The sequence below is a fragment of the Bacteroidota bacterium genome (assembly GCA_016194975.1).
Lineage (GTDB): Bacteria > Bacteroidota > Bacteroidia > Palsa-965 > Palsa-965.
Genome location: JACQAM010000003.1, coordinates 230,687 through 288,357, shown reverse-complemented (window position 1 = coordinate 288,357; position 57,671 = coordinate 230,687). Strand labels below are relative to the sequence as shown.

The 57,671-nt window shown below is 43.6% G+C and carries 35 protein-coding genes, 1 other RNA gene and 1 pseudogene (2 of these 37 running past the window's edge); 15 read left to right on the top strand and 22 right to left on the bottom strand.

Annotation, left to right across the window (positions count from 1 at the left end):
* Positions 1-832, top strand: partial view of a WG repeat-containing protein gene (locus HY064_01820; GenBank protein MBI3509372.1) — the 3' end only. 1,280 nt of this gene lie to the left of the window's left edge; the window shows 832 of its 2,112 coding nt (coding positions 1,281-2,112); the start codon falls outside the window, past its left edge; its stop codon occupies positions 830-832.
* A 24-nt stretch (positions 833-856) separates the two neighbouring features.
* Here the strand turns inward: HY064_01820 and HY064_01815 are convergent, their stop codons facing one another.
* The 5 genes from HY064_01815 to HY064_01795 form a co-directional block, all read right to left on the bottom strand.
* Entirely contained in the window at positions 857-1,132 is a 276-nt protein-coding gene (locus HY064_01815; protein MBI3509371.1) for a hypothetical protein, read from the bottom strand.
* Between the two features lie 131 nt (positions 1,133-1,263).
* The gene (locus HY064_01810) at positions 1,264-2,538 is read right to left on the bottom strand and encodes a peptidoglycan DD-metalloendopeptidase family protein (GenBank protein ID MBI3509370.1); all 1,275 of its coding nucleotides are present in this window, start codon (positions 2,536-2,538) and stop codon (positions 1,264-1,266) included.
* A gap of 457 nt (positions 2,539-2,995) precedes the next feature.
* Positions 2,996-5,191 carry an endonuclease gene (locus HY064_01805; protein ID MBI3509369.1) on the bottom strand — a complete coding sequence of 732 codons (2,196 nt, stop codon included), beginning with the start codon at positions 5,189-5,191 and terminating at the stop codon, positions 2,996-2,998.
* Positions 5,192-5,245: 54 nt separating this feature from the next.
* Entirely contained in the window at positions 5,246-8,140 is a 2,895-nt protein-coding gene (locus tag HY064_01800) for a TonB-dependent receptor plug domain-containing protein (GenBank protein MBI3509368.1), read from the bottom strand.
* A 62-nt stretch (positions 8,141-8,202) separates the two neighbouring features.
* Positions 8,203-9,117, bottom strand: coding sequence for a lamin tail domain-containing protein (locus HY064_01795; protein ID MBI3509367.1), 915 nt, complete (start codon positions 9,115-9,117; stop codon positions 8,203-8,205).
* A gap of 366 nt (positions 9,118-9,483) precedes the next feature.
* On the opposite strand from HY064_01795, the gene HY064_01790 reads away from it, so the two are divergent.
* Positions 9,484-10,458: a deoxyhypusine synthase family protein gene (locus HY064_01790; GenBank protein ID MBI3509366.1), complete on the top strand. Its 975-nt coding sequence runs from the start codon at positions 9,484-9,486 to the stop codon at positions 10,456-10,458.
* 102 nt (positions 10,459-10,560) lie between these two features.
* Here HY064_01790 and HY064_01785 read toward each other — a convergent pair whose 3' ends face one another.
* Positions 10,561-11,775: a T9SS type A sorting domain-containing protein gene (locus tag HY064_01785; protein ID MBI3509365.1), complete on the bottom strand. Its 1,215-nt coding sequence runs from the start codon at positions 11,773-11,775 to the stop codon at positions 10,561-10,563.
* A gap of 284 nt (positions 11,776-12,059) precedes the next feature.
* Here HY064_01785 and HY064_01780 point away from each other — a divergent pair, with 284 nt between their 5' ends.
* A complete protein-coding gene (locus HY064_01780) occupies positions 12,060-14,054 on the top strand; it encodes a glycosyltransferase family 39 protein (GenBank protein ID MBI3509364.1) in 1,995 nt (664 codons plus the stop codon).
* A 52-nt stretch (positions 14,055-14,106) separates the two neighbouring features.
* Here HY064_01780 and HY064_01775 read toward each other — a convergent pair whose 3' ends face one another.
* Positions 14,107-15,720, bottom strand: a complete 1,614-nt coding sequence (locus tag HY064_01775; GenBank protein ID MBI3509363.1) for a PKD domain-containing protein — start codon at positions 15,718-15,720, stop codon at positions 14,107-14,109.
* 122 nt (positions 15,721-15,842) lie between these two features.
* Positions 15,843-18,275: a TonB-dependent receptor gene (locus HY064_01770; protein ID MBI3509362.1), complete on the bottom strand. Its 2,433-nt coding sequence runs from the start codon at positions 18,273-18,275 to the stop codon at positions 15,843-15,845.
* Between the two features lie 184 nt (positions 18,276-18,459).
* Here HY064_01770 and HY064_01765 point away from each other — a divergent pair, with 184 nt between their 5' ends.
* The 6 genes from HY064_01765 to HY064_01740 all read left to right on the top strand — a co-directional run bounded on the left by HY064_01765 (position 18,460) and on the right by HY064_01740 (position 32,026).
* Entirely contained in the window at positions 18,460-20,295 is a 1,836-nt protein-coding gene (locus HY064_01765) for a M2 family metallopeptidase (GenBank protein ID MBI3509361.1), read from the top strand.
* A gap of 58 nt (positions 20,296-20,353) precedes the next feature.
* The gene (locus tag HY064_01760) at positions 20,354-20,992 is read left to right on the top strand and encodes a hypothetical protein (GenBank protein MBI3509360.1); all 639 of its coding nucleotides are present in this window, start codon (positions 20,354-20,356) and stop codon (positions 20,990-20,992) included.
* A 428-nt stretch (positions 20,993-21,420) separates the two neighbouring features.
* On the top strand, positions 21,421-24,948 hold the full coding sequence (locus HY064_01755) for a gliding motility-associated C-terminal domain-containing protein (protein MBI3509359.1): 3,528 nt from the start codon (positions 21,421-21,423) through the stop codon (positions 24,946-24,948).
* A gap of 330 nt (positions 24,949-25,278) precedes the next feature.
* Entirely contained in the window at positions 25,279-28,380 is a 3,102-nt protein-coding gene (locus HY064_01750; GenBank protein ID MBI3509358.1) for a gliding motility-associated C-terminal domain-containing protein, read from the top strand.
* A gap of 42 nt (positions 28,381-28,422) precedes the next feature.
* Positions 28,423-29,466 (top strand): PorP/SprF family type IX secretion system membrane protein, encoded by a 1,044-nt coding sequence (locus tag HY064_01745; protein MBI3509357.1) that lies wholly within the window; start codon positions 28,423-28,425, stop codon positions 29,464-29,466.
* Positions 29,467-29,515: 49 nt separating this feature from the next.
* On the top strand, positions 29,516-32,026 hold the full coding sequence (locus HY064_01740) for a T9SS type A sorting domain-containing protein (protein MBI3509356.1): 2,511 nt from the start codon (positions 29,516-29,518) through the stop codon (positions 32,024-32,026).
* 84 nt (positions 32,027-32,110) lie between these two features.
* Here HY064_01740 and ssrA read toward each other — a convergent pair.
* Positions 32,111-32,477, bottom strand: a transfer-messenger RNA (tmRNA) gene (gene ssrA / locus HY064_01735).
* A gap of 148 nt (positions 32,478-32,625) precedes the next feature.
* On the opposite strand from ssrA, the pseudogene HY064_01730 reads away from it, so the two are divergent.
* Positions 32,626-33,828: pseudogene (locus HY064_01730) on the top strand (alanine dehydrogenase).
* 121 nt (positions 33,829-33,949) lie between these two features.
* Here HY064_01730 and HY064_01725 read toward each other — a convergent pair.
* Positions 33,950-35,275: a hypothetical protein gene (locus HY064_01725; protein ID MBI3509355.1), complete on the bottom strand. Its 1,326-nt coding sequence runs from the start codon at positions 35,273-35,275 to the stop codon at positions 33,950-33,952.
* A gap of 167 nt (positions 35,276-35,442) precedes the next feature.
* On the bottom strand, positions 35,443-37,305 hold the full coding sequence (locus HY064_01720) for a sulfatase-like hydrolase/transferase (GenBank protein MBI3509354.1): 1,863 nt from the start codon (positions 37,303-37,305) through the stop codon (positions 35,443-35,445).
* On the opposite strand from HY064_01720, the gene HY064_01715 reads away from it, so the two are divergent.
* A complete protein-coding gene (locus HY064_01715) occupies positions 37,304-37,441 on the top strand; it encodes a hypothetical protein (GenBank protein MBI3509353.1) in 138 nt (45 codons plus the stop codon). The genes HY064_01720 and HY064_01715 overlap by 2 nt on opposite strands.
* A 4-nt stretch (positions 37,442-37,445) precedes the next feature.
* Here the strand turns inward: HY064_01715 and HY064_01710 are convergent, their stop codons facing one another.
* Complete coding sequence (locus HY064_01710; GenBank protein MBI3509352.1) at positions 37,446-38,093, bottom strand: ribulose-phosphate 3-epimerase; 648 nt, start codon at positions 38,091-38,093, stop codon at positions 37,446-37,448.
* A 284-nt stretch (positions 38,094-38,377) separates the two neighbouring features.
* On the opposite strand from HY064_01710, the gene HY064_01705 reads away from it, so the two are divergent.
* Positions 38,378-39,511, top strand: a complete 1,134-nt coding sequence (locus tag HY064_01705) for an outer membrane beta-barrel protein (GenBank protein ID MBI3509351.1) — start codon at positions 38,378-38,380, stop codon at positions 39,509-39,511.
* Between the two features lie 45 nt (positions 39,512-39,556).
* Positions 39,557-40,870: an ammonium transporter gene (locus HY064_01700; protein ID MBI3509350.1), complete on the top strand. Its 1,314-nt coding sequence runs from the start codon at positions 39,557-39,559 to the stop codon at positions 40,868-40,870.
* An 87-nt stretch (positions 40,871-40,957) separates the two neighbouring features.
* Here the strand turns inward: HY064_01700 and HY064_01695 are convergent, their stop codons facing one another.
* The 4 genes from HY064_01695 to HY064_01680 all read right to left on the bottom strand — a co-directional run bounded on the left by HY064_01695 (position 40,958) and on the right by HY064_01680 (position 49,030).
* Positions 40,958-43,282, bottom strand: coding sequence for a SpoIIE family protein phosphatase (locus HY064_01695; protein MBI3509349.1), 2,325 nt, complete (start codon positions 43,280-43,282; stop codon positions 40,958-40,960).
* 97 nt (positions 43,283-43,379) lie between these two features.
* Positions 43,380-45,509 (bottom strand): T9SS type A sorting domain-containing protein, encoded by a 2,130-nt coding sequence (locus tag HY064_01690; protein MBI3509348.1) that lies wholly within the window; start codon positions 45,507-45,509, stop codon positions 43,380-43,382.
* 91 nt (positions 45,510-45,600) lie between these two features.
* Positions 45,601-46,221, bottom strand: a complete 621-nt coding sequence (locus HY064_01685) for a carboxymuconolactone decarboxylase family protein (GenBank protein MBI3509347.1) — start codon at positions 46,219-46,221, stop codon at positions 45,601-45,603.
* 100 nt (positions 46,222-46,321) lie between these two features.
* The gene (locus HY064_01680; GenBank protein MBI3509346.1) at positions 46,322-49,030 is read right to left on the bottom strand and encodes a WG repeat-containing protein; all 2,709 of its coding nucleotides are present in this window, start codon (positions 49,028-49,030) and stop codon (positions 46,322-46,324) included.
* Between the two features lie 222 nt (positions 49,031-49,252).
* Here HY064_01680 and HY064_01675 point away from each other — a divergent pair, with 222 nt between their 5' ends.
* Positions 49,253-51,565: a M48 family metalloprotease gene (locus HY064_01675; GenBank protein MBI3509345.1), complete on the top strand. Its 2,313-nt coding sequence runs from the start codon at positions 49,253-49,255 to the stop codon at positions 51,563-51,565.
* On the top strand, positions 51,562-52,215 hold the full coding sequence (locus HY064_01670) for a hypothetical protein (protein MBI3509344.1): 654 nt from the start codon (positions 51,562-51,564) through the stop codon (positions 52,213-52,215). Before HY064_01675 ends, HY064_01670 begins: the two co-directional genes overlap by 4 nt.
* Positions 52,216-52,310: 95 nt before the next feature.
* On the opposite strand, the gene HY064_01665 is transcribed toward HY064_01670, so the two are convergent.
* The 6 genes from HY064_01665 to HY064_01640 all read right to left on the bottom strand — a co-directional run.
* A complete protein-coding gene (locus HY064_01665) occupies positions 52,311-52,631 on the bottom strand; it encodes a DUF5615 family PIN-like protein (protein MBI3509343.1) in 321 nt (106 codons plus the stop codon).
* Positions 52,615-52,857 carry a DUF433 domain-containing protein gene (locus HY064_01660; protein ID MBI3509342.1) on the bottom strand — a complete coding sequence of 81 codons (243 nt, stop codon included), beginning with the start codon at positions 52,855-52,857 and terminating at the stop codon, positions 52,615-52,617. The genes HY064_01665 and HY064_01660 overlap by 17 nt, the downstream gene beginning before the upstream one ends.
* A 337-nt stretch (positions 52,858-53,194) precedes the next feature.
* Entirely contained in the window at positions 53,195-53,779 is a 585-nt protein-coding gene (locus HY064_01655; protein MBI3509341.1) for a hypothetical protein, read from the bottom strand.
* Between the two features lie 487 nt (positions 53,780-54,266).
* A complete protein-coding gene (locus HY064_01650; GenBank protein MBI3509340.1) occupies positions 54,267-55,205 on the bottom strand; it encodes a hypothetical protein in 939 nt (312 codons plus the stop codon).
* A gap of 168 nt (positions 55,206-55,373) precedes the next feature.
* The gene (locus tag HY064_01645; protein MBI3509339.1) at positions 55,374-55,862 is read right to left on the bottom strand and encodes a hypothetical protein; all 489 of its coding nucleotides are present in this window, start codon (positions 55,860-55,862) and stop codon (positions 55,374-55,376) included.
* Positions 55,863-56,075: 213 nt separating this feature from the next.
* Positions 56,076-57,671, bottom strand: the 3' portion of a protein-coding gene (locus HY064_01640; GenBank protein ID MBI3509338.1) for a M48 family metalloprotease. The gene runs 750 nt beyond the window's last position; 1,596 of the gene's 2,346 nt are visible here — the last part of the coding sequence; its start codon lies off the right edge, out of view — the gene reads right to left on this strand; its stop codon occupies positions 56,076-56,078.

Here is a 57,671-nt window from a genome sequence, read left to right as displayed (position 1 = left end):
CGGTGATTTTTACAATGGATATTCTTTTGTTGCAGATACTTCAGGTTATTATGAGATCGATCACAACGGGAATAAAAAATTTCTCGGGAAGTTCGACTGGTTCAATGAAACGGACGGTGTGATCCGCGTGGAGCGCGACGGGAAATACGGACTTCTTTCTTCCGACGGAAAAATAATACTTCCGTGTGAATATTCTTCGATCGGGAAATTCAGCGAAGGTTTTGCAATGGTTGTGTTGGAAGACAACTGTGGTTTTATCCGCAAGGACGGAACTCTGGCAATACCGTGCATTTACCAGGTGGATAAAAATCTTGCCGGGGAAAGTGAATTCAGTAAGGGAATGGTGCGTGTGAAGAAGAACGGGAAATGCGGGATGATCGATTCTACGGGAAAAGTGGTGGTGCCAATTCAGTTCGATGACATTCTTCCGTTTGGTAATGGACTTGCGCCGGTAAAGAAAAAAGATCAGTGGGGATATATTGATAATAAAATACGGCTCGTTATCCCTTACCAGTTTGAATTGGCCGGAATTTTTTCAAACGGAACTGCGATCGTGAAAACCGAAGATGGAACTGGAATCATTGACACGAAAGGGAAATGGATTATTCCGCCACAATACGATGAAATTGATCCTGAAGGAGAATTTCTTTTTGTAGAAAAGGAAACCGGCAAAGGGTTGCTCGACAAAAATGGCAATATGATTCTTCCCTGTATTTATTCTTCCATCGAATTTCAATCGTCATCGCTCGTGCGAGTGGAAATGAATGATCAGTCCGGTTACTATAACATCATCAGTTGCAGTTTTACCTGGAAAGAATCCGGCGTGCAATAAAATTTTCTGAGAATCAGCAAAGAATTATTTCTTCATCAGCAACTGGACCAGTTTCTGTATTCCGAACATTGGCAACCAGATAAGAAAAGTAGAGAGCAGGAAAGTAAGTTTCACATAATATCCGCCGAACCAACTTTGCTGCAGATCTTCCAGCCAGGTCACCGGCCAGTAATCTCCGAACATAAGAACAGCAGTAATAATGAGCGCAACAATAAAAAGAATTCCGGTGATAGCGCCAGATCTTGTTTGCGGCTTGGGAGCAGGATTCTGTGGAGGAAAATTCTGAGGTTGTGTATTCATTGGAGTACGAAATACGAAAAGTTTACTGAAAGTTACTAAATGCAGATGAGTACGAAATTCAATTTCCAGAATTCATTTTTGGCACGCTTTCGCATTTCGCAACTTTCAGTAAACTTTTCGTACTACCCCACTTATTTCAAACGGATCTTCTGTCCCACGTGCAGCGTTGCATTCGAAGAAATACCATTGAGCTTGCAGATATTTGCAACCGTCGTTTTATTTTTCAACGCAAGCCCGTAAAGTGTATCACCACTTTTGATCGTATAATAAACGGGATCACCAATCGGTTGACGAACCTGTTTCTGCTGCGTGGAAGTTTTTGTTGAAGTAGTTTTCTGCGTGTTGGACGCAGTAGAAGTTTTTGCAGCGGTCGTTGTTTTTTTCTGAGCGGGTTCCGGTGCTTTTTGCGGAACATCATCTTTTTTCGGCGCAGAAGAATTTACATTGCTTTTATTTTCATTCGCATTATCGCCTCCGGGCATCCTCGGGTCGGGAACTGCATCCATGACACGTTTCGCTTCTGGTGTTGCATAATAAGGGCCGCCGGCATTGTAATAAGTGTACCATGTTTTCTTTTTCTTTTTCGAATAATGGCGCACTTTATAAACTTTCGACAGGTATTTGAAATCTGATTTGCAGAGGCAATAAGTATCGGTACGCAGAACGCCGTTTTTGAAATCAATAAGATAATTCGGATCGATGGGCTGTCCGCGGAAACGGATTTCAAAATGAAGATGACTTCCGAATGAATGTCCCGTGTTTCCTCCGAGGCCAAGCACATCTCCTGCTTCTAATTCCTGGTTGGGATGCACGAGCAATTTTGAAAGATGCGCATAATAAGTTTCAAGTCCGTTTGCATGACGCACTACAACAACGTAACCATAAGTTTTACTTTTCTGAGCAATGCGCACTTTTCCATCGAATGCGCATTTTACTGAATCGCCGATTTCCAGATCCAGATCAACACCGAGATGATAACGATAACTGCGGAATGCAAATGTGGAAGTCATTGGCCCATTCACCGGCATCACGAAATCGCAATGTGAAGGATCCTTCAGCGGAATGAAAACCGTATCGTCGAAAGTGAGCGCATCGAATTTTTCCGCGTGAACGATCGTCGTATCAAAATCATCATATAGATCAGAAGCAGGAGTTTCATCAATTCCTTCCCCGGTATTTACTGCCGTAACAGTATTCGCTGCAGGAGGATCCACTACATTGGTGTCCACAGATGCCAAATCGGTAGCTGTAGGTTGTGCGGTATCAGAAGAGATCGAGGAAACGCCGGCGGTATCGGCAAGGGTTACAGTGAAAGAATTTGCGACTGAAATATTTTCAGCGCGGCAATTCAGCGTGCAAATTAAAAATGCAGCAGCTAAAACGGTTATATGTTTTAAGAATTTCAAAACTAATTCTACTATGAGGGTTCATGGTGCCTTGTAAAAGACGCGCTAAAATAGCCATTATTATGAATTACGCAACCGCGAGGTATTCACAATTGCCTTTTGATAAATAGGTGCTTGTTCTGTTATACGGCTAAAACCCTTACTGGTTGCGGGTTTTAGCAGATTCATGAATGCTGAATAAGGAATGTTAAAGAATGAGAAGCGTCAATTTTTTTAAAATCAAGAATGAAATTCTCCGGAATTCAGGTGCAAACAGCAATGAAGATAATGGGTTGTGTTATGATACTACCCAGGCAGAAAAGAGATCTTTCATCGCGCATAAAGAGTAAAAAAACCGGCTGTAACAGGTTTTCAATCTGTTCAACCGGTTTATAACCGACAGGTTTCTGATGAAAAAACAAATTTAAAAATCCAAATTTCAAAACGAATCCGGGATTTGGATTTTGTTTTTTTCTTTTTACTGTAACACCAGTTTTTTATTCATTACCGATCTTCCGGTGGCCTGCAAAGTGTATGCGCCCTTCGCCACATCAGAAAGATCAAGCGCAAACGCATTCGCTCCTGCGACAACAGTATTCTGCTGCTCGAAAATTATTCTTCCGGAAAGATCGATGATGCGTATTGTAATCGCATCATTCGCATCGCACTGATAATACAAAGTGAAAGATCCGCTTGTTGGATTCGGCCAGAGGCCGAGTTGAACTGCATTCGGATTCAATTCATGTACACCTATGCTCGTGTTGTTGCACGGGATCACCGGCCCGTTGATCTTCGTCATGTTGTTGAAATCAATGTAACACGCATAGTTCACGCTGTCGATAAAAGGATTCCTGTTTCCCTGCAGCGAATCAACGTAATCATTCTTCGCGATCTCACGCGCATCGGGCGGATCCAGGTAATTCCAGTTCTTTAAAAGATTCTGATCTTCCCCGTACATGATGCTTGCACTTATAGGATTCGGAAATCCCCAGTTCTGCGTGGTTGTGTTATAACACGTCGCCATGTAAAACAACGCACGCGCTGCATCGCCTTTCTGCGCATCACGCGGCTCATACACCATTTGCCCGCTCGCATTCGTTCCGTATTTCGCACCCATGAAAGTGGAAGTGACATTCGCCACAACTCCCAATGGATAATTGCTGCGAACTGCATTGCAGTTATTCTGATCGACGGGAAATAAATTGAAATAATCGCTGTACTCAATTCCTGTCGTACTCGGGTACGTGGGCATCCAGCTGTGACAGTACGTATGCTCGCGGGAGAAAGTGGTCCACACGAATGGTTCGGTGTAAACATAATTTTCTCCCGAGTAAACGCAGGTAACTGCTTTATCGCCATTCGAAGTATCGCGCGCCCAGAATGAAGAAACCATTCTCGATCCGTAGTTGCTGTAATAATTATCGGTGTGCGGATTAATAAGCGTGGTAAGGTCACTTACAAATGTGGGAGCGGCAGGATCGATGGTGCTGTAATAATTTGCAGGTTGCATAGACGCGGATGAATTCACATTTCCGGACAGGGAAGATGAAGTGAGATAATTCCTGTAAACGCCCGGGCCATTATAAGAGAAAACAGCAAAATCATAATTCATGGACGCGCCAATATAATTTGCCCAGAATGATATTCCTGTTCCCACGTAAGCCACTTTACTTGCGCCGATAGCATCACCCACAGAATAAATTGTTCCATCAACCGGAATATCCATAACCGCAGCGCCGTCCCTGCGCAGCACAATATATCCATCGGGAGAAGAGGATGCAGCATTGTAATTTACTTTAATGCGATACGATTTTACATTGGTAAAATTCAGGTTGGTTGGCGATGAAGTGGGTTCCGTTGCAAAATTTCCGCCAACACCGTTAAGGTTGATGATGTAAGCGCTTTCATCGGCATCGTCATTATTGATCGTAAGCACTGCCGTGCGTGTGCCACTTGCTGAAGGAGTAAAATTCACAGTGAGTGTTCCATTGGTTAATGCGGCAACAGCCGGAGGAAATGAAGCAACCGAAAAATCTGCTGCATCGGGGCCGGAAATAATTGCTGAAGAAATATTCAGTGTATTTGCAGTTCCCAGGTTTTCAATTGTGAAATTTTCCGGTGTCATCGTCGAAACAGGAGAAGAGAACCAGGTTGAACCGCCGGTGAGAACAGTGCTCGAATTGTATTTCACATTTATTTCCTGTTGCGGGCCGGCAGGTGCAGGATCAAGATTTACATCATCAAGCCCTACATTTCCGGTGACTTTGTTTGTGTAAATAAAACGAACGTAATGACTCGTCGCATTCACATTGTCGGTGAACAAAGTGTAAGTAGAAACCGGAAGTGTAACATCGTTGAACGAATGGAGATTCGTCCACGAAGATCCATTCACCGATTCTTCAATATCGAAAGTTCCGCTCGCAAATGAATTTCCGGCGATGTAATAAGAAAGTTGCCCGGGAGTTCCGGAAAAATAAATCTGCACCCAGTCGGCGGTGTTATCGAATTTGCACGCGGGAGGCGTGTTGCCCGAACCGGTGTAATACGTATTTCCAGAAGCGGACCATCCATTGGGAAAAGAAGTGGTAGTAAAACTCCATGCGGTGGGCAGTGTTGTTTGCGCGATCGCAGAAATTACTGCGATGGAAAAAAGTGCGGTAATGATCTTTTTCATTTTATTTTTTTTGTTTAGACTTTTTTTATTGAAAGTTTGAATGGTAATATTTTTTCAGAAAACGAATCGCATTCCTGCATTCCATCTCCGGCCCGGGCCGAAATATACGAGAGCAGTGTCGGCGTTGAATCCGCTTCCGTTCATAGAATCGCTGATGTATTTTGAATCAAGAAGATTGGTTACGCCAATATTGAATCCGACTTTCACATACCTGTTTTTTTCTTTATCCACATTTTCCTTTATCTCGTATCCTGCATTAATGTCGAACAATCCGTACGCCGGCATTTTCCACGATTCGCGATCACGATAATCACTTACTACAGTTCCCGCAAAATCTTTCACTTCACTCAGGAGAATAGGATCAAAATTCGAATAGTAACGGCTGAAATAAGTGAAACGCGGTTTAATGTAAAATCCTTTTAAAGGTTCCCATCGCAGCGCGGCTCCCACCTGAGTTTGCGCTGCATCGCCCATGTGAATATTCATCGCGCTGTAATTGATCGTATCCACGAGCACATAATTTGCATCGTAGAGATAAACTGTTCCGCGTGAAAAATATTTCCAGTCACCAATAGAAAGTAATCCTTCGAGTTGCAAATGTTCGATCGGCTGGTAATTGAAATCAAGTTCTACTCCTTTAAGCAAAGTATTTAATCCGTTGAGATCATAAGTGAATTTTCCATCAGGCGTTGTAAGTGTAGGCGAATTCTGCGGCGCTTTATTTTTCCAGTAGGTGTAATAACCATTCAGGTTGGCTGCAAATTTTCCGAAACGCGCACCGAATCCCATTTCAAAAGCAGTGATCTCCTGGTTCTTGATGTTCGGGTAAAGACGATTGTTGTTATCAAACACCGTATTGAAACGAGGAGCAAGCTGCATGTAACCGGTATTGAAAAAAATATTGTAATGCTCATCCAGGTTATAATTAGCGCCGCCTTTGATCGTGAATCCCGGATACGTTTTTTTCTCCGTGCGTGCCGTGCGCGCGTGATCGCCATTCCAGGAATAAGATTTTGCATTCACGATCGTGTAATCATTGTTGCCGGGATTATTGATGAAAGTAGTATCACCGCTCGTGGTAACCGTTGCTCCATTCTGTGCAACTCCGCTCTGTGTTCCGTTGGTGTAATAAACTTCATTGTAACCAACGATCATCGGCACTACAGTTCCGTCATCAAGAACAATATCCTGTTTCTTGAAATGATCGAGACGCTGGTAGTGTGTTTGCGATGCAGAACATGTAAGAAATGCACTCCAGTTTTTTTTGGAATACTCCGCCTGTGTGAATCCCCCGAGCCAGTTCACAAAACTTTCATTGTAATAACCCACTTTCGATCCGACCTGTTTTTTGTAATACTGGAAATTCGGATCACCGAGAAAAGTTCCTCTTGGCTGATTGGCATCCGTTGGATTTGCTTCACCATAATAATCTCCGCCCACAAGGTCATACACTTTCCCATAATGAATTCCATTGTAATATCGTGCATCGACACCCAGCAGAACTGTGAGATCTGAAGTGGGAGCCCACGTTGCAGTAACAAGAGTGCCGGCCCATTTATGATTATTCATGCCGGCCTGCAGATAGCGTGTCGATTTATGTTCGGTAGAACTGTAAAGTGCATCGATGGTAGAACTGTTCGTGTTGTAAACTGATGTGAGATTCAATTGGCCGGTGAGCGTATCTCTCGTTGGAGTTTGATTGAAATTTGTTCCGCCTCCATTGCCTATCGAAACATAAGACACCGCCGACAAAGTGAATTTTTCATTCGGAGTCCAGAAATAAGAAAAATTGAAAAGCGGTTTGTGATAAAAATTTATATCCTGCGATAATATTCCATGTTGTCCGTCCCTGTAAGTGAAATTTCCCCAATTCGGATTGTAACGAAGCCCGCGGTCCTGTTGCGTGGAAGTGGTGTACGCATTGCTTGCATAAACAGAATCGACATTGATGCCGAGTGACTGAGCATATTTTTTATCATACACCGCAGCCGATAATTTATCGTATCGCTGTGCGTGCATTTGCGGAGCGCCGTTCACACTCCATGTAAAAAGATGAGCGCCCATTCTTTTCTGCACTTTAAAAAAATACGCGTACTCATCATCCCACGTCTGATCGGCATAACCATTTCCTGTTCTTCGCGAACCTGCAAGAGTTACACCCCAGCCGTTATGAAATTCGCCCGAGTTAAAACCGAAATACATTTTCTGCATATTGTTGCTTCCGAAATCCGTGCGAACAGTAAAACTCTGTTGCTGATCTATTCCTTTCGTGAGAATATTAATTGTTCCTCCAACAGAAGAGATCGCAAGACGAGATGCGCCGAGTCCGCGCTGCACCTGTATCGTGCGCGTTGCATCCATGAGCCCGTCCCAGTTTGCCCAATACACCTGTCCGTTCTCCATATCATTCATCGGAACTCCATCCACCATCACGCCGATATTTCTCTGATCGACACCGCGGATATTTATTCTCGAATCGCCCGCGCCACCGCCTTGCTCGGATGCATACGCGCCCGGTGTTGAATTCAGAAGCATCGTCATATCGCGCGAACCGCCTTCTTCCTGAATTTTCAATTCGCCCACATTCGAAAATGCAACAGGGGTTTTTCTGTCAATAGCAACATCAGAAACAATGATCACTTCTTTCATGGATGAATTGGAGCATGAAAAATTCTGTATCACCGGTTTTCCCTGTACGTGAACAACAACAGAGTCACAGCTGTATCCTACAAATTTCACTTGCAGAACATGATCGCCATTGGCAAGATTCATTTTATAGTTTCCATTCACATCGCATGCGGCGGCAACTTTTCCATTATCTGAAATGACTACCGCACCAATGAGCGCTTCGCCGGTTCCGCCATCGGTAACGGTTCCGGTTACAGTTTGCTGTGCAAAAAATTTCACGTTCGCAAACAGGAAGAAGAAAATGAATAAAAAAGTTTTCATCTCAATGGAAATTGAAAAGCCATTCTTCGCCAAAGCAGTATGGCTTTTCTTTTTTGAAAAGATCAACGCACGCTGATCTTCGCCGAGGTTATTCCGTTGAGTGATCTTACTTCGAGGAGATAAAGTCCGGAAGAAATTCCGTTGAGATCGAAGGTGTGAAAAGGATCCATTTCACCTTTGCCATACGAGCGATCGCTCACCAGCTCACCGAACATATTATAAAGACGGATCTCTGTGATCATGCTGTTTGCATTCACATTGATGAAATTCTCCGCAGGATTAGGATACACCGAAATTTTTGCAGATGCATTTCCATTCTCGAAAATTCCGCTTGCGCTGCAGGTAGAATTATGAACTCCGAGATTGCTCCACGTATTCACCGGAAGAGAATCCCATTCTGTAGTAACGTTGAATGCAGTTGGATTGACCATGTTGCCTCCTGTAACAGTTGATTTGCGGATTAGCGTATGATCTTTTGTCCACCACGTTCCCTGTGCATCTGTATAAGGAAACACATCGCTCCAGCTTTGGCCCGGATTCTCGCCGATCTTTCCGAAAATATCGATGACTGAATAAGGAGAAATTTTTACAAGAAGAATTGCATCATTTCCATTCTCATATAAAGGATCAGGATAAGCGCCGCCGAGTTGATCGGCCATATTCTGCAGCGCCGTATCGCACGCAGGAGAATTTGCTGAAGAAGTTGTTTGGCCGTTCGCAACGATCCACACATCATGCGCGGCAACAGTTCCGGTGAGTTGGAGACTATCGGTGCCAATGGAAGAACCATTCGAGCAGCGCACGATCCTGTAATTGGAAAGTGCAACAGGATTAGCAGTCGGATTATAAATTTCAATGGCTTTATTATTGCCGGTTCCTTCTACGATTTCGGAGAAGAATAATTCGGAGCATGCGGCTTGCGAAAATGCAGACGAAGCCATGCCAAGCGAAAAGATCGCGAGTAAAATTTTTTTCATTGTGATGAGAAGATGGAGGAGTTGTCGGGGGATCTTTACTGGTTTCGGCGTCGACCCGCCTGTAGGATATCAGTATTGATCTTGGCGGCAAAAGTAATGTGCAATACAACTCAAGTCAAGTAATATGAACAGGATGTGGAGAAGTTGTTGAATTGTTCATTCGCGTTGTTCATTAAGCCGTTGGTCATTGGTGGTCAAGATTTTAGGAGAAATGTTTTGCTTCAACACGGAGAAAATCTGACTATTTCAGTAGAATTTTTTAATGTTCAATTAGTAGAAACTTTACACGACAGCAAAAAATACCACCAATGACCAACAATTCAACGACCAACAATTACTTTTGCCACACTCAATAAAAAAAACAAAATGAATAAAGGTCCCATCTCTCAATTCGTCGATCATCATTACAGACATTTCAATGCTGCTGCTTTAAAAGATGCTGCTATAGGATATGAAACACATTTACTCGAAGGAGGAAAGATGCTTGTTTCTCTTGCGGGCGCGATGAGTACTGCCGAACTCGGAATTTCTCTTGCAGAAATGATACGCCAGGATAAAATTGCGATCATCTCTTGCACCGGCGCGAATCTCGAAGAGGATCTGATGAATCTTGTTGCGCATTCACATTACAAACGTGTTCCGAATTATCGTGATCTTACTCCTAAAGAGGAATGGGCTTTGCTTGAAAAAGGTTTGAACCGCGTAACAGATACCTGCATTCCGGAAGAAGAAGCATTCCGCCGTTTGCAGAAACATATTGTTGAATTGTGGAAAGACGCTGATAAAAAAGGCGAACGTTATTTTCCGCATGAGTTCATGTATAAAATGATCAACAGCGGAGTTCTGAAACAATACTATGAGATCGATCCGAAAAATTCCTGGATGCTTGCGGCGGCGGAAAAAAATATTCCGATCGTAGTTCCCGGTTGGGAAGATTCCACGATGGGAAATATTTTCGCGAGTTATGTGATCAAAAAAGAATTGACGGCCACGACCATGAAAAGCGGAATTGAATATATGGTGTGGCTCGCCGACTGGTACAGGAAAAATTCTTCCGGAAAAGGAGTTGGATTTTTCCAGATCGGTGGAGGAATTGCAGGAGATTTTCCGATTTGTGTTGTGCCGATGATGTACCAGGATCTTGAGTGGCATGATGTTCCGTTCTGGAGTTATTTCTGCCAGATCTCTGATTCAACTACTTCTTACGGTTCTTATTCAGGTGCCGTGCCGAATGAAAAAATTACATGGGGAAAATTAGACATCAACACGCCGAAATTCATTGTGGAAAGTGATGCGACGATCTGTGCTCCTCTTATTTTTGCGTGGATATTGGGATGGTAACCGCCTTTGGCGGATTTAAAATTCAGAATTCAAAAATTCGAGATTCAAAGATTCAAAAAGTAAACATTGTCGGAAGACGGATTTTTTTTATTCTTCAAATTTTCATTCAACAACAACGCGCTGAAAATAATTCTTTCCTCCGTTATTTATCTTCACCGCATAAACGCCTTTTGCATTTCCGGATAGATCGATCTCCGCATTCGCCTCTGAAATTTCTGATTGATAAATTTTTTCTCCGGCGAGATCATAAATTTCAATTTCAGTTTTCGTCCCGATAGCTATCGGGATCATTCCCATAATTCTGAATTTTCCATTGGAAGGATTAGGATAAACAGAAATTTCTTCAGCAATATTATTTTCATTCACAGAGGTAACCGTTGGCCCCCATTGCCAGAGATTATTGCTGAACGTGGAAGAAGTTCCTCCGCCCATGATGTATCCATAAATTCCAATGGAGAATCCCATTCCGTACGCAACATTTCCATAACCATAATTCGCCTGTTGCGTCCACGTGTTCGTTCCCTGGTCCCATTCCCAGAAATCGCGGAACTCAGCGGGAATACTGTCGACATTGTATCCGGTTCCCACATATCCTTTTGCACCAATGGAAAATCCAACTCCATAAATCCGCGCAGCTCCGGACAAACTTGCCATTTGCGTCCACGCATCTGTGGACTGATCCCATTCCCACAATTCAGAAGTGTAAGGCGGAGTTCCTCCCTGGAAACCGGTGCAGTGATATCCTTTATTGCCAATGGAAAATGCAACGGCCGCATATTTTCCTGTGCCTGGAAAATTCGATTTCACGATCCACGTATCGGAAGAAGGATGATATTCATACATATCAATTTTTGGCCCCGGCCCTTTTCCTGTGCCGATGTAACCCAAACTGTCAACGGAAAATCCTACAGCATCTTGTCTCGCGGTTCCCGGAAAATTTGCTTTCGGTGTCCATGTATTATTCGTTTGATCCCATTCATAAAAATCTTTTTTGTAAGCGCCATCGTTTCCTGTTCCTGCATATCCTTTAGTTCCGATGGAAAAACTTACCGCACCTATCCGTGCTGTTCCGGGAAAATTTGCCATTTGCGTCCACGCGTTTGTAACCTGGTCCCATTCCCAGAGATCATTTTTGTAACAGGCCGCCGAAAAACAATCGGCGCCGCAGGTAATATATCCTTTTGTGCCAATGGAAAAAGCAGTTCCGTACTGCCGGCCATTTCCGGGCAAACTTAATTTCGGTGTCCAGGTGCCTTGCGAAAAAAGTGCAGCGCAGAAAAATAAATTCAGAATAATCAGGACGTAATTTTTTTTCATGGGAACGATATTTTGTATTTGAAATGCGTCATTCAGGAAGAAGCTAATATAGGGCATCTCTAATAACTTCGAACTGCTGCGTAGGGCTACGTCCTCAAAATCCTCATTTACGAATAGTAAACTCCGGTTTTTCAGACTTGCCCGCCTTGCATTTCTGTGTTTTTAGAGATGCCCTAAAGTTCATTATAGGATTCTTCACTTTGAATTTGAAATAATTCAGGAACGGAGAAATTCATTATCCTGTGAAAAGGTTTTTTATGAATTGACTTTTGTAATTTCAACGCGTGGCAAAACTGAAAGCAAAACAAAAACAGGCAGCGGTAAAAACTGCGTCAGGATTTGTGTGGAAGGAAAATCATACGGCCTTGCTGCTCGGCGCATTCGCGTTTATTCTCTATGTGCAGACCATCAATTATGATTATGCGCTCGACGATATTGCGGTCATCCGCCAGAATAAATTTGTGCATCTCGGTTTCGGAGGAATAGGGCAAATTCTTCACACATTTTACTGGGCCGGATTCTGGGATACCAATGCAGGATTGTTCCGCCCTGTTTCACTTATTCTCTTCGCTGTTGAATGGGCTTTTGCTCCGGATAGCCCGCACGTTTTTCATTTTACGAATGTGTTGCTCTATGCGGTTTGCTCGTTTTTACTTTTCCGTACACTCCGGAAATTATTCCGCGACCTCTCCGTTTGGTTTTCCATTGGCGTAACACTACTGTGGATCGTTCTGCCGGTGCACACCGAAGTGGTGGCGAATATTAAAAGCGGCGATGAAATTCTTTCGCTCATTTTTTTCCTGCTCATGATGGATCGTTTCCTGAAATGGTGGGACGAAAAAAAAATAAAATCGCTTTTGTGGTCGGCATTTTTTCTTTTCCTCTCGCTGCTGTCGAAAGAAGGCGCTGTGCTTTTCATTCCAATGGCATTCTTCGCGATCTGGATGTTCCGTGAAAAAGAATGGAAGCAACTGGTGAAACCTTTAACTGTTTTTGCGGCGGTCACGCTGGTGTGGTACGTGTGGCATGCGCTCGTGATCGCGAATGCGCCTGTGAAAATGATCAGCTATGATCGCGGCGATAATTCACTGACGGCAGCGCACGAGCTCCTGCATCGTTTTGCAACGGCAATGAGCATGCAGGGAAAATATTTTCAGAAACTTTTTCTCGGTTACCCGCTCGCTTATGATTACTCCTACAATCAGGAACCCATTGTGGGGATCGGCGACCCGGTTACACTCATTGCAATCGTCGTTTGTATCGCCCTTGTTTATTTTGCTTTTAAAAAATTCAAAAGCGAACCGGTCATTTCATTCGGGATTATTTTTTACTTCATCACATTCGCGCTCACTTCCAATGTGCTCATTCTTGTTGGCGCAACAATGGCCGATCGTTTTCTTTTTGTTCCTTCTATCGGTTCAAGTATAGCGCTCGTTTATCTATTGATGAAATTCATGAAAGCAGATAAAAATATTTTATTAAGCAGCAAGATCATTTATTTTCTTCTCCCGGTATGTATTATTTACAGCTGGAGAACTTTTTCACGAAGCCAGGATTGGGAAACAGAAGCGAAACTTTTCACTGCAGATGCAGAAGTTTCGCCCGGGAGTGGGCGCGTGCGCCAGAATTATGGTATCGTGCTGATGAATGCTGCATTTGCAATAAAAGATAAAAATGATCCGCAGCGAAAAGATATGCTCGATCGTTCGTACGTTGAACTTACCACAGCGGCGAAGATCGACACCTCCGATTTCCGTTCTCTCTTGTGCCTCGGCCAGGTGGAATACAATCGCGGCCATTATAAAGAATCGGCAGCGTGGTCGAAAAACAACATCGATTTTTTTCATGTCAGAAAATATGAACCGAATGATCTCACCGTGTATTCGAATCTTTGCGACGCGTACATGATGTACCAGCGTTACGACAGCGCTGCGTGGGCGTGCGCAGGCGGACTGAAAGCAAATCCGAAGAATGATTATCTCAGTACGAATCTCGGCGAAGCGTATTTGAACATGCGCGATACTTTGAAAGCGATCGCGCAGTTTGAAAATTCGGTGAAGCTGAATCCGAAATCGGATCGTGCCTGGGATAAACTTGCGAATGTAAATGGAATGGCAGGAAATTATGATCGCTCTACAGCAGCATTTCTCGAATTGATAAAACTGCGTCCGCAGGATCCTTCTCCTTACCGGATGATCGAAACAAATTACCTGAAGCAGCACGATACGGCTGATGCGCAATATTATTTTGACCAGTACACGAAGATGGGTGGGAAATGATTTTTGATCGTTGAATGTTGATTTTGGATTGGATATCTAAAGCCGGCAAGACTTATTGCACGATAATCTTTTCCTCTGACTCTTTTCCATTAGCAATGCACCTGAAGAAGTAAATTCCAGGAGCAACATTCATATTCAAATTCAGGGTTTTTTCGCCGAGTGAATTTCTGTTGAGAATAATTCTTCCGGCAACATCAGAGATTTGCATCTGATAATTTTCATTCACATTAAGGTTTGTGATTTTGAAATTTCCATCAGAAGGATTCGGAATGATGCTGAAAGAAATTTCCTCATTGGAATGAATTGCATTCGGAAGGTCAACATAAATTATTTGCGTGACCGTAGAAAGGCATCCATTGGCACTCAACACTGTTAATGTCACTGTGTAATTTCCGATCGCAGAATAAACGTGTGTCGGATTCTGCAAATTGGAATTTGCACTTGCGTCACCGAAATCCCACGTCCAGGAAACCATCGGCGATCCGTCACTGCTCCACGAACTATCTGTGAACTGCGAAGTAAAACCGGAATAGAGTGTATCATTGACAATGAATGCTGCATAAACTTCTTCAATGGTAATAGCCATTGTTGTGGTATCGGCACAACCTGTATTCGGATCTGCAATGAGCGTGATCGTGTACGTTCCCGGATTTGCATACCCCCACGAAGGATTTGCTGCAGTAGAAGTATCACTCGTAGTAGAAGGATCTCCGAAGTCCCAGAAATAATTTGTTGCATTCATGCTGTTGTTCGTAAACTGAACAGTATTCCCATAGCAGGAAACTGCAGGAGCGAAAAATGAAGCGAGTGGAGCCGGCGGACAATTCACCACCACAAAAGGATAATCTCTTCTGATCTCGGAGATCTTTATTCCGTTGCGGAATTCTTCGCACAAAACTCCGTGCTGGTAATCGCCCACATTCTGCGGAGTGCCGGAAACAAATCCTGTTTGAGAATTCATAGTGAGATTAGGCCCGCCGCAGGAATTATTTGCGCCAAATCCTGCAACCCATGTAATGGGAGTGAACGTTGCAACACCGGAAGGAAACGTGGGAGCAGGATCACTGTACGGAGTGTAATAAGAAAACACAAGAGAATCTCCATCAGCATCTGTTGCAGCATAATTATAATTCATCGGCGTGCCCTGGCATTCGAATAGAGGAGGAGCAAGATTCCAGCGCGGACTATTATCAGGAGTGATGACAGTTGCATCCGGAATAAAAGTGTAGAGTGACATTCCTGTCGAAAGCGGATTTATGATATTGATCGTATTCGTGGGCCGGCAGCAATATTGAAAATAGAGATGATAGCCGCCGGGCTGTGCTGGAAAATTATTTACGATCTGCGTGTAGCATCCTTCTTCGTAACACAATCCAGGATTAGAAATACATGCAGGTAAATAAGAAGGAACAGGAACTGTTGAGTCGAGCGAAGTGGTGATACTTTTGTCGGGCGAGAATAAATTTCCATTCACATCACGCACCTGTATCGTTACTGTATTCGGCAATGTCGGATTTCCTGAGGAGCAATTGCGGTACAAACGAAGGGTTACTTCGTACGAACTTCCCCCGAGAGAACGGTACATGATAGTTCCGCCAACCACGTGCGTTGCAAAAGAAAAAAGAGGAAGAAAAAATAAAATGAAGAGTGAAAAATATTTTTTCATCGGGGGTTAATTTCCGAAAAGTTAAGAAAGAAAATTCTTTCGGTGCATATTCATTGGTACGAAAGTGGCCGCCTGCACTTCGATTCGCCGGGCAGGCTGCTTACTGCTGCTGACAACTGTCGCTATTTATTTCCACCTGTTCTGTCTTTCAATTCATCGGCGCCTGTTTTCGTTTCTGCTTTTCTTGTTGCTTTTGAATTTCCGAATGAGTAACGCACGCGCAGGTACACCCGCGGAGATTCCGGAACAAAACGAAGCGACATATCCTGGTTCTGGAAATTTATGGTAGCGCGCATTCCGTTCGAGCGGAAAATATCAGAAACATTCAACAAAACATTCAGCTGTTTATTGCAGAACGTTCCGGAAATTCCTGCACCGGTTCCCCATCTTTCTTTCATGTGAAAAATTCCGTACGTAGCAGGAGCATTGTACCATCCCCATGCCTGGAATTTTAAGTTACCTGGAAGAGAAACGGTGAGATTGCTTGACGCGGTCCATGTATTATTCCTGTTGTCAATGGTTGTTCCGTACAGCACCGAGGAATAACGATCATACATATAATTGAAATCATTTTCCATCATCAGCCAGTTACCAATAGGAACGGGACAAGAAAATCCGAGATAACCATGCTGAACTGTTTTCAGGTTCACTGTTGTTTTATAACCAATTCCGGTTGCATCTTCCTGCTGAGTAACATCAGTCATCGCATTGCTCACGAGACTTCCGCCGGCAGTAACAGTGAGTGCATCCATGAATGAATAAGTGATCTCCGCATTATTCACGATCTCCGGTTGCAAATAAGGATTTCCTTTTTCGTAAGTGTACCTGTCGAGGTAAGAAACGAAAGGATTCAGATCCATGTAGTCGGGGCGATTCACCCGGCGTGAATATGTATAATTCATTGCACTGTGTTTCCCGAATTTCTGCAGGATGAAAACACTGGGGAAAAGCTGGAAATAAGTTTTCGTGAGATGCGTGTTCACCGTCGGCGAATTTCCGTCGGAGATGGTTTGTTCTCCGCGAAGGCCGGCTTCGAATTGCCAGTTGCCGTAAGTGGCATAACCATTTGCATAAGCAGCGAGAATAGTTTCTTTGTAAATGAACTGGTTCGATTTCGTGGTATCATTTTCCCAGGTACTATTTACTTCGTTCTCGAATTTCATTGTATTGTCTGTTGCTACGTAGCTGCTCTTCACTCCCGATTCCAGTTTGTATTTTTTTCCGTACGGTTTTGTGTAATCCATTTGTTCCACATAAATATTCATTTTGGAATGCGTATTCATTCTCGAATAAGCCGTCGGGGAAATTTCGTTTCCGGAATTGTCGTAAGTGTTCAGCGTGAAATCAGAAGTGTTATCGATGTTGTAATAAAGCGCATCGGCGCTTGCAGATAATTCTGTTCCCAGTGTATCCAGTTTCTGGTCGAAATAAATATTTCCATTCAGGTTCTGGAAAATATTATTTTCCGTATTGCCCTGGTAAAGCCCCATTGTAGTATCGGAACCAACTGTTGAAAGCATAGTGGTATTGGTTGCAAAGTTTTTTTCGTTCGATAGCGATCCTTCCGTGCGCACGCCCCACGTAATGCCGTGCTTCGCGTACATATCCGCGCCCAGGCGTACTGTTTGTCCGAGCGGTTGATTTTTTTTCGAACTGAACTGGTTATAGTTCGTCGTGATATTATTGTAGGGAATATTCCTGTTGATGTAAAATCGTTCAATGTTATCGCGCCGGCCTATATCGTATTTTCCATAGACGTTGAATTTTTCTTTTGCATAATTAAAACCGAACCCTCCTTCGTATTTCGGATAAAATGCTTCAGCGATCCCGGCCCGGGCATTGCCATTGAATCCGAGTTGCGATCCTTTTTTTGTAACGATATTGAGAATGCCACCCGTTCCCTGTGCATCGTATTTTGCAGAAGGATTAGAAATGATCTGTACCGAAATCACATCTGCTGCAGAAATATTCTGGAGATAATTCACCAGCGCATCTCCTCCCAGGTAAGTATTCTTGTTATCGAAATAAACGGCCACTCCCGGTTTTCCACGAAGTGTAATGTTGTTGTTCGCATCGATCATCACGCCCGGAATTTTCGCAATAAGATCCCACGCTGTGCCGGAAATTTTCACCGGTGAATTTTCCACGTTCATGATCAGCATGTCTGGTTTCTGCTCGAATAAAGGTTGCGCGGCGCTGATCGTCACTTCTTTCATTTCTTTCTGCGGAACAAGAATGATGTCGGGTAGAACGGTTTGATTCGTTTCGCTGAACAGGATCGAATCGCGCGTGAATTTTTCAAAACCTGCCAGGTTCACCGTAAGAAAATAATTTCCGGGAACTATTTCTCCCAATGAAAAATTCCCGTTCTCATCCGTGGTGGCTCCTTTTGCCAGTGAAGAATCGCCGGAATTCAACAAAGTAACGATCGCGAATTGCAGTGGTTTCTTTTCCTGGTCGAGCACGCGCCCGCTGATGCCGGAGCCATTGAAACCGATTGCATAAGAATTGGAGAGATGAAAAAAGCAGGAGAGGATAAAGAGGAGGTTTTTCATAACGAGCGTTTGAGGTGATCGGCCACTTATCCTTTTCGCCGCAGGAGATCGTGTGCCGGTTTCCCTCTTAATGCAGAATGATCCATAAAGATACAGATGAAAAGAAAAGGACTCACTACCCACGATCTTTTGTTTCGCACGTGTCCCGTTCACTTTCGTAAATTAGCGCTCCAATTAATTCCACATGAAAAAAATATTATTCTCACTCGTTGTGCTGGTTGCCCTCGGATTATTCATGCAGCACGGAAATGCGATCGCATTCGATAATAAAGAACTTTCGCTGCGGGTCGATTCTTTTCTCACGGCTTATAACAATGAATACCGTCAGCTCAATATTGTTTCGAATGAAGCGCAATGGAAATTATTGACACATATTGTGGAAGGAGATACGGCTACTTCCAATGAAGCGCAACGTTCGGCAAATGATCTCGCTGCTTTCCAGGGCTCAGCTTCGGTCATCAAACTCACGCAGCAATTTCTCGGGCAGAAAGACAAACTTCAACCTTTGCAGGTAGAGCAGTTGCAGCACATTCTTTATTTCGCCGGCGGAAGTCCGCAAACGGTTGCCGATGTGGTGAAGGAAAAAATAAAAGCGGAAACAGAAGCTTCTGAAAAATTATACGGTTTCAATTATACCATCGACGGAAAATCTGTCACCACCAATGATATTGACGGAATTCTCATTACAGAACTTGACACGAATAAAAGACTGAAAGCATGGGAGTCGAGTAAAGAGGTCGGTAAAATTCTTCACGCTCCTCTCGAAAATCTTCGTGAGTTGCGCAATAAAACGGTGCAGGGGCTCAACTATCCCGATTTCTTTTCTTACCAGGTTGCCGATTACGGAATGAGCGCCGATACCATGATGACTTTGCTCCGCGGGATCAATGATGAAATTTATCCGCTGTATCGCGAGCTTCACACGTGGGCGCGCTACGAGCTCGCAAAAAAATATCATTCGAAAACTGTTCCTGATTTTCTGCCTGCACAATGGTTGCCCAATCGCTGGGGACAGGACTGGAGTGATCTCGTCACTGTGAAAGGAACCGATCTCGACAGCATTATTCACGCACGGAAGTATGATGCCGAATGGGTGGTGCAGGAAGCGGAACGTTATTATGTGAGCATGGGATTTCCTTCACTGCCGAAAACTTTCTGGGAGAAATCGAGTTTGTACCCAGTTCCGCCGGATGCCGGCTACAAAAAAAATAATCATGCATCAGCATGGCACATGGATTATGATCAGGATGTGCGCTCGCTCATGAGCGTAGAGCCGAATGCGCACTGGTACGAAACTACGCACCATGAATTCGGACACATCTATTATTATCTTTCTTATTCGCGTCCCGGTGTTCCTTACATTTTGCGCGAAGGTGCAAATCGTGCATTTCACGAAGCGCTCGGAACTATGTTCGGAATGGCGGCCATGCAGCAACCTTTTCTCGCCGGACTCGGACTTTCTGATCCGAAAGCGAAAGTAGATACGATACAGTCACTCATGAAAGAAGCGCTGCGTTACATTGTGGCGCTTAACTGGCAGGCGGGAACAATGAGTGAATTCGAATATGAATTGTATGCGAAAAATATGCCGGCCGATCAGTTCAACAAGCGCTGGTGGGAAATTGTGAAGCGAGAACAGGGAATTGTTCCGCCGTACACGAGAGATGAAACGTATTGCGATGCTGCAACGAAAACGCACATTATTGATGATCCCGGCCAGTATTATGATTATGCTTTGTCGACTGTACTTCAGTTTCAATTCCATTGCTACATCGCGAAAAATATTCTGCATCAGAATCCTGCTTTCACAAATTATTATGGAAATAAAGAGATCGGGAATTTCATTGGCGGAATGATGAGCGTTGGAGGGATCGGCGACTGGAGAACATTACTGCGTGAGAAAACAGGGAGTGACCTTACCGCAAAACCCATGCTCGATTATTTTGCACCTTTAATGGCTTACCTGAAAAAAGCGAATAAAGGCAGAAAATATACATTGCCTGAAAAACGAAAGCATTGAAATAATATTTCCCGGAATAAAAAAGCGAATTACATTTGACATTCTAAAAAACACACCCATGAAAAAATCCATCATCACAATTGCCGCTCTTGCATTTCTCTTCGCGTCCTGCGGTGGAAAAAAAGATGCAGACAAAACCAATAACCCATTTGAGAAATTGGCCAATGATGTCAAGAATCTTGACAACAACATCAAGACTTCTACCAATGCAGCCGATCAGAAACTCAAAGACCGTCGCGCAAAAGGTGACACCCTCGCAATGCCGTACGCAGATCTTATTAAATATCTTCCGACTGCCATCGATGGATATAAAAGTGAGGAACCGACGGGCAAAACTATGAACATGACCGGCATGAGCACTTCGAATGCAGAGGTCACTTTTACCAATGATAATGGAAACAGGATCCACATTTCAATCGTCGATTATAATGCAGCTTATTCCTATTACACCGGGCTCACCGCAATGTGGGCAATGGGAATGAGTATTGATTCTCCCGATGAAATTGCGAAAGGTGTTAAAATGGATAATGACATTGCAGGATGGGAAGAGTACAGGAAAAAAACAAAAGATGCGACAGTCACGCTCGGCATCGGCTATCGTTTCTATCTTCAGATCGAGGCCAGTAACCAGGATGGAACAGATAACATAAAAAATATTGCGAAGTCGATGGATTTGGCAAAACTCGCTTCTATGTAACGTTTTATTTTGAGATCAAAGTTCCCGCATTCATCGTGATTGCGGGATTTTTTTTAACCGGGAATAGTTGTGTTTTAATACAACCTGTTTTCTTTCATGATTTTTCGGAACGGCGGCTTACCGGCATTAAATCACCTCCGGTCCCGCTGTCGCTATTCCCGAACGCGTTCGGGAAAGTGCTTCCATCGGGGTTGTGAATTTCCGTCCGGTTCATCAAATTCTCACAATTAATCCGTCGACAGAATAAGCAACTGCACAGGAAAAATTCATTACTTCATCGATAAAAATGCAGGGTCGTATTGATTTTTCCATGAGACTGTTCATCATTTCCATTGCTAATAATTTGAAATTTCAGAAGAACGGCGTAAATTTCAATGTGCTTAATCCAGTGGCATGGAGAGCGCATAATTGAAACACACTCCGGGCACATGAAGAATAGATTTCTATTCGCATTCTTATTTGCATTTTCAGCTGTTGCTTTTGCGCAACATCAAAGTGCATATTCCACTTACATCATGGATACCGGCGATACGATGACCGTATCGAATAATCCAACGCCAGCAGCCAATAATAATAATCCGAATCAACCGCTCGCCTGCGCGTCAACAAACAATCTTATTCTTCCTTACAACACGAATAATGGCCAGCGCGGGATCATGTTCGATATTACTGCACTCTCTAACATTACCATCAATTGTTTCGATGTGAATATGGCCACCGGCACAACGAACGTCGAGATCTATTATAAAGTGGGAACACATGTTGGATTCACAACTACTCCCGGCGCATGGACACTCATCGGAAGCGCAAGCGTTGCCGGACTCGGAACAAACCTCGCTACTTACGTTCCGGTCAGTGTGAATGTGGCTGTCACCGCTGGGTGCACAGTCGCATTTTATATTACACGAACTACTGCCGGTGGGCCAATCGTCAATTATACCAATGGAACTGCAGTTGGATTTGTGTTCGCTTCGAATGCCGATCTCCAGGTGAAAGACGGAACAGGAAAAGATTATCCGTTCGCAGCAAGTTTTACTCCGCGACGTTTCAACGGAACGATCTATTACACGCTGAATTCTGCCGCTTCCGGCGGAACCATTACGGGACCCCTAACACTTTGCGCAGGTGCAACAGCATCGTATACTTATAATGGAAACGGCTGGACTTCTTTTGCATGGACAGTTCCCGCCGGTACCACCATCACTTCTGGACAGGGAACAGCGACTATCACCATTGTTGCCGGAAGCACACCCGGAAATATTTGCTGCACTCCATCGAGCGCTTGCGGCCCCGGTCCGCAAACCTGTATCGCTGTAACGCTTGCACCTTCGCCTACTTCCACTCAAACGTCAACGAATGTTTCGTGTAACGGCGGAAATAACGGAAGTGCCACCATAACGCCTAATCCTGCAGGCGCGTACACGTATGTGTGGAGTCCTAACGTTTCTGTCGCGCAAACCGCCTCTTCGCTTCCGGCAGGAACCTACACCGTGACCGCTTCCAACAGCGGAGGTTGTACTACAACACAAACCATCACTATCACGCAACCCACGCCTATTACAACAACGGCTTCACATGTGGACTTGCAGTGCAATAGTGTGAACAATGGTTCCGCAACTGTAAATCCTTCGGGAGGAGCCGGCGGCTATACTTATTCCTGGAGTCCTGCAGGTGGAAATTCCGCAACGGCGTCGAACCTTTCTGCACAAAACTATACCTGCACGATCACGGATGCCAGTGGTTGTGCTATAACACAAACCTTCACCATCACCTCTCCATCGGCCATGACGCTCACCACTTCCGCTACGCCTTCTGTTTGCGGAAGTCCGAACGGAACTGCAACCGTTAATGCCGCGGGGGGAGCCGGCGGCTATACTTATTCCTGGAGTCCGACGGGAGGAAATGGAGCAACTGCTTCCGGTTTGAACGGAGGCTCTTATGTTGTGACCGTAACGGATGCGAACGGATGTATATCAACAGCAACGGTGAATGTGGTCGGTGCGAGTACGCCAACTGTAACAGTCACCGCATCTGCGAATATTCTTTGTAATGGAAACAGCACCGGTTCTGCAACAGTTACACCTTCAGGTGGAAACGGGCCCTATACTTATTCGTGGTCTCCTTCCGGCGGAACCAATGCAACTGCAAATAATCTTTCGGCAGGAAGTTATACCTGCACGCTCACTGATGCGAATGGATGCACGTCAACAGATTCGGTTACGCTCACCGAACCGCCCTTACTTACTGCATCACTCACTTCGGTAGATATTTTATGCAATGGGGGAAATTCAGGAAGTGCAACCGTTACTGCAGCCGGAGGAAATCCCGCCTATATTTATTCGTGGTCACCTTCGGGAGGAAATGCAGCGAGTGCAAATAATCTCAGCGCGCAGTCTTACACGTGCACGCTCACGGATGCGAATGGATGCAGCACCACTTCATCAGTCACCATCACTGAGCCAACTGCATTGACAACAACTGCATCGCAGATCGATGAGTTGTGCAGCGGTGGAAATACCGGATCGGCAACTGTTAATCCTTCCGGTGGTGTTCCCGGTTACATTTATTCCTGGTCTCCTTCCGGTGGAAATGCGGCAACTGCTCCTAATCTCACTGCGCAATCGTACACGTGTACCATCACGGATGCGAATGGTTGTATTATAACACAAACCTTCACCATTACTGCGCCGGCCACTGTAGTTGCTTCTTCCGGTGCCTTGACCAATGTTTTCTGCAACGGACAATCGACAGGAGTGATCAATGTAAACCAGGCCGGCGGAGTAGGGCCTTACAGTTACACCTGGACTCCAAACGTTTCTGCTTCTAACAGCGCATCCAATATTGCTGCAGGATCTTACCAGGTAATGGTCACAGACGCGAACGGATGTTCATCCACGGTTACGATCGTGATCACTGAACCACCGGTTCTCACTGTACAAACTACTGTTGCGCCGACGGCAATTTGCAGCGGACAAAACGCTGTACTCACGGCGAATTCCGGAGGTGGAGTTCCTGCTTACACTGTGAATTGGTCACCGGGGAATCTCAGCGGATCTTCGCAGAATATTACCCCGGCAACAACAACAACTTATACTGCAGTAGTGACCGATGCGAATGGATGCACCGCCTCCAACTCAGTGACAATAACAGTGAATCCTGTTCCTGTTGCGAATTTCACTTCGGATGTTGTTGCAGGATGTGTTCCTGTTTGTGTGAATTTTTCCGATCAGTCAACTATAGCGAATCCGGGAGTAATCTCTGCATGGACATGGGATTTTGGTGACAGCAACACTTCTACTTCACAAAGCCCATTACATTGTTATACAACCTCAGGAAATTACACGATCATTTTCACTGTGAAATCTGTGGATGGGTGCCAGAATACAGTAACAATAACAAATTATATTTCTGTTTCTCCTATACCGGTTGCTGACTTCAGTTCTTCTCCACAACCCACGACGATCCTGAATCCGCAGATTTATTTCACCGATCTTTCGACCGGTGCAAATTCATGGAACTGGAGTTTCGGTGATGTGAATCAATCCGCTTCTTCACTGGAGAATCCATCTTTCGAATACGGATCACCGGATTGTTTCACAGTGCTGCTCACCGTCCAGAACCAGCAGGGATGTACGGACACGATCTCACATCCGGTTTGTATCGATTCGGATGTGACCATTTATGTTCCGAATGCATTCACACCGAACGGCGACGGAAACAATGAAATTTTCTATCCTGTTTGTACCGGCATTGATCCCGCAAAATTCCAGATGTGGATCTTCGATCGCTGGGGAAACATGATCTACTCGACCACAGATTACGCAAAAGGTTGGGACGGAAAAGTACAAGGTCATAGTGACATCAGCCAGGAAGATACTTATGTGTGGAAGCTGGTGACAACCGATATGAATGGAGCAACTCATTCGCTCATCGGTTCGGTGAACCTGATCAAGTGATGTCGGATTTTCCCTTCATTTTTATTAGTAATCTGTATTTCCCGGATCATTCTCATTAGAGATTTTAGTTTCACTATTGAAAAATGCTCAAAATTCAGGGGCTGGTTTTGTATTCGTAAGCAACAATGTTCTATATTCACAAGTCAGAACAAAGGCATTGTTACCTCTTTGATTCAAACACCGAAGCACCCCTTTTTAAAAAACCATCTTTTCGGGAATGATCATTTCCGTTCAACTCAACATAAAAAAAGCATGATGAAAAAATTACTTTTCATTTTCAGTTTTTGTTTGATGAGCAGTTTTGTTTTGCAAGCGCAAAACGTTCTGCTATTGTCAGAAGATTTTCAATCCGGCGGCGGCAATTTTACTTTGAATGGAAATGGCCCGGGATCGAATTTCGGCAACAATCAATGGATCGTTAACAACCAGTATTCCGGCGCGCCCACGTATCACAATACGATGAGCGAGGACAGCACTTACAGCGGAACAATTTCATTTGCTCCTTACAGCCAGAATCTTCACATCCATGATGCTCCTTCCGGAATTACCAATTGCAATTATGATCCGATCAGTAATTCCGATCGCTTTGCTTACATGACGAATGGCATGTGTACGATGGGAATGGATTCTGTTCATTTCAGTTTTTTCTATTTGTGTGAAGGTTCCGCTACTGCTTACGGTGAAGTTTATTACAGTGTAAATAACGGGCCGTGGACACAGATAGGATTGAGCCAGTACGGTAACAGATACAAATGGCAATATGAAGATATCACTAATCCTGCCTTCGCAGATGTTGGTAATCTTCGTTTTGGTTTCCGCTGGGTAAATACAATGGGGCCATCTGCCGATTCTGTTTCATTTGCGATCGATGATATTAATATTGCGGCTACTTACAATAACAACGTAACACTTACGGTCGATAGTGTTTCTCCGAATCCCGTTTGCCAGGGAGGAATACTTTTTATCTATTGGCATCTTTCAGACACGTTGTGCGATGGAACTTATTCCATCGATCTTTCGGGCCCCACTGGAATTTTTAATACCACCAATGCGTGGGTGACCAGTATTTTTTATCCGCAAACAAGCGGCGTTTTTGCAATCATACTTCCCAGTTCGTCAGGGCCGGGAAATTGTTATAAGATCCGAATAAGACGAACGTCGCCAACGCCGATTTTTACGGGAATAGCATCGGCGTGTTTTTCCATTGTCAGTTGTCCGAATGTGATCACCACTTTACAACCTGTGGTCACGTTTGACACGAATGCGGTGTGCGTAGGAAGTGCAATTGATGTTCCTTTCTATTCAACAGGAATTTATAATGCTGCTAATATTTATACTGCACAACTCTCGGATTCCAACGGAGTTTTTGCTGCAGCTCCTCCTATTGTCGGAACATTTGCTAATTCGGCTACCTATGATCCAATGCTGGGTTCTCCCCCTGGTTCTGTAAGCGGATTAGTGCCGAATGTTCCTGCGGGTTGCGGCTATTATATCCGTGTTGTTTCTTCCAATCCTGCAGTCATTGGTGCACCCTGGGGGCCTTTCTGTATCGGGCATTGTGATATCACTACGAATAATCATCAGGATCTTCATTTCTGCGTTACAGATTGCGCAATAGATCCTGCTGGTGCGGATTCAATTATTGATGTGACGGTGCATACCTATAACACAACGGCCGTTTACAATCCCGGAAATATTTTCGAAACGCAATTATTAAGTAGCATGACTTTCGCGCAGATCGGTGCCAATGGAATTTTAGGATCAGTTGCAGCTACTGGTGATACAACACTTGATGTTCATGTTCCGTGTAAGGATAGTTTACCGATCGTCGGAATTCCAGTTGGAATGAATTACATGCGTGTTGTTGCTACCAGTTCTACTGTTCCCGATAATTCATTGGGAAGTTTGATCAGGGTAACCATAGGTGCGCCTCATTCAAATGGTGAGACGATCACATCGTATGATTTCACGACCTTCACTCCGCGTGATACATTCTGCGTGGGAGATATTGTTGCGCTGTTTTTCTCCCCATATAATTATTCTGATAATTCCACTTACATGTGGTCTTGTAATGGAATAAATGGTGGAGTGCCATTTGTATCGCCATCCGGCGCCAACTCAAATTCGCTCTATGTGAGTCTCGGTGGTCCAGGCATTCTTACCTTCCAGGTTCAGGAAACAAGTTTCGGATGTGCGGGACCGTGGTCTCCTATTCATACAATAGTGGTGATCGGAAACCCGAGTACAGCGATCATAGGTCCGCATTTTGTTTGCCAGGGCGATACAAATACGTATACCACGTTGTTTAACAACAATACTTATTACAGCTGGACCACCAATGGCGGAGTTGTTGTCGACACAGCAAACAATGTGATCGATATGACGTATCCGAATACGGGTTCTTACAATATAACTATAACAGCAATAAATCAGTGTGCAATTGCATCATCTACGTTTGCTATTACAGTTAACCCATATCCAACTGCAAATGCAGGAAACGATACCGTGTTGTGCAGTAGTGGCCCGGTCACACTCAGTACACCGACAGGAGTAGGGTACAGCTACTCGTGGACAAGCGGCGCAACTATTATCGGTTCGGCTCACAACATTACTGTTACTCCAACTGTCACTACTACTTATGTAGTAGAGGTCATTGTTGTTGGTGGTTGTACCAGTTATGATACGGTCACAGTTTTTGTGAATACGATCAATGATAGTACTTCTACTTCCGTGTCAAGTTGCATTGTCAATGATGGAACTGCAACGGTGTACCCAACCAACGGAGATGCACCTTTTACTTATTTGTGGAGCGACGGACAAACAACTCAAACAGCAACTGGTCTCTCTTCCGGAGTTTATACTTGTCTCGTTACTGATGCATCAGGTTGTTCGGTGCTCTCGCAGGTTATTGTAGGAAGTGTGAGTACACTCAACCCGGATGCGGGAATTTTTACAACGATCAACCTCGGACAATCCACGCAATTGAACGGAACCGGTGGAGGAAATTATAGTTGGGCTCCGGCAGGAGGATTGAGTTGCACTACTTGTGCGAACCCGGTTGCATCACCAACGGTAACTACAACTTACACAATGACCGTTACCGATTCACTTGGTTGCACAGCCACAGACACGGTTACGGTTTTTGTTGACATACTCTGCGGTGAAGTATTTATTCCGAATGCATTCTCACCGAATGGCGACGGACAGAACGATATTCTGTATGTGCGTGGCGCTTGTATTAAGACAATGGATTTCTCGATCTACAATCGCTGGGGTGAACGTGTTTTCCACAGTACAGATCCGGCTTACGGATGGGATGGAGTGTGGCGTGGAGTTCCGTGTGAGAATGCTGTATTCACCTACGTGATCAGGGGATCATTGTTAGACGGGACACAAATTGACAAAAAAGGAAATGTCTCCCTGGTAAAATAATTTTCATTGGCGAACAATGATGAGAAAAGACAAAAAAATAATATGAAAAAGAACCGGATATTTTTCACTGCTGTTGTTGCGTTGATCCTCCCTTTATTTTCCAGCGCACAGGACATTCACTTTTCGCAATTGTCGGAAACACCATTGTTGCTGAATCCGGCGATGGCGGGACTTGCACATGATTTTATGGCGGTCATTAATTACAAAGATCAGTGGAGAAGTGTGACGAACAATCCTTTCAAAACTTTTAATGTGAGTACGGATGCCGCATTTATGAAAAAATCAAATGGAAGCCATGCCGGGGTCGGCCTCGATTTTTTCTCTGACCGTGCCGGAGATGGAGCGATGGGAACAACAACAGGACAGATTCATTTATCAGGTGTACTCGCAATAAGCGATAATAGTTTATTGTCGGCAGGTATTTATGGAGGATTCGGACAGCGTAGTTTGAGTTATGATAAATTCTATTGGGACAATCAATACGTTGGCGGCGCTCTCGATCTCAATGCGCCTTCGATGGAGCCCACTACTTTTTCCAATCGCACGTATGCTGATATGGGCGCAGGACTCGCATGGTTTTACGGCAAAGGCCACGCAACAATAAGCTCAAATGATCAGCGAACCATGAATGCAGGATTTTCAGTGCAGCACATCAATCAGCCCGTTTACTCTTTTTATGGGAATACTGATAAACGATTGCCAATGAAAATGGTCGCGCACGGAAATGCTGACATCGGTTTGAAAAATTACAGCCTGATACTTGAACCGGGATATATTATTATGATACAAGGCGGGCACCATGAAATAAATACCGGAATGCTCGTGAAGTATATTATGCAGGAAGCCTCTCATTACACCGGTAGAAAAAATCCTGCTGCATTTGTTCTCGGTGGATATTATCGTTTCGGTGATGCATTGAATATTGTAACTGCTTATGAATTGAATACACTTCGTATTGGATTCAGTTATGATGTTAACTTATCAAACCTGACTGTAGCAAGTAAATCGAGGGGCGGATTTGAATTATCCCTCAGATATATGATGACAAACACCGGCGATAATAAGAACAAGGGATTCTTTAATTGATCGAATAGTATTTTTCTCTTCCCCAATTCACAACATAATTTTTACCCCAATGAAAAAATCACTGTTCCTTTTTTCTGCACTTGTATTTTTTTCAGGCGCAGATTTATTTTCACAGACTTCCGTTACGTTCAGCTACACAGGAGCATCACAAACGTTCACCGTTCCTTCGTGCGTGAATGCAATTACTATCGATTCAAAAGGCGCACAAGGCGGCGCAGGCGTCGCTGCTAATCCCGGTGGATTAGGAGCAAGAATAGTTGGAACCTGCAATGTAACTCCCGGTGATGTCATCACAATTTTAGTTGGACAACGCGGACTTTCTACTGGTAATTCCGGTGGCGGCGGCGGCGGATCATTTGTTTATGATCAAACCACATCAACTTTATTGATTGCTTCCGGTGGCGGTGGTGGTGGTGGAAATTCTACCAATGGACTTCCGGGTCAATCCGGAACTTCAGGAACAAATGGAGTTGGAGGATCAAGTAGTGGAGCAGGTGGCAGCGGTGGTGGCGGCGGTGGTGGTGCAAGCGGATATGGTGGCGCCGGTGGTGGAGGATATTGTGGCGATGGTGGAAATTGCGCACTCACATACAGCACGGGTGGAGCAGGAGGAAGTGGTTGTATGAATGGAGCCGATGGAAGTGGTAGTGTTTGCAACGGAACAAAGGGAAGGAGTTTTCTCAATGGTGGTGCTGGTGGAACATGGGCAGCATCAGGATGCGCTGGCATGGGTGCTGATGGTGGTTACGGTGGTGGTGGAGCAACGATCTGGGGAAATTTAAATGGCGGCGGCGGCGGCGGATATTCCGGTGGCGGCGGTGGTGGATACAATTCTTCTTTTGATGGCGGTGGTGGTGGTGGTTCTTTTAATTCCGGAACAAGTCAAACTAATACTGCAGGTTTTCAATCTGGAAATGGGGAAGTGATCATCACTTATTCTCCGGGAGTTCCTTCTCCGGCCGGAAGTATCACAGGTTCTTCTTCTGTTTGTGCAGGATCAGGCGGAACTTATTTTATTTCTTCAGTGAGCGGCGCAACTTCTTACACGTGGACCGTTCCGTCAGGAACAACAATTAATTCAGGACAGGGAACGGTTTCCATTTCAATTACGTTCGGTTCAACTTCTGGAAATATTACGGTGACCCCGGGCAACTCCTGCGGATCAGGTACTCCATCTTCATTGGCAGTTACGGTCAATCCGTCACCTACAGTTACTACAACTACTACCGGTGCAACCATCTGTACCGGAAATCCAACAAGCATTACAGCAAGCGGTGCAACAACCTACTCGTGGATGCCGGGAAGTTTATCCGGAACAACGATCACAGTTTCTCCTTCGTCAACAACAACCTATACCGTTACAGGAACATCATCCGGGTGCAGTAGTACTGCAACACAACTTATCACTGTTAATCCGACGCCGACTGTAACCACCACAACAACTAATTCTGCTATCTGTTCCGGCGATTCAACTTCCATTACCGCGAGCGGGGCAACTGCTTACAACTGGATGCCCGGAAATCTGTCAGGAGCAACTGTTGTGGTCACTCCTTCTTCAACAACCTCGTACACGGTCACAGGAACCGATCTCGGTTGTAGTAGTGCTGCAACACAACTCATCACAGTCAACGCCACACCAACAGTCACTGTTTCGGCCATTAATCCCACAATCTGTTCCGGAAGTTCAACCACGTTGATCGCAGGGGGAGCTAGTGCATACCTGTGGATGCCTGGAAATTTATCCGGATCATCGGTCACCGTTACCCCCGGAGCAACTACAACTTTCACGGTTACCGGGACCAATGGATCATGCAGTAGTACTGCAACACAACTCATCACTGTGAATAATCCGCCAACTGTAAATCTTGGTAATGATACAACCCAATGCGGTGGAAATATTTTGCTCGATGCGCAGAATCCGGGAAGTACTTATTTGTGGGGAACTTCTGCAACTACACAAACTATCACTGTCAATACATCAGGAACTTATTCTGTTGTCGTAACTGATGCAAACGGTTGCTCCGGAAATGATGCGGTGAATGTTACGATCAACCCGATACCGAATCTCACACTCTCGGCTTCCAACATGACACCCTGTGTGAATGACGGACTTGTTTCTCTCACCGGGCTTCCTGCGGGCGGAACGTGGACGGGCCCGGGCGTATCAGGAAATAATTTTAATCCCACAACAGCCGGAGTTGGTCCGCAGATTCTAACTTACAGTTATACCGATTCGATTGGTTGTTCGAATTCACAGGTGTTTACCATAAGTGTGAATGCGTGCACCGGAATAGCGGAGCAGAATTTTGCCAATGGAATTTCTGTTTTTCCGAATCCGAATTCAGGTGTGTTCACACTTTCTGTGAATGCAAATGTGGGCGACGTGCAGATCACGATCACCGATGTGCAGGGAAGAATTATTTATTCTTCATTAGAGAGCAATGTAACGGCCGGATTCACCAAACAGATTGATCTCGGTAATGTTTCATCCGGACTTTACCTGGTGAAGCTGAATACAGCGAATGAGCAGCATGTAGAGCAGATCTCCGTACAACGGTAGATCATTCTTTTTCAGTAAAACGAAACGCCGCTTCAAAGGAGTGGCGTTTTAGTTTTTAAAAATGGTTGTATTAAAATACAACTACAGTGGACCCGGAGAGAATCGAACTCTCGTCCAAACAAGTCATGAATATGCTTTCTACATGTGTAGCTGATCGTTGATTGTCGGTAAGAACCAGGCCGATCTGCACGCCGAATTCAAACGTAGTTGCTGATAGTGCATCGGCATCACAACCCTGCCGAACACTCCTTTTATTTTCTATGCTCCTGGTCGGGACGTCAGAAGGAAAAACTTCCCGGGGAACATTGCTGAATGATACTTGGTATTAAGCAGCAAGGGCGTAGTTAGACTCGCCGTTTAGATAGTTTGAGAGTTGAGATTTACGTGCCATATTCCCAACGCACGACATGCTTACACACTCACATACCCGCTGTCAAAACCGGTCGGGCCCGGAATGCTATTGCAAAGATAGCGCTAATTGAGAGTTTTTGTCAATGAGAAAATTTCAAAGATTCAATCGCCGTGCCTGATTATCATTCTCATTTGCATATCCGGGTTGATCCACAATTCGTTCCCTTTTGAAAAGTTATCTTTGTCAGATGAAAATAGGAATTGTAAGAGAAGGAAAAATGCCGCGCGACAAGCGCGTGCCGTTCACGCCCGCGCAATGCATACTTCTGCAGCGTGAGTTTGGTGTGGAAGTGCATGTGCAGCCGGCCGCGTGGAGATGTTTTTCCGATGAAGAATATAAAGCGGCAGGTGTTCAGTTGAATGAAAATATTTCTTCCTGCGATGCCTTGCTCGGGATCAAAGAAGTTCCGGCCGCCGATCTTATTCCCGGAAAAAAATATTTTTTCTTTTCACACACAATAAAAAAACAACCGCACAACAAAAATCTTCTCGTCAATCTTCTTCAGAAAAAAATCCAGATGATCGATTACGAATGTCTCACCGATCCGCATTTCAACCGCATCATCGGCTTCGGACATTTTGCAGGAATTGTGGGAGCGTACAATGGTATCCGCGGTTACGGATTGCGTTTCGGATTTTTTGATCTCAAACCGGCGTGGCAATGTCACGATCTGCAGGAACTGAAAGATGAATTAAAAAAAGTGCGCCTGCCGAATATGAAGATCGTGATCACGGGAAATGGAAGAGTGGCGAACGGCGCTATTGAATTGCTCGGCATGCTGCACATCCGCCGTGTTACTCCGTACGAACTCACGCATTATGTTTTTCGCGAAGCCGTATATTCACAATTACATTCTTACGATTACAATGAATCGAAGAGAGGAATGTAATGGGATCGCGAACGATTTTATTCTCACCCCGAAGAATTCCGCAGCACGTTTGCAAAATTTACTCCGCATTGCGATGTGCTCCTTCATTGTTCTTTCTGGGATCCGCGCGCACCAAAACTTTTTGAGAAGGCAGATATGAAAGCGCCGGAATTCCGCATCAGTGTAATTGCTGATGTCACTTGCGATATTGATGGTTCCATTCCTTCCACAACAAAACCTTCTTCCATAGCCGAACCATTTTACGGTTACAATCCCAACACAGGTGAAGCAACAGAGAATTCTTTCAGCAACGATGTGATCACAGTGATGGCAGTTGATAATCTTCCCTGCGAATTGCCGCGCGATGCGTCTGATAATTTCGGAAAAGAACTTATTGAAAAAGTTATTCCTGCATTACTTGGAAATGATCCTGATGGTTTGATCGAGAGAGGAAGTATCTGCAAAGATGGAAAACTCATGCAGCGGTTTGAGTATTTGGCGGACTACGCCGGTAATGCATAATGAATAATGTATGATGAGGAACCTGGGCTAACGGTAGTCTCAATTCCCATTATCCATTATGCATTATTCATTACTTAGTACCACAAAAATAGGAACCGCAAACGCTCTCAGCTAATGAGGGCTATTTAAGAAACGTAAAATAATTCGTAGTCGTAACACCTTTCACCCTGAAATTATCGAGATACGGTTTTTCTTTAACGAGCAACTGTTTCGGATATGCGGCATAAGTAGTTTCATTATAAGAATAATAATCTGTTGCCGTTGATTTCTCAATGATGGCCGAAGTTCTTTTGAAATTATCTACTGTTGCCGAGAATTCAGAATCGAGCAAAGTGTACACCACACGCAGATCGGTATTCGCCATAAGCTGAGTGTAGGTTTCCGGATGATAAATTTTTGCTTCGTGCAGGTACCACGCTGTGAAAAGATTGAATTCGTAATAGGCAAAATAAGTTCCACTCGCCTGACTGATGAATTGTGATGCAAGCGCAGTGTCGCCTTTCTGTAGTGCAGATTGCGCCGCGAGCGTGGAGGCGCGCACACCCGCGTTGTATGCAGAATATTCGTCAAGCAATCCGTAAATGCCGCTCACATTCGCACTCACAATGCTGCTGTCGGAAACATAAGTGTTGTAACGGAATATTTTTTCTGCTGCGCCCTTCGGAACAATATTTTTAAATTCAGAAGAATGAAAATCATCAGTTACCGGAACTTTAATTATTATTCCGGGTTCTACCAGGTAGTGCATTCCGCCATCATAATCCGAATTGACATGATGCGTCGACTCGTGAATGACTGTTTCAAAATCGGAAAATAATTTTGTTGCACTGGTATCGAGATTCCAGTCGAGATAAGTATTCCCGATCGTTTCGCTATAGCAATCAGGCCCGCAATAATTCTGATCGAGCATTCCGCGGTAAGGCGATGCATAATCGGCAGTGATGCCGAGAAAATATTTTTTCGCATAAGCCGCGCAGACCGCTTTTCGTTTTTCTGCGGTGAGCGCTTCGGGTTTTGTTTTCGTTTTATCTTCTTCCAGCGATCTTCCGGCGATGGGGTTGAATGCCCAATCGCGTTTGTAATCCGGGTCGTCGGAAAATTCGAGAACCGATTTTTTCTTCATCATGCGGTCCATGCGCGTCTTATACATTCCTTTCTTCGAAAAAAAATAAGTTTTTCCACCGACAGAATTAAAACCATTGCGGCGGTTCTTCGATTCGAAAGAAATTTTTCCGTGAACAATACTGTAAATGCCCCAGTCGTGGTAGGTTTTCTTATTCGTGTAACGGCAATAATCATAACGTGCATCGTTTTTCAGTTGAAGCACGTAGAGATTTGTTTTGCCCGAAGCATGAATGAAAGTCTGATCGATAGCAGCAGAATCGTTCGCATCAGCGAAAACGAAGAAGGGGAGGAGTGCACCAAGCACAAGAAGGACGGTTTTCATACGCAGCCGGTTTTAGTTTGATGTAATCGTATGTCATCGTTGCTTCTTTTATTTCTAACGCGGTTCTCTTTCTTTTATTATACACGAACGGTGCCGCGATCAGCATCGTGTTGTTGAAATACGTTAAGTGGTGGAGAAAACTCTGATTGTGGAAATGAAAATCAGGATCAGAAGTTGAAATACTCTTCTGTTAAGAATTGCAAAAAAGTTTTTCCCTGCTTCAGCATCACATCATGATCGGCAGCAGAAAGGTAATGTTCGTACTCTGTTCTGCCATTCACATCCCACACCAGGAATTCATTCTGTTTTACCAAACCGAATCCTTCATCAAAAGCATAGTAGGCATAATGAGGTGTGTAGGGATTGAAAAGATTTTTGCTGTAATGAAATGCATCTGCATTCATATTCAGTTGATGCAACAACGTAGAAGCAAGATCGGTTTGTGATGCAACACTGTCGTATTTCATTCCGCGGAATTCCGGTTTGATCACATCGCCGAAAAACAAGAGTGGCATGTGCCGGTACTCCGGTTGATTGAATGCCCAGTTTTTCGGTGAATTGTGCGAATGATCGGAAACAAAAATGAAAAGTGTGTTTTTGTACCACGGATATTTTTTCGCAGTGGCAATGAAATTTTTTATACAGTCATCGGAATAAAGAATGGAATTGATGTATCCTTTTTCTTTTCCGCCCCAATGTAATTTTTCATCACCCGGAAAATCGAAAGGCGCATGTGTGCTCAGCGTGAACATGCCTGCGAAGAAAGGTTGCGGTTCATTCTGTAATTCCTGTATCTGCCGCGAAAAAAGATATTGATCGGCTACACCCAGCCGGCAGCGTGGAAGAGAAGGATCGAAATCTTTGTCTTCAAGAATATTTTCGAAATCATTGAAGTACATATACGCACGTATGTTCCCGTAACTCAATTGCCCGCCGAACATATATGAAGTATGATAACCTGCTTTTTCGAATTCCTTGTTGATGCACGGAAGATGATTGTACTTCGTGGGCTGCGTGATGATGGAAGTTTTCGGTTGTGAAGGAAACGCAGAAAAAATTGCAGCCATTCCCTGGTCCGATAAACTTCCGCTTGCATAAAGATTTGTAAAAAGAATTCCATCGTTTTCCATTTCATGGAAATAAGGAGTAATACTGTCATAACCTCCGCAATCTTTGATCGCATCAGCCGACCATCCTTCGAGCACCACCATTACCACATTCGGACGTTCCATCGTGAGCACATGAATCGTTGTATCTTTTTCTACCGCATTCATTTCAGAAAAATTCTTTTTCATCTCCGCATCATTCATGAATTTATAAGGTTCACCCGCGTGTGCATTCTCGATGCAGCTGCTGAAAAGATTGAAAGCAGAATTCACCGAAGTAAGATTCAGAAAATTATTATTGGTAAAATACGCATCACTCACCTGCACCGGTATCTGCTGGAATCCGCCGCGAATGCCGTAGAAAATGAGAAATGCAGAAACAAGAAAATAAACAGGCGCACTCCACCAGGGAGATCGGTCAGGAATTGTTTTGTGATGCGTTACACGTTTGAACATTCTCCAGAGCAGCCATGTGAAAAGTGTGATCGTAAAAATTCCAAGCAATAATTGCGTCCATGAAGCCGTATGAAAAACTTCTTTCGGATCGCGCATGAACCAGATCGCTTTATAATTGAGCTTCGTGTGCCACTCATCGTAGATCGGCAATTCGGAAAATGAAATGATAAAACAAATGACAATGATGGCAATTGAAAAATATTGATTCACTTTCAGTGGCCATTCTTTTTGCAGGAACATCGATGTGCTGAGAAAAAGAAAAGCAGGAATAATAAAATAGGAAGCCATCGCCGTGTCCACATAAAATCCGTGATAGAAAACAGTGATGAATTTTGAAAAAGGAATTCCGGCGAGCTCTTCTTTATTCCACAGCAGGAAGATCATCCGCATCAATTCGAAGAGAAACATCCAGAAAATGAAATGTCGAAGTAAAAGAAGGGGAAGTTTTTTTCCGAAATATATTTTCATGACAAAAGTAGAAGTTCGAATGAAAACGTGGCCACAAGGTCACGAAGGCACAAAGTTTCACGAAGAAAAAATTGTTGATATGATGCCTTGCGTACCTTTTGCGTCATTGCGCCTTTGCAGCAAAAATTTGAATTGAAAACTTATCCCTTGATCAATTTGATCGCTTCATTCCTGTCTTTCATGCCGAACACCGCATTGCCCGCCACTACCACGTTCGCCCCCGCGTTCTCCAGCGCGCGCGCATTCGAAGGATCCACGCCACCATCCACTTCGATCGTCGCAGAAAGTTTTTTTGAATCGATCATGTTGCGGAGTTTTTTTACTTTCTCAATAGTTTGCGGAATAAATTTCTGTCCGCCGAATCCCGGATTCACACTCATCACCAAAACAAGATCAAGTTCGGGAAGAATATCATCGAGCAGCATTACACTCGTATGCGGATTAACGGCAACGCCCGCTTTCATGCCGAGCGATTTTATTTTCTGGATAGTGCGGTGAATGTGCGTGCATGCTTCGAAGTGAACCGTAAGATTGAACGTTCCGCATTTTGCAAATTCGTCAATGTAATTATCCGGGTTCACGATCATCAGGTGAACGTCGAGCGGTTTCTTCGCATTTTTCTGCAGCGTTTTCATCACCGGGAAACCAAAAGAAATATTCGGCACAAAAACGCCATCCATCACATCCACATGAAACCAGTCGGCTTTACTTTCATTGATGAAATTAATATCATCAGCAAGATGTCCGAAATCGGCAGAGAGAATGGAGGGAGCTACGAGGAGAGACATGAATGCAAATATACAAAGAGTAAGTAGCAAGCAGAAAGCCTGCCCGCCGAATCGATTGCAATCGTGAGCAGAGGGTAAGCAGCAGCGGTAGTCTTGATATAATGCGTAACCGGAAGAAAGAAAGTGAAAGACAGAATTTGCGGATCCCGAATCATCCGGACGACGGAATAGTTTTTTTTTCCATTCCTACTTTCCAACAATTGACGGTTAATAGCTCCGATCACCGATTTTTGCTCAGTAAAAGCGAAGTTCTATATTTGACAAATAATCATTCACCGCTCCCAATGATTGTACATCTGCATTTCAGGAAAAATTACTTCATCCTGCTTTTTATTTCTTTACTATTATTCAGTTTCAATTTATCCGCGCAGCTTTCGGTAACAGATACCGTTGCTAAAACAGAACCTGCCATCAAAGTGAGCGGATACGTGGATGCCTACTATGCGTATTACACCGATTCGGTGGGTGATAATAAGGATCAGCAATTTCCTTCCATTTCTCCGCGCAGCAAAACATTCGGATTGAACACAGCTATGATAACCGCGCAATACGACGGAGAAAAAACAAGAGGAATTGTTTCTCTCCATTTCGGAGATATTGCCCGCAGTGCCTGGTCACCTGTTTTCAATCCCATTATGGAGGCGCACGCCGGGATACGCCTCTGCAGCAAACTCTGGATCGATGCCGGATTTTTCAGAACGCATTTCGGAACAGAAGGTTTATTGCCGAAAGAAAATATCTGCAGCTCTGTTTCTGTGAATACTTTTTATGAACCGTATTATGAAAGCGGTGTTCGTTTGAATTATAATCCCTGCGAAAAACTTGCACTTTATTTTTATGCGTTGAATGGTTACAACATGTATGAAGACAATAACCATAAAAAATCTTTTGGCATGCTCGCGAATTACACTATGGCGGATGATAAAGGAAGTTTCGGTTACAGTAACTACATCGGCGACGATTCTCCAACGGGCGATACGATCTCTCATTTGCGCATTCACCAGAATTTATTTTTCAATTATCAATACAAAAAAATGAAAATTCAGGTTGGCGGAGATTTCTGTTACCAGAAAAATTCATTCTCTTATATTTCAAAAAAACCGGGTATGATGGGAAGCGGTGTTATGAGTTTTAAATACCAATGCTGCAAATCAAGTTCTGTTTATACACGCGGAGAAATTTTCCAGGATCCGAGTGGCTTCATGTCAACACGTTTTATTGACTGGGAAGGGAATGTTACAGGATATAAATTATGGGGAACTACAGTGGGCGTCGAATACAAACCCACGGAGAATTCTTACCTCCGCGCCGAAGTAAGAGAGATCTCTATGGATCAATGGCAGAAAATATTCTACACGAACGGGAAAGATGTTTCCACGCGCACAGAACTATTAATTAACATGGGAATTTCATTTTAAAATTCCAATCACAATAAAAAATAGTATTCACTTAAATCTAAAAACATGTTCAACACCGGTACAACAGCATTCATGATCGTTGCTACAGCGCTTGTAATGCTCATGACACCAGGATTAGCATTTTTCTACGGAGGACTTTCCGGTAAGAAAAACCTGGTCGGCGTAATGTTCCAGAGTTTTGTCGCTCTTGGCGTCACCACCATCATGTGGTACATCTGCGGGTATTCACTTTGTTTCAGCGGAGCGCATTTTAATCCGAATGATCTTGGCGATACAAAATTTATTCCTACCGATCTGCTCGGAGGTTTCATTGGTAATCTGAATAAATGTTTTCTGAACAACGTCGGGCCCGGAACTCCTTTCCCCGGAAATAAAGATATTCCTGAATTTGTTTTCATCGCATACCAGTTGATGTTTGCGATCATCACACCTGCGCTTATCACCGGCGCATTTAAAAAACGTGTTACGTTCAAAGCATATTTAATTTTTCTTGTGTTGTGGCAGTTGTTCGTTTACTATCCCTTTGCGCACATGATCTGGGGCAACGGAATTCTTGCGCAGCATGGCGTTCTTGATTTCGCCGGCGGAATTGTAGTGCATGCAACAGCGGGATTCGGCGCACTCGCTGCTGTTTTTTACGTTGGCAAAAGAAGAAATACAACAACCGTTGCAAACAGTATTCCTCTTATCGCGATCGGCACAGGTTTACTCTGGTTCGGTTGGTTTGGTTTCAACGCAGGAAGCGAATTGAATGTTGATTCAGTTACAGGCCTCGCATTCCTGAACACACATTGTGCTGCAGCCGTTGCGGGAATGACGTGGTTGTTCATCGATTGGTACCGCGAGAAAAAACCGAAGTTCGTTGCATTCATGACAGGGGCTGTTGCCGGATTGGCAACGATCACTCCCGCATCCGGATTTGTTTCTTTAAAAGCAGCAATGATCATCGGGTTCGCAGCAGGACTTATTTGCTATTGCGCAGTGATGCTGAAAACAAAAAAGAAATGGGACGATGCGCTCGATGTGTGGGGCGTGCATGGAGTAGGTGGTGCGATCGGAACAATTATGCTCGGACTTTTTGCAAATAAAATTATGAATGGAAGTATCTACGTTAAAGACGGCAATGGTCTTGTTCTGAAAAATTCTGTCGGCTGGTTAGTGCAAGGCGGCAATTCTCATTTCTTCCTTAAACAAGTTGCAGCAGTTGGAGGCGCGTGCGTGTATGCGTTCGTGTTCACCTACGCGGTACTTTTCCTGATCAATCTCGTGGTGCGTGTGAAAGCAACGCCGCAGGAAGAAGATGCAGGACTCGATATTTCGCTGCACGGAGAGAAAGCGTATGATGATGGAGCGTATTGAAATAATATTCTGATGAAAGAAAAATCCTGTTCATGACGAGCAGGATTTTTTTTGGAAAATAGGAATTTCAAATCAGGATCCTGAATCTTAAATTCTGACTCCTATCACGCACACATCATCGATCTGGCTGAGTTCTCCTCTCCATTGTTCAAACGCTTCATCGAGTTTTTTCCCCTGCACACTCATCGGTTCGTTTGAAATATTCTGCAACAGGTTTTTTAAAGTTTTGTAACGGAATTTTTTTCCTGCCGGCCCGCCGAACTGGTCGGCATAGCCGTCGGTGAAAAGATAAATGCAATCTCCTTTGTGTACTTCTACCGTGTGATTGGTAAAAGGTTTTCCGAAATCAAAAACACCGATCGGTTGTTTATCCGCTTTTGTTTCTTCTATCTCTTCAGAATTTTTTCGTTTCAGCCACAGCGGATTATTTGCACCGGAATATTCCACCGTCGCTTTTGTTTTTTCTTTGTTGTAACGGATGCTCACCATCGCAATGTCCATCCCGTCTTTCACATCATGATCTTTCGTTTCGAATGTAGCAATAACGAGTTCGCGCAATTTGTCGAGGATGTCGGAAGGTTTTGCAAGATGAAATTCTCCCACGCAACGGTCGAGCGCACTCGAGCCCACCATGCTCACGAGCGCGCCGGGCACGCCATGGCCTGTGCAATCTACGGCGGCAATCAACAAGTGGTGTTCCATTTTTTTCATCCAGTAAAAATCGCCGGAGACAATATCTTTTGGTTTGAAAAGCACAAACGAATCATCGAGGATCGCGTTGAGTTTTTCTACCGGAGGAAGAATGGCGGTCTGCAAACGCAAGGCATAATTGATGGAGTCGAGAATTTCTTTGTTCTTGTGCTCGAGAATTGCTTTTGCATTATTGATCTCTTCGGTGCGTTCTTCCACTTTCTGTTCGAGGTTTGCGTTGATGTGACGTAACTCTTCAATCATCTTCCTGATCGTCACCTGCATTTTTTTGAATCCTACAGCGAGAATTCCGATCTCATCTTTGCGCTTGATCTTTATCTCGACATCAAAATTTCCTGTCGCTAATTCAGACGCATCTTCTGTAAGAAGTGTAATCGGTTTGGTGATCTGTCTTCCTAAAATAAAAGAAATAAGTGCGATGAACAAGAGGAAGACAGAAGATGCGAGGATGATCTGCTTTCTCAATTCATAAACATTTTCCAGTGCTTCATCCTGATTGATCTCGAACGAAAGCATCCAGTGTACCCCTTCCACATCTATTGGCCCGTACGAAGAAAATACTTTCCTGTGACGGTAATTATCATAAACGGCGAGTCCGTCTTTTCCCGCGAGTCCGCTGTCGACACCGGTGGTATGTACTGTCTGCATTCCTATTGAAGTGTTGAAGCTGCGCATGGTTTGAATAATATCTTCGGGAGTGCTGTCCTCTTTCATCACGCTGAAAAATGTCGCGCTGTCCTGCATGAGCAAGCGGCTTTGATTTCTTGTTTTAAAATCATCTCCGACAATAAATCCTTCGCCTGTTTCCCCGAGCCCCACTTCATCCCAATTCCTGTCGTTGGTCATTATATCGTTGATCTCATCTAGAGGCATACTGAAAATAAGAACACCTATCTTTTCTGATCCGTCGTAGATTGTCGTGGCGATGAAAGCATTTGGTTCATCAAAAGCAGGACGGTAAGGTTTGAAGTCAGCAAAAAAAGCAGTGTCGAGGGCTGTTGAATTATTTGCCGTCTTGAACACATTCGCAAGGTTTGTGTTTTTGAAAGGCCCGTCGATGAGCGAAGTTCCGAAGTCGATCTCTTTCTCAACAGAATAAATAATCACACCTGTTTTACTATCGACAAGATAAACATCGTGGTATCCGAAATGCTCCTGGATATTCCTGAAAAAGTTGTGATATTGTTTATGTGCTGCCGAATATGAACTTCCATCTCCGGCATCGGCTAATTTGCATTTATTATCTGCTTCCTGCGGATTGGTTGCGATGAATTCCGATTGAAGGATACGGCCGTTCCGGAGTGGATTGGAAATTTCCGATTCGGTAGCTTTCTTTTTCAGATTCTTGTTCAGTCGCGGAAGAAATTCGTGCTGGTAATAATCGGAGAGACTCTTATTGATCGGCACCATCCTCTCGTCATTCATTTGCAGATCGGAATCGATCGCGTTGAATCCGTTGCTCAATGCGCGGGCAGCTGCAATTACAGTAGGATCGTCAGAATAAGAATGCACCTGGTGATCCAACTGGCTGAAATAATCTTCCAGCTGATCTTCTTTTGTTTCTCTTACAGCGAGAAGATTATTATAAGTGTCTTTGGTAAGCGCAGCTTTACTTTTGCGAAAGGAGATGACACCGATAATCACCATCGTAGTCATTGCGACCAGGAAAAATGTGAGCGTGAGTTTGACGCCGATCTTCATGAAAAAAAAAGAAAATTATACAGAAACAAAGATACCCGAATGCAGGCAATTAACAGGGAAGAATTCTTTCACGCCATCCGGAATCACCCGAAAAAAATTACCGTGTAAGAATAAATTTACCGCGGCCATTGGTGTCTGCGGTACGAACGGAATAAAAATAAGTTCCGGGTTTCAGTGCAGAAACATCCAGCGTGTAAATTCCACCGGGCATTTCACGCACAATTTCTTTTGTGCAAACAGTTTTTCCTTCAATATCGGTGATCGTGATCAGTGAAGCTCCATCTGTTCCATCATCGAAACGGAAATTTATTTTTTCATTCGCAGGGATCGGGTAAACGGAAAGCCCTTCCAACTTCACGTGTTCTTCCACGCCTACAAGATTTACATTCACCTGTGCAGTATCATTGCTGTGATTTACATCTGAAGTTTTCGAAGTCCACACATAAAGAATATCTCCTCCGCTATAAGGTGCAACAAGTGGCGTAGTGAAATTGAAAAGAACAGAATCGCCGGGAGAAATAACAGCGCCGGTATAAGGTTGTGAAACAATACTGACATTGTTATTCAGTTTGTAATTCACCTGGATGTTATAATTGTCGGGAGCAGTTCCATAATTTTTAATATAACAACTCACGTTCGTCTGATTGAAAGTTGCATTGTTCAACGGGTTTACAATACTGGAAACTCCCACATCTTCAGGAACAGAACACTGGTAATCGGCGCCAATGAAAAAATCGGAAGTCTGGTAATCGCGGTACGTGGACCAGATATTCTGAAAAGTTTCATACGTCTGTCTCGAAAATGGCGGAGTGAGATCCTGTGCAATCGCACAATTTGCATTTGCCATATCCCAGTTCACATAAATTCCACCACTCAGCAGAACAATGTAATTTGAAACCGGAACCAGCGTCACCGCATTAGCAGAAACATTCACACCCTGCACTGCAACGGAGTCGAGCAAAGTTCCGGGACTTCCGTTCGGCCCGTTATCGGCATAAATTTTTGCATAGAAAGCAGTTCCTGAAAATGGAGCGAATGCACAAACAAAATGTGTACTGAGAATTCTGGCAGGATAAGTTGGTGGTTTGATATAAACTCCAACGCCGCCGGCGCCACCTGCCCAGGAAATAGAACCTTGTATCGGATCTGTATTGTTGTTGGTGTAATTCAATCGCACAGAAACCTGAGTAGTATCAACCACCACAACTTCCTGTATAATGGAATCATTCACATTGATGGTGTCGCCTGCAATACCGGAGATCGTTGTTACAAATTCGCGCGTACCTGTAGTAGTAGGGGAAAATGTACCGGGGAAATTAATGATCTGCGCCTGGCCGGGAGTGAGAGCAAGTGAAGTAGTATTTGTATTCACAAAAATATTACTCGGTGGAACTTTAATTTTTCCGTTTACGTTCATCGGGCTTAAACTCTGGTTGCCGTGATTTGCGATCTGCGTAAACATAGAATAAGGCGAACCGTTATTCGCAAGAAAAATTCCTCCGTCGCCATCGGCATCGTTCCAGTCAACACCTCCGTCGGTAATGGAAAGCGCAGTGGGTGGATAATAATACCTGATCGTGTAATTCGGATTCGGTGGTTGCCAGTTAAGCGGCTGCAATCCGAAATTACCGATGCTGTTCTCAATTCCGCTGGTGAAATTGCTGTACGAACTTCCTACATCTGTCATGAAATTTACAGTGATGGTAGAATCGGCTTTGCTGAGAATGATCTCGAATGTATTATTGCTCGTGAGATTGTATCCCGGCGAATTGGGATCCCAGTTTGGAACATCAAAAAATTCAACGCAGAAAGAATCGACGGTTGCTTTATAATAAACTCTTCCCGGATTTCCTGCGCCCAGGAAAGTCATGTCGTTGATCATTCCGCCAATGTAATTATTCACTCCTGTCGGCGTTGGAATAGGATCGAAATTAGCAGCGAGATTTCCCGGGCCAAATTCTATATAACCATTTGAGCCCACCCACACTTTACTTTCCGTGTACCAGTAATATTGAAACTGAAAACCAACCTGGATCGGCCCCACAAAATTATCATCACCCAATCCTGTTACAGGCGTCCCTGTGCTGGTGATGTCCCACCAGTTGAAAGAAGGCCCACCGGGTGCATTGCTGTCTTTCCATGTGTAGCCGTACCCGTCGGGGCCGCCTGAATTTGCAAAAATGTGAAGGGAGAAAAACAAAAATGGAAACAGCAGGAATTTTTTCATCGGGTTACTTTTTTGAGCAACGTTGTAGAATGTTTAAGAATTTCGGAAGATAAATCTTAAACAGCATCTAAAATACGAAAAAGAAGCGTGTTCAGAATGAATTATTCTGCGGCCGTTCCTTCAATTGCGGAGGATCTTTTCGCAGGATGCGGCGCACCATCCAGAGCAGGAATGAAGGAGGATATTTATATCCTTTTTTTGCAAGGCGTTTCCCGGCGTCAATGTAATCATCGGTGTTTTCAGGAAGAGAAGTACGCAGCCCGTCAACATAACGGTTGTACATGCAGAAGGCCGCGGCAACAAGAACAGTATCGTGCAATTCTTCTTCTGTGGCGCCGGCTTTTTTCGCAGCGTCAATAAGTTCTTCCGTGACTTCTTTCCCGCTCTTCTGCACTTTTCCTGCAATCCGCAGAAGGCATTTCATTTTTTCTGAAACAGGAGCAGTGTCGATATTCTCACGAATGCAGGAAGCAATTTTGCCCGTATCACCAATGAGTTCATTGGCTGCAGCAGTATGTGACCGATGACAGAATTCACATTGATTGAGATAAGAAACATAAGAAGCAATGAGTTCCCGTTCGCCGGGAGAAAGTGAAGAAGGGCCGCGGAGAATAGTATGTGCCAGTTTGGAAAGCGCTTTCCCGGTTGGGCCCTTGTAAAATAAAAGTTCAACAATTCCCGCTTGTGGAATCCCTGTCTGAATAAAAGTCATGATTGTTGTTTTGGTTTGTTGCGCGAATGTAGTGAGTTTAGAGTTTCGAGTCGATATCTAAGTTCTCATCTCTAAGTTCTCAGTTCTCAATTCTCATTTCTCATCTCTCAGTTCTATCTTTTGCCACGATGGAAGCAAAATTTTTATTCAGGTAAGGCGCAAGTTCATTCCAGGTAAAACCGGCGTAAACAAGATTATCAATGAGGTGATCGTTTTGTGATTCTTCATTCTGGTTTACATAAATGAAAGTGATGCCCTTGTTGCCAATGATAAAATAATCGGGTAATAGTACATCCGGGTTGCTGCAGTTGAACATGATCTCTTTATCGGAATTATCCATGTCGGAATTATCCATATAGGCGCGGGCGTGAATGGAATCGTTGAGTGCCGCATAATTTTTTCCCACGTCAAAAATATCCTGCAGTTTCAGCGTATCGAGATTTCCATTGTAAATCCTGTAATTGGTGCAATCGAATTTATCTTCTCCGGCGCCTTCATCGGCGGTGACGTAATCCGTTATCGTAAATGAAAAAGCAGTCACCTCTTTTACTGAAGCAGTTTCGTCTATCACCCATATCTCCTCGTCATCATAATATTCTTCCGGCTCTTCGAGATTCACCGGGGCGAAATAAAAATTATTCTCAAAATGATCATCGGTTTTATCGCCCTGCACTAACCAGTCGATCAATCGATTTTTAGCTGCGTGATAATTCGCCGCTTCACACATTCCGTCTTTGCATTTTTTCCAATCAATATCATTAAGCGAAGCAAATTTATCGTCAGCAAAATCAATATTGTTTTCGTGATCGCCGGTATCGAAAATGTGAAAATCGAAAATCGTATCCATATTCTGCGGCAGCAAAGCCCAGCTCTTATCACTTATAGGAATGATAAAATTTCCATCCTGGTCAATAACGCCGTCACCGAGATCGTTACTCACGCGGAAAATTCCATCGAACGGACCAATGATCTCGTTGTATTCCATGGGCAGGATCATTTCACCCACGTTGTTCATCAATCCCTGCTTGCCCGCGTCTTCATCATACACAATGTAAAATTCATCATGCAGTGGAATTAAGCGTGTGTAATTTCCTTCACAAACTATTTTGTTCGAATCAAGATCAAATATTTTTTCCTGCTGATCAATGGTAATGATCACGCGGCGCGTTTCCGGAACACGAAGAATTTCTTCTTCACTTTGCGCAATAATTTTTCCAGTGCTGTCGATCAGATCCCAGTTGTGATCGGTGCGCTGGCCCACGTGCACGAACGAAGGATAATCGTCATCACTCAACGAAACGTAACCCGTATCGATGATCAGTTTTCCGGATGCGGAATATTCCCCGAAATTTCCACTGTAAGTTTCCACGTAAAAGGCATCTGAAGTTTCCTCGCCGCTTCCACCGGAACCCGATCGCATAAAGATTGGCGGAGCAACGAGAAAATCATTATCGCCATCAAAAATTCCAACACCGGTGGCGGAGCTGATGCGGAAATAAGAGGCATTGTCCACCCTATCTCCCAATGAAAAATTCCATCGCTGAAGAATATTTCCATTCTCATCAATAAGCAACATGCCTTGCGGGCCGCTCACGCGCATGGGGAAATTAAAAATATCCAGGTCATAACTTTTAAGTGATGCGAGCATATTCCCCGGTGAAGTGCAGATCGTTTTCTTCCCGTTTATTTTTGCGAAAATCACTTTGCCGTTTTTCTCGCCCCAGAAAAATCCGTGCGCGTCATCGATCCATCCTCCATTCACAAAATCTATTTTCACGACAAGGCCGGCCGAATCATTGAACGCACCGCACTTTCCATTTACAAAACACAATACATTCTTCCATGACACCGGATCGGCATAAAAATAATAATCGTCCATCGGCATCTGCGTGAAGGGTTGTATGCTATCACAACCATCGATCATTATTTTTCCGCGCGTGTTCACGATGCCGTATTTTCCATTCGACTTGTAAATACAAATGTTCGCAGGGAGCCATTGCCCGAGTGAATCGATCATGGGGCGAAAAACTATTTTTCCGTTTCCATCCATCAGTCCTATCCTGTTCTTCCAGTAGCCGATGAAAATTCTTTCCGTACTGTAATTTGTAAAGTCGCCGAAGTATAAATCGCTGGATCCGGCGTAAACTATTTCTTCGCTGTGGAATTTTCCATTCCAGTTTACAAAACCGGTTTTTATTCCGTTGCTCACCCAAACACCTTTTTTTCCTTCAGGAGAAATTATTTTCCATTCGGGCTTTACTGCTTCATTTCCGTGCTTGTCCATGTAACCGCTGAGGGAATTCCCTGTTTTCAAATCCTTAACAAGGATACTCGCGTAATTACTTTTCTCATTTTCAAATTGCATATAGGCATAACGCGGAGGGCAGAGAATTTTTCCGGAAGAATCGGCCAATCCCACGTGTTCTTCTCCTTCGTAATAAATATTCATTCTGTTTGCCTGGTTCGAAATTTCCGACACTTTACTCACGCTGATAGTGCTGTCTGCATTAATGTAGGGCGGCGGCGGCGGATCAAAAATATTTTTCTGAGCAGGATTAAATTCAAGTATTACATTATTAAACAACGGCTGGAAAATAATTTTTCCTTCATCATCGGCAAGGCCATATTTTATTCCATCGCCCGAAATGATCCACCAGCCGGTAACGCCGAGTTTACTGCTGCTGTAATCGATGCTGGCATAGTTTGGCTGCAAAACCCATTCTTCCTTATCGTTTTTCAATCCATAAGAACAATGCGCTGCGTTCTGCGCGCGGTGAAGCGCCTGTGCGGGTGAAAAAGTAGTTAGCAAAAGGCAAACAAAAATCAGGGCTAAAAAATTTCTCGGGAAGATGAATTTCATATTGCTATAACTGAATTCCACTATAAAGAAACAGAATCCGTTCATTGGAATACATGTTTGCAGGACAACCGTCCCTGTTTTTTTAACAAGTGAATATACGTTCTGTTTTTTTTGTCACTTTTAATCAAAATTGGATTATTAAAACAGTACATTGCATGTAACTTTGAAACTATGAAACGACTCTCTCAAATTGCGTCCGTTCTTTGTTTTCCGGTTCTCCTGTTCGCACAACATCCGAACATGGATAATTACAAACCGGCGAGATCCAACGGGCCGCTCCCGAAAGATTTTCTCACTTCCACTGCAGAAAAGTACGAGCAGGATATACAGAAGATCAGCACCGACGACCAGAAAGAACAGAAGGCGGAACAACAATTCTATCTTCAGAATAATTATTCCATTGATCAGCTTCGTTTCAGCGGAACGGTGCTGGTGAATGATACGCTCGGTATGTATGTGAACCGCGTTGCCGATTCTCTTTTGCTCAAGCAGGATCCGGAACTGAGAAAGAAAATTACGTTTTATGTTTTACGTTCTTCAGCAGTGAATGCGTTCACCACCGACCAGGGCGTGATCTTTGTCACCGTTGGATTGCTCACGCGTTTGCAGAATGAGGCGGAACTCGCGTATGTGCTCGCGCACGAAATAATCCACTTCAAACGGCATCACGTTTTGCAGGGATATCAGGAAGGAGTAAAAGCGCAGAACGGTATCGGGAAATACGAAGAAACTACTTTTGAAAATCGTTATCTCAAGCGCCACCGTTACGCGCGCAGCCAGGAATCGCAGGCGGACGAAGAAGGATTTGAATTACTCGTGAATTCAAATTACGATCCGCATGCTGCTATTGCTGCTTTCGATATTCTCGCTCTTGCCGATGCGCCTTTCAGCGATACTTCTTTTTCTAAAAATTTTTTCGAAACATATTATCTTCTTTTTCCTTCGAGATTTCAGGTCGACACGGTGAAGGCGATCAAACCGCAGGACGAAGATGAAGATGATGATCTGGCGACTCACCCGAGCGTTTACAAAAGAAGAAAAGCAATCGTGAAAAAATTTTCCAAGCTGGATCCGAAGGACACAACAGGCGTTTACTTCCTGGTTTCTTCCGAAATGTTTTACAAAATAAAAGAGATGGCGCGCTTCGAAGAATGTGATGAACATATTTCGGACGGTGAATGGACGCAATCCATTTATGCTGATTACGTGGATCAGAAAAGTTATCCCGACAATCATTACCTCACGCGCGAAATGGTGCGTGCGCTCTACGCGGAAGTCATTGAGAAAAATCGTGCTTACGATTTCAGCGATCTCGCTGCTTTATTCCAGGCATGGTTCAGCATGTCGGCAGAAGATGATAAAGTAATTGGTGAACAGGGACGGCTCACTGCATTCGTGAATAAAACAGATGCGACGGGATGGAATGTGATGGTGCTCGACTATGCGTGGCAGGCACATCTCAAATATCCTGATGACAAAGATATTTACACCTGGTGCCAGGGAATTGCACGTGAACTCGCGGTGAAGAATGATATCCGCTTCAAGGATTTTGCAAAAACAGACAGCTTGTTCATTGCGCTTGGCGATAATGCAAAAAAAGATACAGCGCTTGCAAAAAAAATAAAAACAGATACGCCTACAGAAAGATATCGTGTGGCGCTCGATCACATGGATAAAGATTCGATACAGCATTTTCATTACTGGCAATTTGCTTTTCTCAATGAAATGAAAGATTCCGGTTTTGTGCAGTTGTATCGCTGGGCAAGCAATTACGCCGACAGTCTTGTAATTGCCGATTCACTCTACGATGAAAAAAGCGGCAGGGCGCAAAGTAAATTAGAAAAAGAGCGGGAAGAAAGATTTACTGCGCCGCAGGGAATTTCCAAAATAATTGCAGTGAACCCGATCTTCGTTGCTTATTCCGATAAGGATGAGAATTCGGATGTGGATGTAATGAAATCGCTCGAAGGAAAAGCGGATCTGCTCAAAGAGATGCAGTCGAGCGCCGATAAATGCGGAATGCAAATAGAATTTCTCGATGGGAACGGACTCGATTCTACAAGCGTGGGAAAACTGAATGACCTGCTTGTTGCCAGCGAATGGTTCGAACAGCGCGACCAGTATGGCGACAACCAGATTCTTCCTTACCCGATGGAAGACATGCACGCCATTGCGCAAAAATACGGAACGAATTATTTTATGTGGTCGGCGTACTACACGTACAGGCAGAAGCGCGGCGGATACGTAGTGCGCGCGCTCGAACTTGTTGCGCTTCCATTATTGCCGCATACGGTTTATCGCCTGATCACGCCGCGCGAAGATGTTTATTATTATTCCATTGTGTACGATGTTTCCACCGGCAAACCGGTCTTCGTTCAGAAAACACAAATGACAAATCAAAAAGCAACGAAGGACCGGATGAAACTTCACGTGTTCGATCTCATCCGTCAATTATCAAAACCGAAGAAGGAGGATAAAAAATGAAAAAGTTTTTCTTCACATTATTCATTGCATCTTCAGTGATAACAGTTGATGCAACTCCGGGAACCGGTGGTTATCTCGGCCATCGCATCATCATCGGCATGGAAGGAAGTTATGCGCCGTTCTATACTTCTGCAAAAGATTTTGCATTGCACTACGATGTGCAGTATGGCGCCAATGTGAATTGCATTGTTGCGCGCAGAATGCAGGTGGGCGTTTTTTATAATATGTGGTCGCTGAAGAACAATGAACTTTATTTCAGTTCACTCGCTGCCGGCGATGTTATTCATGCAAAACAATTCGGAGTTTGTGTGCGCACATTCCGCGCAGACCGCGGAGGAATTGCACCGATCGGAAAATTCTATGATGTGAGTTTGAGTTACGCAATGAGTACGTTCTCTGCTTCCGATTCTACGAAGAACCATTATTATTACAGCCCGGAACTCATGCCGAAAAGTTCGAACGATCTTATGCTGCATGTTGCATTCGGAACGCAGGGAGTTTTCTGGGATCATCTTGTTGCGAATACAGGACTTCGTTTTGGTTACCCGGTACTCAATCTCGGAAAAGTGGATGAGAGCAATTACATTCACCGCCGCACAGCGTTCAAGGAATATTTTTCTGTGTTCTTCGGAGTGGCACTGTTGATTTGATAATGGGATAATGGGAGAAGAAAAAGTGAGAAGTTGGTTTTTACAGATTTTTTTCTGGAGTTATGCAACTGTCACTGGTGTCAGGAGAAAACAACTTATTTTATTTCAACCGGGCCAGGCAATAAAGGTCGACTAAGATGGTCGAGAATTTGAGGAGACAATTTCGTTAGTACAGAATACTTATTGATTCGTGCGCTAAGAACAAATACAGTAATTGGATACTTCTTGAAATTTTGTTGGTGCTGAAGATTCTTATCGAAGGTGATTAAAGCTGAGAATTTGTTTTCAATAAGTTTTTGCATGAGAATGCCATTTTTCAAACCGTTCCACCCGTGTTCTTTTATCGAAAAAACTTCATGACCTGGAAAATCATTCTTGAGTTTCTTTGGAAGATTTTCGTCAAGCAACAGAAGCATATAGTTCACTGATTTTGGAAGAGGAAAGTAACTTACTTGCGATTTCCATAACCGCAATAGCCTGGTCTTTTGAGACCGTATCAAAATCAGCGAGGAATTCATCAAGCGAAACTCCCTCTTCAAGATGATCGAAAAGTGTTTCAATCGGGACACGAGTACCTTTAAAAACAGGTTGACCTCCCATCGTCTCCGGGTCAATAGTAATGAAATCTTTTATGTTTTTCATGATATAAATTTACGAAAACGAAACAACGAATCAAAGTGCCGGTCTCACTTTGAATTCGATTAGCTGTTTGAATATGAGAATGGGGAGATTTTTCTTGCTTTATATAAAAATATTTTCCGTTTGCCATTAACAGAAAAAATTGTGTTGTGAACTTTTCTGGAGCGGGAATGAGTTGCGCTATTCGGGCGAATAGGAGAATTATTTTTTGAAAAGGGAAGTTGTGCCTGCCCGCCCCAAACCGGGGCGGGCCTGCCCGACCCAAACCGGGGCGGGCAACGGCCACTGCTGTTAGTGGCTGGCATTCTTGTCTATATAAATTTGTCTTGGTCGCTTAGAGCTAAAATTTGTAACCGAGCCCAATCCCAACCTGAGATCTATGCTCGTATTTTTTATTGGCTGAAAAGGGATCATCATCAGGCGAATAAAGATCTCCGATATATACTTGCCATATCAAACCAAAATCGGCAGTCCCTTTATAGCCAAGAATAAACGAAAGTCCACCAAAGAAATTCTTTTTTACTGCATTAGAATTTTCAATAAGATTATTCCCTACAAAATGAGAGCCTAAAATTATCCTGTGTTTTTTTCCATATTCAAGATTTGCACCAGCAGCGTATCCGAACCAATAATATTTTTTAGAGGTGATGGGATCAGTTCCACCTTCTCCAACTCCAGCTGAAACAAAAGGAGAAAGCCGAAGTTTTTCTTTTAAAAGAATTTGATTTTCAATTTGAATTCCGAGGTTTCCTCCAAACATAACCCCCGCACCAATATTCATTGCCCAACCAGCTTTTACACCTTTATTGGGTGCTTCCTGGCTCCAAACAAAAAGCGGAAAGAAAAGAATAGCAGTAATAAATATTTTTAGTAAAAAGTTTTTTGTAATTAATTCATTGTCATAATATATTAGATATAGTTCCAATAGTAATTAGAATAAGAAATATCAAAATTGATATTGGTCATAGGTTGTGATGATAGTCATCATCTTGCAGTTGTCGCATGCTTGCCGCTAACGTTTTGCAGCTTGCCGAAGGCGGGGCTTTCGAAGCACCATCTGTCAAGCTACCACTACAGAGGAATTAAAAACGCGAACAAGTTCATGATTGGCGCCGTAATTGCGTACAATCTCAAAAAATATATGAACTACCACGAGAGAAAAATAAAAGTGGTGGCGATGGAGATGAGGAGAAATGGAATTCAGAAGACGATGAACATTTTTTTGTTCATTATGAACATTGTTTTTCGCTGGAAAATATTTTCCGTTTGTCATTAACAGAAAAAATTGTGTTGTGAACTTTTGTGGAGCGGGGGCGAGACGCAATATTCAGCAGAATAGGAGAATTATTTTTTGAAAAGGGAAGTTGTGCCTGCCCGACCCAAACCGGGGCGGGCAACGATCACCGCTGTTATCAGTTGTTTTTTATTTCAGTTACAATTTTATACCTGTATTGTGAATAAAATGAGGTGAAGCTGGCAGTCAAAATTTCATTCAGAAAGTTTAGTTCATCGACAAATTCGAAAGCAAGTTTTGGTTTATAATTTTTATTTTCACGAATAAATTCTTCTGCATTTTTTAACCAGTCGTTCTTTATGTTAACCTCAAAATTTGAGTCTGTGTATTTTATTAATTGAATAGCACCTAGTAAAAATATTGGTAATTGTTTTGTTAAGTCAGCCTGACGATACCAACCTCTGCCTAACCATTGACATTTATTGTATAATTGTTCCATTTGTTCAAATGAAGTCTTACAAAGTGCATGATTATATGTTAATAAGCCGTACAAATAATTTAAAAATGAAATATCAAATTTTCCAGAAACTGTATTTGATAGCTCTGAATATTGCTGAAGAGTTTGCGTTTTCCAATCTTTATTAAATAATATTGTCCTCAATAGATTTCGGCTGATTAAATAAAAGTGGTCATAGTTATCATTTTCCAAAGTCAAAGTTTTCGGGTAATTTAAAGACAGTAATTCTTTATCGCCTACAATTAAACTCTCGACAGCCGTCCAATCATTTGTTCCAGAAAGATAGGCTCGGCTAAAAAATCTTAATCTAGAATAAGTAAAAATGCCATCTAAAAGAATGCTGTAATCCTTTTTGATAACGGAATTGTAAATAGAAATATTTAAGATTGTTAAGATTTCTGTGTCAGACATGTTCATAAAGAACAATTCTTCAATTGTCAACTTGTGATAATTAGATCCCCAGCTGTTTGAATTAAAAATATTCCGATAGCCATTGTTGGAAGCAACACGCATACTTTGTAGCAGTTGAGCGAATGTTTTCTGAACAGCATCAAAATTTTGCTGCGTTGAATTCTTAAATTTCTCCTCAATGTTCTTCACTCCGGATAAGTTTTTGAATAGATATTATATTAATAAAAATTACTGCTAACGGTTTCGGGGCTTGCGTTCGGCGGGCTTTCGGAGCTTCACCTGTCTAAACGCACCCAAGTTTATTTATTGCTCAATGTTTTTATTCCCTCGTCCGCCCGCTGACGCAATTGCCCCGTGTTAGGCGTTGGTTTTTTCTAACTCTTGTCTAAATTGGTTAACGCAGTCTATAAACTGTTGCTTGTCAAAAACGAATGGTCCAATTTTGTCAAACCAGTTTACTTTTTGACCTACGGTTTCCGGATGAAAGCCTCTTTCTGAGTCGTCTGAACCTAGCCTCCACCAAATTATTTTATCGTCAATGCATTTTGACTCAGCAACTATAATTGTACACCAAAAGTCCAGGTCGTCTGAACACATTAATATTGGTGAAATAACAGTATCGTTGTCTTGAGGAATTATTTTGTCCCAAGTCACTTTACGCTCATTCTCATTTTCCAACCAATGAAGCAGAGTAGGAACAAGTCCAAGCATATTGTCTTCGGGGTAAGTCTCATTGAGAATTACGTCTAACGATTTTCCATCTATAGCGATTTCCAAATAATATTCGTTAGTGAACTTGTTTAGAGTTCTCAGTGTCGAAATATTATTTAATTGTCTGGTTGTCATTTTAAACTTACGCCTAACTCGTTTATATCCCCGGTTTTTTGACCCAAAACCCTTTAATAAATCCTTCAATTGATAGGATAACCACGGTTTTGATTTTCGAAAATTGGGTCTTGTTTTTCATTTATTCAACTTCAGTTTTTCAATCGGACTGATGATCTTAGAGAAAAATAAACTGAATTTCAAAACCCAAAATCTAAAACCCCAAATCCAAAACTACATCCCTCTTTCTTTTTCCGCTTCCTCGCTTGTTTTCTTTTTCTCCACCGGTTTTTTCGGCTTCACCATTTTTGCAAAAAGTTTGTTGTAATAATTAGCCGTCACTTCTTTCTCTTTTCCTTTTGTCTCCGCCTGGTGATCAACATAAATTACTTCTCCCGTTTTAAGATCGAGTAAAGCCACATCATAATAATATTTATTCCGCGGAATAAATGCGCGTACTGCCGGAACAATTGCCAGGCAGGAAACGCCGTACCAGAACGGATGCTGAATTCGTTTGTAATAATTTGTTTCTACAGCAGTGAACATCACATAACGCGTGTTGTATTTTTTCGAAATGCTGTCGGCCTGCGCCTGGTTGTTCACTGTCCACGCATAATTATTATCGCCGTGCTCAAGTTTTTCATAGAACCATTCATTGAGCATCGCAAGATCATCGAACTGATCGCCATTTACAGAATCCATCGTAAACGGATTCAACACCACCGCCTGCACCCCATTATCCGTCGCTGCGGTATTGATCACATTCGTCATATTCGTTTGCCCGTTCTCGCTCAACGTAAAATCCTGTTCGGGATCATCGTCACGATCTTTCTGGTGATACTCTTCAAAATCGGGGCCGGCAACAATGACGCGGTTGATTCCATAACCGTACAATTTTTCATCGGCGTCTTCTTTTTTCTGTTCTTTCTTCGAAGGCGTGTCATAAGAATCGGGATCTACATAATCTACGAGCGCCCGCCGGTGATCGGTATAATATTCGAAGCGATGCACGAAATCAGAATCTTTCAGCAATTCCACGAAAGCGAACTTGGTGAATTTTTCTTTTTCAGAAGAGAGTTTGAATTTATCAAGACGGGAGAATTTCGAATCGCCCGTTTCACCGGTTTCCTGCGCGCGGTCGAGCGAATCTTGTTTCAATTGTCCTTTCGCTTCTTCGGGAGTGATCTTCGAAAAATAAGAGTAATGAAGATTCTGATTATTCACGAGCATGGAAAATAAACTGTCGCATAGCGTAAGCTGCAGTGAATCGCCCATATCGGCGCGATGAATTTTCCAGTTGTAGGCGAGCGCCAGGCAAGTGAGTTCATCCGGATCCATTGCGTGGAATAAACTGTAGAGTTGCTGCTGTTCGCCGGGATAATCTTTGGTATCCGGAATTCCGTAGTAACCGGCGCGGAGCAGCGCAGAATATTTTCCGCCATACGATTCGCCGAATAATCCGCCCCACCAGTCATACGGATTGTAAGTTGATTTTCCGCTTTGCTCGTAAGCTGCAAGATTGTAAAGTGAACGCCCGATTATTTTTTTGAAATAAATATCATCTGGATGTTTCTGCAGCATCATGTAAGAAGCGTAGATCGCATTCGGATAATCGCGATCCTCGAGATAAAGGCGGCAGATCTCGTAACGGGAAAGTTCGCGCGTAGAGAGAAATTCATTTTTAGAAACAACAAAAAGTTTTCCGTCTTTATTTTTCACTGTGTCAAGCACGGTCATGAGCGCCATCCTGCGCTTGCGCACATTCGGGTGCGTGCTTCCCACGTCGTTGTAATTATCATCGGTGTAGATCGGGTCTACATTTTTTTCATA

Excerpts from the sequence above, each read along its gene's own strand:
- HY064_01815 (MBI3509371.1), bottom strand. The coding sequence starts at position 1,132 with ATGAATACACAACCTCAGAATTTTCCTCCACAGAATCCTGCTCCCAAG.
- HY064_01805 (MBI3509369.1), bottom strand. The coding sequence starts at position 5,191 with ATGAAAAAGATCATTACCGCACTTTTTTCCATCGCAGTAATTTCTGCG.
- HY064_01800 (MBI3509368.1), bottom strand. The coding sequence starts at position 8,140 with ATGAAAACTTTTTTATTCATTTTCTTCTTCCTGTTTGCGAACGTGAAA.
- HY064_01795 (MBI3509367.1), bottom strand. The coding sequence starts at position 9,117 with ATGAAAAAAATTTTACTCGCGATCTTTTCGCTTGGCATGGCTTCGTCT.
- HY064_01790 (MBI3509366.1), top strand. The coding sequence starts at position 9,484 with ATGAATAAAGGTCCCATCTCTCAATTCGTCGATCATCATTACAGACAT.
- HY064_01785 (MBI3509365.1), bottom strand. The coding sequence starts at position 11,775 with ATGAAAAAAAATTACGTCCTGATTATTCTGAATTTATTTTTCTGCGCT.
- HY064_01775 (MBI3509363.1), bottom strand. The coding sequence starts at position 15,720 with ATGAAAAAATATTTTTCACTCTTCATTTTATTTTTTCTTCCTCTTTTT.
- HY064_01770 (MBI3509362.1), bottom strand. The coding sequence starts at position 18,275 with ATGAAAAACCTCCTCTTTATCCTCTCCTGCTTTTTTCATCTCTCCAAT.
- HY064_01765 (MBI3509361.1), top strand. The coding sequence starts at position 18,460 with ATGAAAAAAATATTATTCTCACTCGTTGTGCTGGTTGCCCTCGGATTA.
- HY064_01760 (MBI3509360.1), top strand. The coding sequence starts at position 20,354 with ATGAAAAAATCCATCATCACAATTGCCGCTCTTGCATTTCTCTTCGCG.
- HY064_01755 (MBI3509359.1), top strand. The coding sequence starts at position 21,421 with ATGAAGAATAGATTTCTATTCGCATTCTTATTTGCATTTTCAGCTGTT.
- HY064_01745 (MBI3509357.1), top strand. The coding sequence starts at position 28,423 with ATGAAAAAGAACCGGATATTTTTCACTGCTGTTGTTGCGTTGATCCTC.
- HY064_01740 (MBI3509356.1), top strand. The coding sequence starts at position 29,516 with ATGAAAAAATCACTGTTCCTTTTTTCTGCACTTGTATTTTTTTCAGGC.
- HY064_01725 (MBI3509355.1), bottom strand. The coding sequence starts at position 35,275 with ATGAAAACCGTCCTTCTTGTGCTTGGTGCACTCCTCCCCTTCTTCGTT.
- HY064_01715 (MBI3509353.1), top strand. The coding sequence starts at position 37,304 with ATGACAAAAGTAGAAGTTCGAATGAAAACGTGGCCACAAGGTCACGAA.
- HY064_01720 (MBI3509354.1), bottom strand. The coding sequence starts at position 37,305 with ATGAAAATATATTTCGGAAAAAAACTTCCCCTTCTTTTACTTCGACAT.
- HY064_01710 (MBI3509352.1), bottom strand. The coding sequence starts at position 38,093 with ATGTCTCTCCTCGTAGCTCCCTCCATTCTCTCTGCCGATTTCGGACAT.
- HY064_01705 (MBI3509351.1), top strand. The coding sequence starts at position 38,378 with ATGATTGTACATCTGCATTTCAGGAAAAATTACTTCATCCTGCTTTTT.
- HY064_01700 (MBI3509350.1), top strand. The coding sequence starts at position 39,557 with ATGTTCAACACCGGTACAACAGCATTCATGATCGTTGCTACAGCGCTT.
- HY064_01695 (MBI3509349.1), bottom strand. The coding sequence starts at position 43,282 with ATGAAGATCGGCGTCAAACTCACGCTCACATTTTTCCTGGTCGCAATG.
- HY064_01690 (MBI3509348.1), bottom strand. The coding sequence starts at position 45,509 with ATGAAAAAATTCCTGCTGTTTCCATTTTTGTTTTTCTCCCTTCACATT.
- HY064_01685 (MBI3509347.1), bottom strand. The coding sequence starts at position 46,221 with ATGACTTTTATTCAGACAGGGATTCCACAAGCGGGAATTGTTGAACTT.
- HY064_01675 (MBI3509345.1), top strand. The coding sequence starts at position 49,253 with ATGAAACGACTCTCTCAAATTGCGTCCGTTCTTTGTTTTCCGGTTCTC.
- HY064_01670 (MBI3509344.1), top strand. The coding sequence starts at position 51,562 with ATGAAAAAGTTTTTCTTCACATTATTCATTGCATCTTCAGTGATAACA.
- HY064_01665 (MBI3509343.1), bottom strand. The coding sequence starts at position 52,631 with ATGCTTCTGTTGCTTGACGAAAATCTTCCAAAGAAACTCAAGAATGAT.
- HY064_01660 (MBI3509342.1), bottom strand. The coding sequence starts at position 52,857 with ATGAAAAACATAAAAGATTTCATTACTATTGACCCGGAGACGATGGGA.
- HY064_01645 (MBI3509339.1), bottom strand. The coding sequence starts at position 55,862 with ATGACAACCAGACAATTAAATAATATTTCGACACTGAGAACTCTAAAC.